This window comes from uncultured Enterovirga sp., assembly GCF_964242715.1.
In the GTDB taxonomy this organism is placed as follows: Bacteria; Pseudomonadota; Alphaproteobacteria; order Rhizobiales; family Beijerinckiaceae; genus Enterovirga.
Genome location: NZ_CAXTAZ010000003.1, coordinates 112820 through 167063 on the forward strand (window position 1 = coordinate 112820; position 54244 = coordinate 167063).

60 protein-coding genes (2 of these 60 cut by a window edge) are annotated in these 54244 nt (G+C 69.7%); 28 read left to right on the top strand and 32 right to left on the bottom strand.

Annotated elements, in window-relative coordinates; genetic code table 11:
- From pbpC to ACFE87_RS02845, 4 genes are all read left to right on the top strand, one after another.
- On the top strand, positions 1-528 hold the 3' end of the coding sequence (pbpC, locus tag ACFE87_RS02830) for a penicillin-binding protein 1C (RefSeq protein WP_375458092.1). It extends 1629 nt beyond the left edge of the window; the window shows 528 of its 2157 coding nt (coding positions 1630-2157); the start codon falls outside the window, past its left edge; its stop codon occupies positions 526-528.
- An 87-nt stretch (positions 529-615) separates the two neighbouring features.
- Entirely contained in the window at positions 616-1062 is a 447-nt protein-coding gene (locus ACFE87_RS02835) for a DUF4112 domain-containing protein (RefSeq protein WP_375458093.1), read from the top strand.
- A complete protein-coding gene (locus tag ACFE87_RS02840) occupies positions 1059-1487 on the top strand; it encodes a hypothetical protein (protein ID WP_375458094.1) in 429 nt (142 codons plus the stop codon). Before ACFE87_RS02835 ends, ACFE87_RS02840 begins: the two co-directional genes overlap by 4 nt.
- A 7-nt stretch (positions 1488-1494) precedes the next feature.
- Entirely contained in the window at positions 1495-1971 is a 477-nt protein-coding gene (locus ACFE87_RS02845) for a tRNA (cytidine(34)-2'-O)-methyltransferase (RefSeq protein WP_375458095.1), read from the top strand.
- A gap of 9 nt (positions 1972-1980) precedes the next feature.
- Here ACFE87_RS02845 and ACFE87_RS02850 read toward each other — a convergent pair whose 3' ends face one another.
- From ACFE87_RS02850 to chpT, 6 genes are all read right to left on the bottom strand, one after another.
- Positions 1981-2829 carry a CheR family methyltransferase gene (locus tag ACFE87_RS02850; protein WP_375458096.1) on the bottom strand — a complete coding sequence of 283 codons (849 nt, stop codon included), beginning with the start codon at positions 2827-2829 and terminating at the stop codon, positions 1981-1983.
- On the bottom strand, positions 2826-3905 hold the full coding sequence (cheB, locus tag ACFE87_RS02855) for a chemotaxis-specific protein-glutamate methyltransferase CheB (protein WP_375458097.1): 1080 nt from the start codon (positions 3903-3905) through the stop codon (positions 2826-2828). Before cheB ends, ACFE87_RS02850 begins: the two co-directional genes overlap by 4 nt.
- Before the next feature lie 82 nt (positions 3906-3987).
- Positions 3988-4353, bottom strand: coding sequence for a PleD family two-component system response regulator (locus tag ACFE87_RS02860; RefSeq protein ID WP_375458098.1), 366 nt, complete (start codon positions 4351-4353; stop codon positions 3988-3990).
- 18 nt (positions 4354-4371) lie between these two features.
- The gene (locus ACFE87_RS02865; protein ID WP_375458099.1) at positions 4372-4851 is read right to left on the bottom strand and encodes a chemotaxis protein CheW; all 480 of its coding nucleotides are present in this window, start codon (positions 4849-4851) and stop codon (positions 4372-4374) included.
- Positions 4848-7409 (bottom strand): chemotaxis protein CheW, encoded by a 2562-nt coding sequence (locus tag ACFE87_RS02870; protein ID WP_375458178.1) that lies wholly within the window; start codon positions 7407-7409, stop codon positions 4848-4850. The genes ACFE87_RS02865 and ACFE87_RS02870 overlap by 4 nt, the downstream gene beginning before the upstream one ends.
- A gap of 162 nt (positions 7410-7571) precedes the next feature.
- Complete coding sequence (gene chpT, locus ACFE87_RS02875) at positions 7572-8213, bottom strand: histidine phosphotransferase ChpT (RefSeq protein WP_375458100.1); 642 nt, start codon at positions 8211-8213, stop codon at positions 7572-7574.
- Positions 8214-8392: 179 nt separating this feature from the next.
- Between chpT and ACFE87_RS02880 the strand changes: the two genes are divergently transcribed.
- Positions 8393-9244 (top strand): 3'(2'),5'-bisphosphate nucleotidase CysQ, encoded by an 852-nt coding sequence (locus ACFE87_RS02880; RefSeq protein ID WP_375458101.1) that lies wholly within the window; start codon positions 8393-8395, stop codon positions 9242-9244.
- On the opposite strand, the gene ACFE87_RS02885 is transcribed toward ACFE87_RS02880, so the two are convergent.
- A complete protein-coding gene (locus ACFE87_RS02885; RefSeq protein ID WP_375458102.1) occupies positions 9219-9674 on the bottom strand; it encodes a YHS domain-containing (seleno)protein in 456 nt (151 codons plus the stop codon). The two genes, ACFE87_RS02880 and ACFE87_RS02885, sit on opposite strands and share 26 nt — an antisense overlap.
- A gap of 185 nt (positions 9675-9859) precedes the next feature.
- Between ACFE87_RS02885 and ACFE87_RS02890 the strand changes: the two genes are divergently transcribed.
- Positions 9860-10441, top strand: a complete 582-nt coding sequence (locus tag ACFE87_RS02890) for a DUF1134 domain-containing protein (protein ID WP_375458103.1) — start codon at positions 9860-9862, stop codon at positions 10439-10441.
- 230 nt (positions 10442-10671) lie between these two features.
- Positions 10672-11457, top strand: coding sequence for an SDR family oxidoreductase (locus ACFE87_RS02895; RefSeq protein WP_375458104.1), 786 nt, complete (start codon positions 10672-10674; stop codon positions 11455-11457).
- A gap of 39 nt (positions 11458-11496) precedes the next feature.
- On the opposite strand, the gene ACFE87_RS02900 is transcribed toward ACFE87_RS02895, so the two are convergent.
- On the bottom strand, positions 11497-12666 hold the full coding sequence (locus ACFE87_RS02900) for an epoxide hydrolase family protein (protein ID WP_375458105.1): 1170 nt from the start codon (positions 12664-12666) through the stop codon (positions 11497-11499).
- Between the two features lie 163 nt (positions 12667-12829).
- On the opposite strand from ACFE87_RS02900, the gene ACFE87_RS02905 reads away from it, so the two are divergent.
- Positions 12830-13609, top strand: coding sequence for a DUF4394 domain-containing protein (locus tag ACFE87_RS02905; protein ID WP_375458106.1), 780 nt, complete (start codon positions 12830-12832; stop codon positions 13607-13609).
- A 94-nt stretch (positions 13610-13703) separates the two neighbouring features.
- On the opposite strand, the gene ACFE87_RS02910 is transcribed toward ACFE87_RS02905, so the two are convergent.
- Positions 13704-14462: an SDR family oxidoreductase gene (locus tag ACFE87_RS02910; RefSeq protein WP_375458107.1), complete on the bottom strand. Its 759-nt coding sequence runs from the start codon at positions 14460-14462 to the stop codon at positions 13704-13706.
- A gap of 83 nt (positions 14463-14545) precedes the next feature.
- On the opposite strand from ACFE87_RS02910, the gene ACFE87_RS02915 reads away from it, so the two are divergent.
- Together ACFE87_RS02915 and ACFE87_RS02920 are read left to right on the top strand one after the other, a co-directional pair.
- On the top strand, positions 14546-15910 hold the full coding sequence (locus ACFE87_RS02915; RefSeq protein ID WP_375458108.1) for an NAD(P)/FAD-dependent oxidoreductase: 1365 nt from the start codon (positions 14546-14548) through the stop codon (positions 15908-15910).
- Positions 15911-16060: 150 nt separating this feature from the next.
- The gene (locus ACFE87_RS02920; protein WP_375458109.1) at positions 16061-17068 is read left to right on the top strand and encodes an STELLO glycosyltransferase family protein; all 1008 of its coding nucleotides are present in this window, start codon (positions 16061-16063) and stop codon (positions 17066-17068) included.
- A 45-nt stretch (positions 17069-17113) separates the two neighbouring features.
- On the opposite strand, the gene ACFE87_RS02925 is transcribed toward ACFE87_RS02920, so the two are convergent.
- The 5 genes from ACFE87_RS02925 to ACFE87_RS02945 form a co-directional block, all read right to left on the bottom strand.
- Positions 17114-17905 (bottom strand): SDR family NAD(P)-dependent oxidoreductase, encoded by a 792-nt coding sequence (locus tag ACFE87_RS02925; RefSeq protein ID WP_375458110.1) that lies wholly within the window; start codon positions 17903-17905, stop codon positions 17114-17116.
- 99 nt (positions 17906-18004) lie between these two features.
- Positions 18005-19258, bottom strand: coding sequence for a gephyrin-like molybdotransferase Glp (gene glp / locus ACFE87_RS02930; RefSeq protein WP_375458111.1), 1254 nt, complete (start codon positions 19256-19258; stop codon positions 18005-18007).
- Positions 19242-19778: a molybdopterin-guanine dinucleotide biosynthesis protein B gene (mobB, locus tag ACFE87_RS02935; protein WP_375458179.1), complete on the bottom strand. Its 537-nt coding sequence runs from the start codon at positions 19776-19778 to the stop codon at positions 19242-19244. Before mobB ends, glp begins: the two co-directional genes overlap by 17 nt.
- Before the next feature lie 15 nt (positions 19779-19793).
- Entirely contained in the window at positions 19794-21782 is a 1989-nt protein-coding gene (locus ACFE87_RS02940) for a molybdopterin biosynthesis protein (RefSeq protein WP_375458112.1), read from the bottom strand.
- A complete protein-coding gene (locus ACFE87_RS02945) occupies positions 21779-22885 on the bottom strand; it encodes a molybdopterin-binding protein (RefSeq protein ID WP_375458113.1) in 1107 nt (368 codons plus the stop codon). The genes ACFE87_RS02940 and ACFE87_RS02945 overlap by 4 nt, the downstream gene beginning before the upstream one ends.
- A 66-nt stretch (positions 22886-22951) precedes the next feature.
- Between ACFE87_RS02945 and ACFE87_RS02950 the strand changes: the two genes are divergently transcribed.
- Positions 22952-23188: a sulfurtransferase TusA family protein gene (locus ACFE87_RS02950; RefSeq protein WP_375458114.1), complete on the top strand. Its 237-nt coding sequence runs from the start codon at positions 22952-22954 to the stop codon at positions 23186-23188.
- 8 nt (positions 23189-23196) lie between these two features.
- Here ACFE87_RS02950 and mobA read toward each other — a convergent pair whose 3' ends face one another.
- From mobA to ACFE87_RS02965, 3 genes are read right to left on the bottom strand one after another with little or no spacing between them, the layout of a single operon-like run.
- Positions 23197-23814 (bottom strand): molybdenum cofactor guanylyltransferase MobA, encoded by a 618-nt coding sequence (gene mobA, locus ACFE87_RS02955; RefSeq protein WP_375458115.1) that lies wholly within the window; start codon positions 23812-23814, stop codon positions 23197-23199.
- Positions 23807-24691, bottom strand: a complete 885-nt coding sequence (locus ACFE87_RS02960) for a formate dehydrogenase accessory sulfurtransferase FdhD (protein ID WP_375458116.1) — start codon at positions 24689-24691, stop codon at positions 23807-23809. Before ACFE87_RS02960 ends, mobA begins: the two co-directional genes overlap by 8 nt.
- Complete coding sequence (locus ACFE87_RS02965; RefSeq protein ID WP_375458117.1) at positions 24688-25494, bottom strand: ion transporter; 807 nt, start codon at positions 25492-25494, stop codon at positions 24688-24690. The genes ACFE87_RS02960 and ACFE87_RS02965 overlap by 4 nt, the downstream gene beginning before the upstream one ends.
- A 249-nt stretch (positions 25495-25743) precedes the next feature.
- Here ACFE87_RS02965 and ACFE87_RS02970 point away from each other — a divergent pair, with 249 nt between their 5' ends.
- Positions 25744-26241 carry an RNA pyrophosphohydrolase gene (locus ACFE87_RS02970; RefSeq protein ID WP_375458118.1) on the top strand — a complete coding sequence of 166 codons (498 nt, stop codon included), beginning with the start codon at positions 25744-25746 and terminating at the stop codon, positions 26239-26241.
- 97 nt (positions 26242-26338) lie between these two features.
- On the top strand, positions 26339-26587 hold the full coding sequence (locus ACFE87_RS02975) for a hypothetical protein (RefSeq protein WP_375458119.1): 249 nt from the start codon (positions 26339-26341) through the stop codon (positions 26585-26587).
- A gap of 10 nt (positions 26588-26597) precedes the next feature.
- Here ACFE87_RS02975 and ACFE87_RS02980 read toward each other — a convergent pair whose 3' ends face one another.
- Positions 26598-27005, bottom strand: coding sequence for a hypothetical protein (locus ACFE87_RS02980; RefSeq protein ID WP_375458120.1), 408 nt, complete (start codon positions 27003-27005; stop codon positions 26598-26600).
- A gap of 134 nt (positions 27006-27139) precedes the next feature.
- Here ACFE87_RS02980 and ACFE87_RS02985 point away from each other — a divergent pair, with 134 nt between their 5' ends.
- Genes ACFE87_RS02985 through ACFE87_RS03000 form a run of 4 tightly spaced genes read left to right on the top strand, consistent with a single transcriptional unit; the run spans position 27140 to position 29551 of the window.
- Positions 27140-27682 carry a prolyl-tRNA synthetase associated domain-containing protein gene (locus ACFE87_RS02985; RefSeq protein WP_375458121.1) on the top strand — a complete coding sequence of 181 codons (543 nt, stop codon included), beginning with the start codon at positions 27140-27142 and terminating at the stop codon, positions 27680-27682.
- Positions 27683-27718: 36 nt separating this feature from the next.
- Positions 27719-28618, top strand: a complete 900-nt coding sequence (gene trxA, locus ACFE87_RS02990; RefSeq protein WP_375458122.1) for a thioredoxin — start codon at positions 27719-27721, stop codon at positions 28616-28618.
- A 34-nt stretch (positions 28619-28652) separates the two neighbouring features.
- The gene (locus ACFE87_RS02995) at positions 28653-29315 is read left to right on the top strand and encodes an LON peptidase substrate-binding domain-containing protein (RefSeq protein ID WP_375458123.1); all 663 of its coding nucleotides are present in this window, start codon (positions 28653-28655) and stop codon (positions 29313-29315) included.
- 11 nt (positions 29316-29326) lie between these two features.
- On the top strand, positions 29327-29551 hold the full coding sequence (locus tag ACFE87_RS03000) for a Trm112 family protein (protein WP_375458124.1): 225 nt from the start codon (positions 29327-29329) through the stop codon (positions 29549-29551).
- 66 nt (positions 29552-29617) lie between these two features.
- Here the strand turns inward: ACFE87_RS03000 and ACFE87_RS03005 are convergent, their stop codons facing one another.
- The 3 genes from ACFE87_RS03005 to ACFE87_RS03015 all read right to left on the bottom strand — a co-directional run bounded on the left by ACFE87_RS03005 (position 29618) and on the right by ACFE87_RS03015 (position 32285).
- Complete coding sequence (locus ACFE87_RS03005) at positions 29618-30211, bottom strand: hypothetical protein (protein ID WP_375458125.1); 594 nt, start codon at positions 30209-30211, stop codon at positions 29618-29620.
- A 113-nt stretch (positions 30212-30324) separates the two neighbouring features.
- Positions 30325-30729, bottom strand: coding sequence for a DUF1236 domain-containing protein (locus ACFE87_RS03010; RefSeq protein WP_375458126.1), 405 nt, complete (start codon positions 30727-30729; stop codon positions 30325-30327).
- Between the two features lie 341 nt (positions 30730-31070).
- The gene (locus ACFE87_RS03015) at positions 31071-32285 is read right to left on the bottom strand and encodes a CaiB/BaiF CoA transferase family protein (protein WP_375458127.1); all 1215 of its coding nucleotides are present in this window, start codon (positions 32283-32285) and stop codon (positions 31071-31073) included.
- 288 nt (positions 32286-32573) lie between these two features.
- On the opposite strand from ACFE87_RS03015, the gene ACFE87_RS03020 reads away from it, so the two are divergent.
- From ACFE87_RS03020 to ACFE87_RS03040, 5 genes are read left to right on the top strand one after another with little or no spacing between them, the layout of a single operon-like run.
- The gene (locus ACFE87_RS03020; protein ID WP_375458180.1) at positions 32574-33779 is read left to right on the top strand and encodes an aspartate aminotransferase family protein; all 1206 of its coding nucleotides are present in this window, start codon (positions 32574-32576) and stop codon (positions 33777-33779) included.
- Positions 33776-34723: an ornithine carbamoyltransferase gene (gene argF, locus ACFE87_RS03025; RefSeq protein ID WP_375458128.1), complete on the top strand. Its 948-nt coding sequence runs from the start codon at positions 33776-33778 to the stop codon at positions 34721-34723. Before ACFE87_RS03020 ends, argF begins: the two co-directional genes overlap by 4 nt.
- Complete coding sequence (locus ACFE87_RS03030) at positions 34720-35703, top strand: Hsp33 family molecular chaperone (protein WP_375458129.1); 984 nt, start codon at positions 34720-34722, stop codon at positions 35701-35703. The genes argF and ACFE87_RS03030 overlap by 4 nt, the downstream gene beginning before the upstream one ends.
- A 5-nt stretch (positions 35704-35708) precedes the next feature.
- Positions 35709-36821: an acyltransferase family protein gene (locus ACFE87_RS03035; RefSeq protein WP_375458130.1), complete on the top strand. Its 1113-nt coding sequence runs from the start codon at positions 35709-35711 to the stop codon at positions 36819-36821.
- A complete protein-coding gene (locus tag ACFE87_RS03040) occupies positions 36818-37876 on the top strand; it encodes a DUF2332 domain-containing protein (protein WP_375458131.1) in 1059 nt (352 codons plus the stop codon). The genes ACFE87_RS03035 and ACFE87_RS03040 overlap by 4 nt, the downstream gene beginning before the upstream one ends.
- Positions 37877-37884: 8 nt before the next feature.
- On the opposite strand, the gene argE is transcribed toward ACFE87_RS03040, so the two are convergent.
- The 3 genes from argE to ACFE87_RS03055 all read right to left on the bottom strand — a co-directional run bounded on the left by argE (position 37885) and on the right by ACFE87_RS03055 (position 41381).
- Entirely contained in the window at positions 37885-39045 is a 1161-nt protein-coding gene (gene argE / locus ACFE87_RS03045; protein WP_375458132.1) for an acetylornithine deacetylase, read from the bottom strand.
- Between the two features lie 13 nt (positions 39046-39058).
- Positions 39059-39451 carry a Co2+/Mg2+ efflux protein ApaG gene (gene apaG / locus ACFE87_RS03050; RefSeq protein WP_375458181.1) on the bottom strand — a complete coding sequence of 131 codons (393 nt, stop codon included), beginning with the start codon at positions 39449-39451 and terminating at the stop codon, positions 39059-39061.
- Positions 39452-39545: 94 nt separating this feature from the next.
- The gene (locus ACFE87_RS03055; protein WP_375458133.1) at positions 39546-41381 is read right to left on the bottom strand and encodes an ABC-F family ATP-binding cassette domain-containing protein; all 1836 of its coding nucleotides are present in this window, start codon (positions 41379-41381) and stop codon (positions 39546-39548) included.
- Between the two features lie 218 nt (positions 41382-41599).
- Between ACFE87_RS03055 and paaG the strand changes: the two genes are divergently transcribed.
- Positions 41600-42376: a 2-(1,2-epoxy-1,2-dihydrophenyl)acetyl-CoA isomerase PaaG gene (gene paaG, locus ACFE87_RS03060; protein WP_375458134.1), complete on the top strand. Its 777-nt coding sequence runs from the start codon at positions 41600-41602 to the stop codon at positions 42374-42376.
- The gene (gene paaI, locus ACFE87_RS03065; protein ID WP_375458135.1) at positions 42373-42828 is read left to right on the top strand and encodes a hydroxyphenylacetyl-CoA thioesterase PaaI; all 456 of its coding nucleotides are present in this window, start codon (positions 42373-42375) and stop codon (positions 42826-42828) included. Before paaG ends, paaI begins: the two co-directional genes overlap by 4 nt.
- Before the next feature lie 108 nt (positions 42829-42936).
- Here paaI and ACFE87_RS03070 read toward each other — a convergent pair whose 3' ends face one another.
- The 7 genes from ACFE87_RS03070 to paaA form a co-directional block, all read right to left on the bottom strand.
- Positions 42937-43851, bottom strand: coding sequence for a manganese catalase family protein (locus tag ACFE87_RS03070; protein WP_375458136.1), 915 nt, complete (start codon positions 43849-43851; stop codon positions 42937-42939).
- 146 nt (positions 43852-43997) lie between these two features.
- Positions 43998-45290: a phenylacetate--CoA ligase PaaK gene (gene paaK, locus ACFE87_RS03075; RefSeq protein ID WP_375458137.1), complete on the bottom strand. Its 1293-nt coding sequence runs from the start codon at positions 45288-45290 to the stop codon at positions 43998-44000.
- A gap of 104 nt (positions 45291-45394) precedes the next feature.
- Positions 45395-46477: a 1,2-phenylacetyl-CoA epoxidase subunit PaaE gene (gene paaE, locus ACFE87_RS03080; RefSeq protein ID WP_375458138.1), complete on the bottom strand. Its 1083-nt coding sequence runs from the start codon at positions 46475-46477 to the stop codon at positions 45395-45397.
- A 139-nt stretch (positions 46478-46616) separates the two neighbouring features.
- Positions 46617-47177, bottom strand: coding sequence for a 1,2-phenylacetyl-CoA epoxidase subunit PaaD (paaD, locus tag ACFE87_RS03085; RefSeq protein ID WP_375458139.1), 561 nt, complete (start codon positions 47175-47177; stop codon positions 46617-46619).
- Positions 47174-47926 carry a 1,2-phenylacetyl-CoA epoxidase subunit PaaC gene (gene paaC, locus ACFE87_RS03090; RefSeq protein WP_375458182.1) on the bottom strand — a complete coding sequence of 251 codons (753 nt, stop codon included), beginning with the start codon at positions 47924-47926 and terminating at the stop codon, positions 47174-47176. Before paaC ends, paaD begins: the two co-directional genes overlap by 4 nt.
- 101 nt (positions 47927-48027) lie before the next feature.
- On the bottom strand, positions 48028-48315 hold the full coding sequence (gene paaB, locus ACFE87_RS03095) for a 1,2-phenylacetyl-CoA epoxidase subunit PaaB (RefSeq protein WP_375458140.1): 288 nt from the start codon (positions 48313-48315) through the stop codon (positions 48028-48030).
- A gap of 323 nt (positions 48316-48638) precedes the next feature.
- On the bottom strand, positions 48639-49637 hold the full coding sequence (gene paaA / locus ACFE87_RS03100) for a 1,2-phenylacetyl-CoA epoxidase subunit PaaA (RefSeq protein WP_375458141.1): 999 nt from the start codon (positions 49635-49637) through the stop codon (positions 48639-48641).
- A gap of 183 nt (positions 49638-49820) precedes the next feature.
- Between paaA and ACFE87_RS03105 the strand changes: the two genes are divergently transcribed.
- The 4 genes from ACFE87_RS03105 to ACFE87_RS03120 are packed head-to-tail and all read left to right on the top strand — an operon-like array spanning position 49821 to position 53915.
- On the top strand, positions 49821-50858 hold the full coding sequence (locus tag ACFE87_RS03105) for a branched-chain amino acid ABC transporter permease (RefSeq protein ID WP_375458142.1): 1038 nt from the start codon (positions 49821-49823) through the stop codon (positions 50856-50858).
- Positions 50855-52690 carry an ATP-binding cassette domain-containing protein gene (locus ACFE87_RS03110; RefSeq protein ID WP_375458143.1) on the top strand — a complete coding sequence of 612 codons (1836 nt, stop codon included), beginning with the start codon at positions 50855-50857 and terminating at the stop codon, positions 52688-52690. The genes ACFE87_RS03105 and ACFE87_RS03110 overlap by 4 nt, the downstream gene beginning before the upstream one ends.
- On the top strand, positions 52687-53415 hold the full coding sequence (locus tag ACFE87_RS03115; protein WP_375458144.1) for an ABC transporter ATP-binding protein: 729 nt from the start codon (positions 52687-52689) through the stop codon (positions 53413-53415). Before ACFE87_RS03110 ends, ACFE87_RS03115 begins: the two co-directional genes overlap by 4 nt.
- Positions 53412-53915, top strand: coding sequence for a GNAT family N-acetyltransferase (locus tag ACFE87_RS03120; RefSeq protein ID WP_375458145.1), 504 nt, complete (start codon positions 53412-53414; stop codon positions 53913-53915). The genes ACFE87_RS03115 and ACFE87_RS03120 overlap by 4 nt, the downstream gene beginning before the upstream one ends.
- A gap of 97 nt (positions 53916-54012) precedes the next feature.
- On the opposite strand, the gene ACFE87_RS03125 is transcribed toward ACFE87_RS03120, so the two are convergent.
- Positions 54013-54244, bottom strand: the 3' end of a protein-coding gene (locus ACFE87_RS03125) for a hypothetical protein (protein WP_375458146.1). 1841 nt of this gene lie beyond the right edge of the window; the window shows 232 of its 2073 coding nt (coding positions 1842-2073); its start codon lies off the right edge, out of view; it ends in the stop codon at positions 54013-54015.

Genomic DNA, 54244 nt, shown 5'->3' on the forward strand with positions numbered 1-54244 from the left:
GGCTACCGCGATGCCTGGGCGATCGGCTTCGACCGCCGCGTCACCGTCGGGATCTGGCTCGGCCGGCCGGACGGCGGGGCCGTGCCGGGACTGGTCGGACGGCTCGCCGCGGCCCCGATCCTGTTCGACGCCTTCGCCCGGCTCGGGATCGAGCCGGAACCCGTCCCGATGCCGCCCGGCGCGCTCACGGCAACGACGGCGACCCTGCCGCCGCCGCTTCGTCACGTTCGCAGCGACATCCCGAAGACGCTCGCCGCGACCGTACAGGCGCCGCTCCGCATCGCCTTCCCGCTCGACGGCTCACGCGTCGATCTCGGCGCGGCGAGGTCCGGCGGTCCCGACATGCCGCTCGCGCTCAAGGTCTCGGGGGGCCGTCCGCCGATGACCTGGCTCGTGAACGGGGCCCCGATCGGCGAGCCAGACCTTCGCCGCTCGGCGAGCTGGCTTCCGGACGGCGCCGGCTTCGCACGTGTCTCCGTGCTGGACGCGGGCGGCGCAACCGATTCCGTGGTGGTCCGGATCGAGTAGACGGCGCGCGCATATCCTTGTGCGACCGAGGAGGCGGGGCCACATCCCGTGCCGTCGCGGTCCATCCGCGACAGGAGATTCTCGATCATGGCTGGGCCCTATTCCGCGTTCATCGAACGTCCGATCGCCGCCTCGGCGAGCCGGGCCGAGACGCTCGCGCGGCTCGACGCCTTGTCGCGCCTGCTCGATACGGCCTTCGTCGTGCCGGGAACCAGGATCCGCTTCGGCGTCGACGGCCTGATCGGCCTCGTCCCGGGCGTCGGCGACCTGATCTCGGCCGCCCTGTCGACCTACCTGATCTGGGAAGCGCGACGGCTCGGTCTTCCGGTCTGGAAGATCGGCCGCATGGTCGCGAACGTGGTCTTCGACACCGCGATCGGGGCGGTTCCGATCCTCGGGGATGCGGCCGACGTGCTGTTCAAGGCAAACCGCCGCAACATGCGGATCATCCGCGAGCATCTGGAGCAGCATGGCGGCATGGCCGAGCCCGGCGTGATCGACGCCGAGTATCGCGTGGTGGAGCCGTCGCGATGAGCCGCCTCGTCTGGACCTTCGGCTGGATCGGCGTCGCGGTCTGGTCGCTCGTCTGCGCGGCGGTCTACGGCGTCTTCGACCTGGTCGGCCGCCTCCTCTCCCGCAACGCCGACACGTTCGCGACCGATCCGACCACCGTCGAGTGGCTCTGGCGCGTGCTGAATTTCCTGCACAGCCTGTCGACCGGCGCGGTCGTGGTCGCCTGGGCCGTCGTCTCCCTCCTGATCCTCGCGGTGCCGTGGGTCCTCGACCGCATGCTAGGCGCTCCGGAACGGGGCCATGTCACGGCCCGCTACCGGACCGGAGGACCAATGGGGCGCGACGACGGCGTCATCGATCTGGCGCCGGACCAGTACAGCGTCGGACCTGCCCCCGGCCGGTCCCCGCCCCCAGGCCCGGCGCCGCGCATCTCGCCGCGCAGCTGAGCCCGGCGTGCGGCTCGCGCTGTACCAGCCCGAGATTCCGCAGAATGCCGGGACGCTGATGCGGATGGCGGCCTGTCTCGGGCTCGCCGTCGACCTGATCGAGCCTGCGGGCTTCGATGCTTCGGACCGCAACCTGCGGCGGGCCGGCCTCGACTATCTCGAGGCGCTCGAACTCGTGCGGCACACATCCTTCGCCACCTTCGATGAGGCAAGGCGGGCGCAGGGACGCCGGCTCGTTCTCGCTTCGACCCACGCCGGGCTGCCCTATTGGGAGCACGGCTTCCGGGCCGACGACGTCCTCATGGTCGGGCGTGAATCGGCCGGCGTTCCGGACAATGTGCATGACACGGCGGACGCCCGGGTCGTGATCCCGATGCGGGCCGGCCTGCGCTCGCTGAACGTGGCGGTGGCGGCCGCGATGATCGTCGGCGAGGCGCTCCGGCAGGTTGAAGGATGGCCAGGCGCCGACCCGGACAACGCGTGAGCCCGTTTCTTAGCCGGTCGCCTCGAGCAGAGCCGGAGCCTGGTGCGAGTTCAGGACCGAGAAGCCGCGCGCAGCCGGATCGGGGATGAATGCGCCCGAGAGCCCGTGCGGCGTTTCCGTGGCCCCGAGGCAGAGAACCCCGTCCGGCGCCAGCACGCCCGCGAGTTTCGCGAGCAGCCGCGCCTTCGTCGGCCCGTCGAGATAGATCAACAGGTTCCGGCACAGGACGAGGTCGAACCGGCCGAGCGGGCGCATGTCGTCCAGAATGTTGAAGGTCCGAAATTCCACCGCCCGGCGCAGGGCCGGCGACACCGTCCATCCCTCGCTACCTTGCGTGAAATGCTGGAGCAGGCTGCGGATCGGCAATCCGCGCTGGACCTCGAATTGCGAATAGGTCCCGGTGCGGGCCCGGGCCAGCACGGCCTCCGACAGATCGGTCCCGAGGATCGTGACCTGCCAGCCTGACAGACCGGGAGCCGGGAGGTCGGCCAGCAGCATGGCGACCGAATAGGCCTCTTGGCCGGTCGAGGCCGCCGCCGACCAGATCCGAAGCCGCCGTACCCGGCCCCGCGCCGCGACCAGCCGGGGCAGGACGACCGATTTCAGCGTCTCGAAGGTCGCACGGTCCCGGAAGAACATCGTTTCGTGCGTCGCCATCGCGTCGAGAACGGCCTGGCTGAGCGCGCCGTCCTCGCGTTGCATCAGCCTGCCGATGAGCGCCCCGGCCGAATCCAGGCCGGCGGCCCGCCACACCGGGCGGAGCCGGCTCTCGGCGAGGTAGCGCCGCTCCACCTGGAGATCGAGGCCCGACCGTTCGCGCAGGAAGCGGCGCAGAAAGGCGAATTCGTCGGCGGTCACGCTACGGCTCGCGAGAGCGGCAGGGCCGGAGCGGCGGCAGGGCCGAGGCGCGCCTCGAGCGCCGCCGCGATGCCCTCGAGCGGCAACACGCTTCGGGCGAGCCGGGCGCGGGCGATGCTGCCCGGCATGCCCCAGACGACCGAACTCGCCTCGTCCTGCACGACCACGGTCCCGCCGACGGCGGCGAATGCCCGAGCGCCCTCGAGCCCGTCGCTGCCCATTCCGGTCAGGATCGCGGCCAAGGCCCCGGCACCGTAAATCTCGGCTGCGTCCCGCATCAGGATGTCGACGGCGGGGCGGCAATGGGAGACAGCCGGTCCATCGTCGAGACGGATGGCGGGAGCGCCGGAGGCGGTGCGGGCGAGACCCATATGTCGGCCTCCCGGCGCAACATAGACGCGCCCTGGCTCGACCGGCTCGCCGTCCCGTGCCTCAGCGGCGGCAAGTCCTGTCTCAGCCGCGATGTGACCGGCGAAGACCGCCGTGAAGATCGGGGGCATGTGTTGCACGACGAGGATCGGAACACGGGGCCCGGACAGTCCGCGGAGCACCTCGATCACCGCCCGCGGCCCGCCGGTCGAGGCGGCGATCAGGATGACCTGCGCCCGCGAGGGCGAGCGGTCGCGGAGCGCCACGAATTCGGCGGTCCCGGACGGGACCGGGCTGCCAAGGCCGTCCGGCCGGCGGCAGCGGCCGGCAAGGCCTTCGAGCTTCGCCATGAGCTCGGTCCGGAACGTAGCCGAGACCGTGAGCTTCTTCGAGCCGGACGGTTTCGCCAGATAATCCACGGCGCCCACGGACAGGCACCGGAGCGAGATCTCGGCATTCCGCTGCGTCAGGGTCGAGACGATCACGACCGACATGCCGGGACGCGCCCGCAAGAGCAGCGGCAGGGTCGCCATGCCGTCCAGCACCGGCATGTCCAGGTCGAGGAGGACGACGTCCGGCTGAGCCTCTTCGAGCGTATCGAGCGCGATGCGGCCATTCGCGGCCACGCCCACGACGGAGAAGCCCGGCTCTTCCGAAATCCAGCGCGCGACGAGGCCCCGCACCACGGCGGAGTCGTCGACGATCATCACCCGAACCGGGCGATTCGCGCCGGAGCCTTGTCCCGGCGCGGGTTGCGTCATCGGCATCTCGGGGCCCGTCTGCCGGGACTCAGACCACGCCCACGTCCTGCAGCTTCGCCGTCATGATCTCGCGGTCGAAGGGCTTCATCACGTATTCGTCGGCACCCGCATGGATGGCGCGCGCGATCGAGGCGACGTCGTTCTCGGTCGTGCAGAACACGACCTTCGGGAAGTCGCCGCCCGGCATGCGGCGCAGCTCGCGGAGGAATTCGTAGCCGTCCATGACCGGCATGTTCCAGTCGAGGAGAACGGCGTCCGGCATCTCCTGGCGGCAGACCGTGAGGGCCTGCTCGCCATCCTCCGCTTCGGAGGTCCGCAGCGAGAGCCCTTCCATGATCCGCTTCGCGACTTTCCGGATGACGGCCGAGTCGTCGACGATGAGGCAATGTTTCATGGCTGGTCTCCGGACGGGTCAGGCAGCGATCGCGGCGCGACCGGGGTCGAGAACCGCCTCGACGTCCATGACGACGAGCAGGCGGTCGGGAAGCGGGTGGATTCCGCGGCTGAGCGAGGCCCAGCGGGCGGGAAGATGGACGGGATTGTCGTCGAGATCGGAGCTCGCGAGCTGGATCACCTCGCCGACGGAATCGACGAGGAGCCCGAAACACTCGCCCGCGAACTCGATCCCGACCGCCATCCGGCGTTCCGGATCCCCGCCCTGAGAAAGGCCGAGGCGGCGTCGGAGATCGATCACGGTCAGAACCCGGCCGCGGAGGTTGACGAGGCCTGCGATCTCGGGCGCGGCCAGCGGCACCCGGGTCAGGCCCGACACGACGAAGACGTCGCGGACATGCTCGATCGGCAGCGCGAAGAGTTGCTCGCTCACCGCAAGCGTGACATAGGTCGAGAGGGGCGAGGCATCGTGCAGCGGTTCGGCGGCGCTCGAGCTCATGCCGCGAGGTCCAGATCGGCTTCCGCCTCGGAGAGCGCCGCCATGAGCCCGCTCCGGTCGAACTTGGCGACCACGTCGTAGACGTCGAGCGCACGGGCGCGGTCCAGGATCTCGGGGCCGGCCGCGGCTGCGAGGAGCACCACGGTCGCGTGCCGCGTGGCTGGCTGCCGGCGCAGCTCCTCGACGAGGTCGAGCCCGCCGCGATCCGGAAGGTCGAGATCCGTCACGAGCGCGTCGACCGGGTGGCGGGCCAGGATCCGAAGCGCCTCGGCGACGCTCGCGGCGGTGCAGACCCGGAAGCCTGCGGCTTTCAGGACGGGCGCCAGCATGTCGCGAAAGAAGGCGTTGTCGTCGACGAGGAGGAGCGAGCGTCGCGCGGCAGCCGCCGCTTCCGGCTCCGGTCGCTCGAGCATCGACGGGACGTAATGGGCGATGTCGACGATCTCGGTCGGCCTCCCCTGGACGATCGCGCAGCCAGCGAGGTCGGGCCGGCCCGAGACGGGGTCGACGTCGAGTTCGGATTCGATCACGTCCACGATCTCGTGGACGGCGAGTGCGATGTGACGGCCGCCTTCCGTCACGACGATCAGCGGCTGAATGCCCTCCCGGCGAAGCCGGCCAGGACCGTCAAGCGAAATGATCGGCATGAGACGCCCGCGATAGGGCAGGGTCGGGCGACCGCCGACCTCTTCGATCGCGGCCGCGTCCACCTCTTCGAGCCGGGTCACGACGGAGAGCGGCAGGGCCTTCAGGACGCGATCCGCGCCCCGGAAGACGAGCAGCGTCACGGTCTCGGCGACCTCCGTCATTGCCTCCGTCCCGCCCTGGACGTCCGCGAGTCCGCGCAGAAGCTCGGAGCCTGCGGCGCGCGCGATCCCGTTCGGATCGACGATCAGGACGATGGCGCCGTCGCCCAGGATCGTATTCCCCGAAAACACGGCAAGGTGCCGGAGCCGCGAGGCCATGGGCTTGACCACGATCTCCTCGGTCTCGAGCACGGACGCGACGAGGAGACCGAAGCGCTGCCGCCCGACCTGCAGCACCACGACGAAGCCGGCGTCTGTCTCCGCGCCGTCCTGCCCGAGCCCGAGAAGGCCGGCGAGGTCGATGACGGGGAGGAGTTCGCTCCGCAGCCGGATCACGGCCGCCCCGTGGATGCGCTCGAGCCGGGTATCCGACTCCGGTCGCGCGTGGACGAGTTCCACCACGGCGCCCTGCGGCAGGGCGAAACGCTGCCCGCCGGCCTCGATGATCAGCGCCGGGACGATCGCGAGCGTCAGCGGGATCTTGATCGTGAACAGGGCGCCCCGGCCGGGCCCCGAGGAGATCTCGACCGTACCGCCGATGGCCGCGATGTTCGTCAGCACCACGTCCATGCCGACGCCGCGCCCCGAGACGGCGCTGACGGCGTCCTGGGTCGAGAAGCCGGGGTGGAAGATCAGCTTCGCGATCTGGTCGTCGCCCATCCGGTCGAGATCGGCGGCGGGGACGAGGCCGAGGCCCGCGGCCCTGCGCCGGATGGCGGCATGGTCGAGCCCGCGGCCGTCATCCGCCATCTCGATCGTGATCGTGCCGCCCTCGTGGAAGGCGTTGAGCCGGATCGTGCCGTGAGCGGGCTTGCCTTGCCGCACGCGGAAATCGGGCGGTTCGATGCCGTGATCGACCGAGTTCCTGACCATGTGGGTCAGGGGATCGCGGATGAGCTCCAGGATCTGCCGGTCGAGCTCGGTCTCGGCGCCGGACATCACGAGCTCGACCTTCTTGCCGAGTTCCGGGGCGAGATCTCGCACGATGCGGGGCAGCTTCGCCCAGGCGGAGCCGATCGGCTGCATCCGGGTCTTCATGATCCCGTCCTGCAATTCCGCCGTCACATGCGACAGGCGCTGCAGGGGGATGCTGAAGCCGCCCTCCCCGTCCGTGCGGCGGGCGAGGTCGAGAAGCTGGTTCCGGGTGAGAACGAGTTCGGAGACCATCGTCATCAGATGTTCGAGCGTGTCGAGCGCGACCCGGATGGTCTGCCCGCGCCCGACGCCGGGCTCCGCGGGGTCGGTCCGTGCAGCCGGAGGAGCCGCGGCGGGGACCTGGACGTCCGGGCCCGGGGCGGCCTGGAACGCCCGCTCCAGCTCTTCCAGCGACACCTGGACCGGGCCGCCGCGGGAAGCGTCGGGGCGCTCCGGGCTTTCCCCAGCCGTGGCCGCGCTTTCCAGTCTGGCGATGATGTCGGAATCGGAGCCGTCCGGCTCCGCCGCCGCCCGGTCGAGGTCGGCCAGGATCATCTTGATCCTGTCGACCGTGGCAAGGATCAGGGTGACGGCGTCGGCCGTGACCGGCATGCCGTCGCGCAGCCGGCCCATCAGCGTCTCGGCCGCGTGGGCGAGGGCCTCGAGCCGCGGCAGGCCGAGGAAGCCGCAGGTGCCCTTGATCGTATGAACGAGGCGGAAGACGTTTCGCAGGATCGCGGCGTCCGACGGATTCTGTTCGAACCGGACCAGCTCGAGATCGACCGTGTCGAGGTGCTCGCCGGTCTCCGCCAGGAATTCGCGCAGCAGATCGTCCATGACGATCACGGGCCCACCTGAACTCAGCCATCGAGTTCGCGCGGACCATGGCGGGTCAACAGTTTACGTCGGGTTCACTCGGGGCGGCGAAATGGACCGCCGGCCTGCGCGACGCCAGGTGGCCGCGCGGAGCATGAGCGCGGAATGAAGTCGGGGGGGTTCTCAGGCCGAGGCGGCCGTGACCGTGACCGTGTCGTCCGCGATGGCGAGGCGGACGCTCATCGCGGCCGCGCGGGCGACGAGGCCGGTGTAATAGGGCTGGATCGCATGCGCATCGACGCTGCCGCCCTCGGGCTCGCCCGCCAGGAGCGCTTCGGCATGAGGCGGGATGCGGGCATTAATCCCCTTCGCCACCAGCGTGAAGAGCGAGGCCTCCTCGTCGCCCTCGACCGTCACCGAGATCGCACCGCCCCTCGGGATCGCTCCCGTCGCCAGCACCAGAAGATTGAGGAGAAGCTTCACGCGGTTCTTCGGCAGGAGGGCACGCGGAGCAGTCCAGGACAGCGTGATCTTCTCGTCCCCGTACATGCCCTTCGCGACCGCCTCGGCATCGCCGAGATCAATCGCCGCTCCGGCCGAACCCGCCGCCCCGAAGGCGAGCCGGGCGAATTGCAGCCGCGCCGAAGCCTGCCGGGCGCTCTTTCGGATCAGGTCGAGCGCGAATTCCTGCATGGCAGGATCGTTGTCCTCCTCCAGCACCTCGAGGCCGTTGACGATCGCGCCGACCGGGCTGATGACGTCGTGGCACACGCGCGAACAGACGAGCGCGGCGAGGTCGAGGGAATCCAGCGAGACGATGGCCATGGACCGACTCCAGCAAATGGCGGCGGGCCGTCGAATCGGCCAAACGTGACAGTTCCGATAACGAGGGGCCGCTGCCTTGGAAAGGCGCAGAGCCGACCCGCAGACGACGCGGCGCTCGCCATGTGGCTTCCCGGCCCGGTCGGGATGAGGCGTCGACCTCTCCGTCCCGGTCTCCTGCCATGAGCGAGCAGGGTTCGTCGACCCGGGATCACGACGGCGTCGCGCTCGTGCTGGCCGGCATCGCCGCCGAGGCCGGTCGTTTCCTCGCCGGCATCGACGACCGCACCGCAGGCCGGGTGACGAAACCCGACGGCTCCTCGTCCACGGCGGCCGACCTCGATTCCGAAGCGCTGATCCTCGCGCGCCTGGCAGCCGCCTTTCCGGGCATCCCGGTCGTGGCGGAGGAAGGCTCCGCAACCCTTGCGGCCGCGGGCCTGTTCTTCCTCGTCGACCCTCTCGACGGCACGCGCGACTACCTGACCGGAGCCGGGGAATATTCGGTCAACATCGCGCTCGTCTCCGGCGAGCGCCCCGTTGCGGCCGCCCTCGCCGTGCCCCCCCTCGGGCGGGTCTGGGCCGCCGGAACGCGGGCCGTCGTGGCGGAGGCCCGCCCGGATGGAGAGATCGGCCCGTGGCGTCCCGCGACCGTTCGGGCCTGCCCTCCGGACGGATGGGTCGCCCTCGGCTCGCGGCGTCACGGCGATGCCGAGACGGAGCGGTGCCTCGCGGCCCTCCCGATCGCCCGGCAGGTCACGGCGTCCTCGGCTGCGAAATTCTGCCTGATCGCCTCCGGCGAGGCCGATATCTACGTCCGCTGCGGGCCGACCATGGAATGGGATACCGCCGCCGGCGACCACATCCTGACCCGGGCCGGCGGTTCCGTGACGGGGCCCGATGGCCGGGCCCTCACCTACGGCCATGCCGACCGAGGCTATCTCAACGGACCCTTCGTGGCCCTTGCCGACCCCGCCCGGGCGGGCGACGTGAAACTGCCGGAGGTCGCGATCAATCCGCGACGAGCTCGCCCCTGATCCGGCTCCAGCCCCGTTCCGAGGCTGCGGGGCCGCCGTCATCGGCGAGAAAGCGCCTGCGGCCCTCTTCCGTCCGGAACAGGTAGAGCCGCCCCTCGCGCAGCGCGAAGAGGAGAGGATCGGCCGACACCACGCGGCCGCCGGCCGCCGCGATCGCGTCGTAGCCGCCGATCCGGGGCAGGAAGGCCGAGGGATCGCGCAGGAAGGCCGCCCGGTTCGCGCCGGAGCTGAAGCGCCAGGCGACGCCGGCGAACACCTCCTCGTGGGCCGCCACGCCCGGCAGCGCCCGCCCGTCCGCCTGGTAGGCGACCGGATCGTAACCGGAGAGGGCGAGGCCCGAGCGGCGGTCCGTGTCGATGAGTTCGGTCGTCCCCACCACGAACGGGAAGATGTGCGCCGCGCCTGCGGCCACGGGAGCCAGCAGAGCCAAGGCACAGCCAATGGCAGCTTGACGGAATAAGGACATCTTTAAGGATAAGGACCTAGATTTTGATCAGGGACGGCCTGTCTGCACGGCCTTCCCCGAACAGGACGTAAACGGCGGCCGCCGGACGTTCGTGCGCCTCCTGGCGCGCATTGGTCCCACGGGACGGCGGCCCAGCGAAGGAGACGCGCATGATCACCCGGCGCAGGCTCTCGGCCATGCTTCTCGGCACCTCGGCCGCGCTCGTCGCGGCGCCTGCCATCGCCCGTCCGCCCCGACCGGGCGAGCGGGAAACCTTCTCGTCCCGGGAACTCGTCGATTCCGGCCATGGCTTCTTCGGCAACGTGTCGCGCGGCCTCGCGCTCACGCTCGAAGAGGCGACCCGGCGTTGGGGCGAGCCGAACGGCTACATCCTCGGCCAGGAGGCCTCGGGCGCCTTCTTCGGCGGCCTCCGCTACGGCGAGGGTTCGATCTACACCCGCGGCAGCCGCGGCCAGCGCATCTATTGGCAGGGACCCTCGCTCGGTTTCGACATCGGCGGCGAGGGCGCCCGGCAGATGATGCTGATCTACAATCTCGACGCCATCCCGGCGATCTACCAGCGCTTTCTCGAACTCGACGGCTCCGCCTATTTCATCGCGGGCTTCGGCATGAGCGCGGCGACGGCGGACAACATGGTCGTGGTGCCGATCCGGTCCGGCGTCGGGCTCCGGCTCGGCGTGTCCCTGGGCTATCTGAAATTCAGCCCCGCCCCGACCTGGAACCCGTTCTGAGCGAGACGGACGACAAGGCCGCTCTCCGGGCCGAGATCGCGCGCCTGCAGCGGGAACTCGAAGCCCCGGAGGGACGGGACATCCCGCCGGCCGTGCTCCGGCGCCGGATCGATGCGCTCGCCGACCGCATCATCGCGTCCATCGAAGAGGCCGCCGGTTCTCCGCCGCGGCCGATTGCCGAGCCGGACGACGCGCGCTAAGCCGCCCCTCCCATTCGGAGACGCGGCACCATGGATTTTGGCCTCGACGGAAAGCGCGCCCTCGTCCTGTCGTCGAGCCGCGGGCTCGGCCGGGGCATCGCCGAGGCCCTTGCGGCCGAGGGCGCCGACGTCTTCATGACCGCCCGGAGCGAGGACAAGCTCAAGGCCGCGGCCGAGGCGATCAACGCCCGGGGGCGGGGCCGGGCCCAGTTCGCGGCCGCGGATCTCAAGGGTGCGGTGGACGAGATCCATGCCAAGGCCGTCGCCTCGCTCGGCGGCCCGATCGACATCCTGATCGCGAATACCGGCGGACCGCCGGCCGGGACCGCGCTCACCGTCGAGCCGGATAGCTGGGCGCCGCAATTCGAGGCGATGGTCGTGCCGGTGTTCCGGCTCGCCGCGCTCGTCCTCCCGGCGATGCGCGAGGCGAAGTTCGGCCGGATCGTGGTGGTCGCCTCGTCCGGCATCGTGCAGCCGATCCCGAATCTCGTCATGTCGAACGCGCTCCGCTCCTCGATCCTCGGTTGGGCGAAGACGCTCTCGGTCGAGGTCGCGAAGGACGGCGTCACCGTCAACATGATCCTGCCCGGCCGGATCGAGACCGACCGCACGGTCGAACTCGACGGCGCCAACGCGAAGCGCACCGGCAAGAGCGTCGAGGAGATCGCGGCGACCGCGCGGGCCGCGATCCCGGCCGGCCGCTACGGCGACGTGAAGGAATTCGCCGACGTCGCCTGTTTCCTCGCCTCCGCTCGCGCGAGCTACGTCACCGGCTCGACCATCCGGGTGGATGGCGGGGCGATCCGCTCGGTGTGAAGGCGCTCAGACTCGTTCGTCCCAGCGTAGGAGCTGGCGCTAAGACCGCAAGGGCCGGAAGAAGGCCCTGATCTCGTCGGCCAGCGCCTCCGGCTGCTCCATCGCGGCGAAATGGCCGCCGCGTTCCATCACGCTCCAGCGCCGGATGTCGGTGTAGGTCCGGGCCGCGAGACTCCGGGGCGGCCGCAGGATTTCGGTGGGGAACTGGCAATAGCCCGTCGGCACGTCGACGGTCGCGCCGTCCGGGACCGGCCAGGGCCCGTGCATGCGGGCATAGTAGGGCCAGAAGGACGAGCCGATCGCGCCCGTGAACCAGTAAAGCGAGATGTTCGACAGGATCTCGTCGCGGCTGAACACGCTCTCTACGTCGCCGCCGCAATCGGACCAGGCCCGGAATTTCTCGACGATCCAGGCCGCGAGCCCGGCCGGCGAATCCGTCATCGCGAAGCTGAGCGTCTGCGGACGGGTGCCCTGGATCCACTGGTAGCCGGTCTCCTCCTTCGTCCAACGGGTGAGTTCGCCAAAGTAGCGAGCCTCCTCCGGGGTCGGGTCGGCGACGGCCTGCGGGTCGCGCCGGAGCGGCATCAGGTTCATGTGGATGCCGAGGAGACGCTCCGGATAGCGGTAGCCGAGCCGCGACGTGATGAAGGAGCCCCAGTCGCCGCCCTGCGCGGCGAAGCGCCGGTAGCCCAGAACGTCGCCCATCAGGATGGCGAACAGGTCGGCCATCTCCTCCGCCCCGAAGCGCGGCTGGCCCGGCCGGAACGAGAGTCCGAAGCCCGGCAGCGAGGGCGCGATCACGGTAAAGGCATCGGCCGGGTCTCCCCCATAACGGGCCGGGTCCGTGAGGCGCGGGATAATCTCCAGGAACTCGAAGACCGAGCCCGGCCAGCCATGCGAGAGGAGCAGCGGGCAGGGATCCGGCCCGCGCCCCTCGACATGGAGGTAATGCAGGTCGATCCCGCCGAGCGGGACCCGGAATTGCGGCCAGGCATTCAGCCGCGCCTCGGCCTTCCGCCAGTCGAAGCCGTCCCGCCAATAGCCGACGAGGTCGCGGAGATAGGCGACGTCGGTGCCGTAGGCCCAGGGCTCTCCCGGCGCCTGGTCGGGAAAGCGCGTGCGGGCCAGCCGTTCGCGCAGGTCGGCCAGATCCTCGTCCGGAACATGGAGCGTGAAGGGCTGCGGCTCGGGGGTGGTCCCGTGGCTCATGATGCTCGTCCCCAAGACCCGAGGGTCGTTAGCCTGCTTCCATCCTTCGGGAAAGCTGGCGATGGAGCCGGCCCGCGATGAAATCGCGACCCGGCTGCATCCGATCCCGTGGACCGCGGCTAACACCCCCGACAGCCCGTTGCGGCGTCAGAGGGAGACATCCATGCGAACCGGTATCCTCGCACTCACGCTTCTTGCCGGGACGGCGCTCGCCGGCACCGCGCAGGCAGAGACCGTCGCCGCGCTCGTCGGCAACGACACGCTCGTTCACGTCAACACCGAGACCAAGAAGGCCGAGAAGACCGTGAAGGTCACCGGGATCTCCGGCACGATCCTCGGCATCGACGTCCGGCCCGCGGACGGCATGCTCTACGCCGTCCTGTCCGACGGCGCGATCATGACCATCGACCCGATGTCGGGCGCGGCCACCGCGAAGTCGAAGCTCGACACGATGCTGGGCGCGGGCGTCACCGCGACGGTCGACTTCAACCCCGTCGCCGACCGCCTCCGCATCATCGGCTCTGACGGCATGAACCTCAGGGCCAATGTCGACGACGGCAAGGTCACCAAGGACGGCCAGCTCAAATTCGCCGATGCCGACACGATGAAGGGCAAGACCCCGAAGGTCGTTGCGGGCGCCTACACGAACTCGATGAAGGGCTCCAAGGAAACCGTGCTGTTCGACATCGACGCCTCGGGCGCGCTCCTGAAACAGGCTCCCCCGAACGACGGCGTGCTGAACACGGTGGGCATGCTCGGCATGTCGGGCGAGGCCGTCTCCTTCGACATCATGTCGGACGGCAAGGGCGGCAACGCGGCCTGGGCCATGGCGGGCGACACCCTCTACAGCGTCGACCTCGCGACCGGTAAGGGCACGATGGCGGCCAAGATCACGGGCGTCAGCGGCACGGTACGGGACATCGCGATCCTGCCGAAGATGTAGTCAGCCCGGGCCGCTGCTCCGCTCTCCCCGGCGAAAGCCGAGGTCCAGCCCCTGCCCTGGATACCGGTTTCCGTCGGTATGAGCGGACAGCTGCCTACAGCTTTATGCCCTCCAGATAGCCGCGGTTCCAGGTCGGGCTCATCAGGATCTCGTTCAGGCAGACCGAGGCCGGCATGCGGGCGACGAACAGGATCGTCTCCGCCATGTCCTCCGCCTGCAGCATGCGGGCGCGGTCCTCGGCGGTCACCGGCACCGGCCGCTTGTCGAGGATCGGCGTCGCGACCTCGCCCGGGCAGATGCAGCAGGACCGGATGCCGTGGCCGCATTCCTCCTGGTTCAGGCTCTCGGACAGCGCGACGAGGCCGTGTTTCGCGGCCGCATAGGCCGGGCCGGTCAGCTTCGACACATAGCGGCCCGCCCAGGACGAGATCTGGATGATCAGGCCGCCGCCCTGCTGCCGCATCATCGGCAGCACCGCGCGCGAGGCGTAGAAGGGACCGTTCAGGTCTGCCGCGATGACGGTATCGATGCCGTCCGTGCTGAGTTCCTGCCAGCTGCGCTTGGGCACGTTGAGCCCGGCCGAATTCACCAGGATATCGCAGCGGCCATATTCGGACCGGATCGTCTCGCAGACAGCCTCGACCTCGGCCGCGCGGGCCATATCGGCTGGCGCCACGCTCGCCGCCCCGCCCGCCTCCCGGCACAGCTTCGCCGTCTCCTCCAGCGCTTCGGCCCGCCGCCCCGTGAGCACGAGCTTCACCCCCTCACGGGCGAAGGCGACCGCGGCCACCTGGCCGATGCCGGACCCGGCTCCCGTGATCCAGGCGACCTCGCCCTCGATGCTGCGCAGCATGTTCTCGTCCTCTAGCGGGTCGGCCCGCTGAGACAGCGTAGAGCCGGGCGGGGTTGTCGACCAGGGAGGAGATCGCCAGACAGATGCTTGCCATCCTCCGCGCCGGGCGAAGGCTCTCGATTCGGACTCGCCGGTCCACGCTGCAAGGTCTCGCGATGCCGTCCTCCGACCAGAGCTTCACGACGTCGCTATGGTGTGCGAGCGCCAAGGAGCCGCCCCGGCCGGTCCGGCGGCTCGAGGGCGACCGGAGCGTGGACGTGGCCGTCATCGGCGGCGGCAATGCCGGCTGCTCGGCCGCCCTGCATCTCGCGGAAGGCGGCGCGACCGTGGCCCTTCTGGAAGCGCGCGAGATCGGCTTCGGGGCCTCCGGCCGGAATGGCGGCCAAGTGATCCCCGGCCTGAAGCTCGAACCCGATGCGCTCGAGGCAACCTTCGGGCCGGAGCGAGGGTCCCGGCTGGCGGACTTGGCGAGCGGCGCGGCCGATCGCGTCTTCGATCTCGTCGAGCGCCACGGCATCGCCTGCGACCCGGTCCGGGCGGGCTGGATCCAGGGCGCGCATGCGCTGCCGGCGCTCCCCGCCGTGCAGGCCCGGGCCGCGCAATGGCAACGTCGGGGCGTGCCGCTCAGAATGCTCGACGCAGGCGAGATCGCGGGGCTGACCGGCACCAACCAGTATGTGGGCGGCTGGATTGATCCCCGGGCCGGCACCATCCAGCCGCTCGCCTATGTGCGCGGCCTCGCCCGCGCGGCCGAACGGGCCGGGGCGTCGGTGTACCAGGAGACCGCCGTCCGACGCCTGGCGCGACAGGGCGCGGAGTGGCGGATCGAGACTGAGCGGGGCCGGCTCGTTGCCAGGTCGGTCGTGCTTGCGACCGACGCCTATTCGGACGGGCTCTGGCCCGGCCTGTCGTGCACCTTCCTGACCGTGCAGAGCATCTTGGTCGCGACGGAGCCGCTGCCGGCCAACGTCCTGGAGACGATCCTGCCGACCCGGGCCTGCGCCTCCGAGACCCGCAAGCTCGCCTTCTATTTCCGGATCTCGCCCGACAACCGCTTTGTCCTCGGCGGCCGCGGCGCGGTCGGCCCGGCCGAGCGCGACAGCTACCGGCGCGGTCTGGAAGCCCGGATGCACCGCTTCTACCCGCAGCTCCGGGATAGCCGCGTCGCCTATTCCTGGTCCGGCCAGGTCGGGCTGACGCTCGATTCCATGATCCACCTGCACGAGCCGGAACCCGGCCTGCACATCCCGCTCGGCTACAACGGACGCGGCGTCGCCATGTCGACCGTGATGGGAGGGCTACTGGCCGACAAGCTCCTCGGCCGCGGCGACGACCTCTTTCCGGTCTCCGGCCTGTCGCCGATCCCCGGCCACGCCTTGCGGAAGCCCGGCATGACGCTCGGCATCGCCTATTACTGGCTCAAGGACCGGCTCGGCTACGCCTCCTGACTCGGAGCGCGGCCCGCCGACCCGGAATCCACTTGGCGCCGGCGGCGAGAGGCGGCCCGACACGAGCGCCGAGGCGATAAGCGCGGACGTTGCCAATTCCGCCGGGCATCCTGTAGCTACCGCTTCCCCGACCTCCCGGCAGAGAAGACGATGCCCGAACGCTACGCCGTCGTCATCACGACGATCAATCCGCCGACCCGGGCCGTCCAGGAGATCGCCCGCGACGCGGGGCGGCTCGGCGCGGAATTCGTGCTGATCGGGGATTCCAAGAGCCCGGCGGATTTCGACCAGCCCGGCGCGACCTATCTCGATCTCGCCGCCCAGCGGGCGATCGGCTTCCGCTTCGCCGAGCTCGTGCCGGAGCGCCATTACGCCCGCAAGAATATCGGCTACCTGGTCGCGATCCGGAACGGCGCCACGATCATCGTCGAGACCGACGACGACAACATTCCGCGAGACAGCTTCTGGGAGGAGCGCCGGCCGAGTGTCCCGGCCCGCGTCGTCGACACCCGCGACTGGGTCAATGTCTACGGCTATTTCGCCGACGCCCAGATCTGGCCGCGCGGCCTGCCGCTCGACCGGATCCTGCAGAAGCCCCCGGCCCTGTCCGGCTTCCCCGTCGAGAATATCTACTGCCCGATCCAGCAGGGGCTCGCGGACGAGAACCCGGATGTGGACGCGATCTACCGCCTCGTCCTGCCGCTCCCCTTCGACTTCAAACAGGCCGAGCCGGTCGCCCTGAAAGGCGCCTGGTGCCCCTTCAACAGCCAGAACACGACCTGGTGGCCGGAGGCCTTCCCGCTCCTCTACCTGCCCTTCCACTGCTCCTTCCGGATGACCGACATCTGGCGCAGCTTCGTCGCGCAGCGGATCGCCTACCTGAACGGCTGGGGCCTGCTTTTCCATTCATCGACGGTGTTCCAGGAGCGGAACGAGCATAATCTGCTGCGCGACTTCGAGGAGGAGGTCCCGGGCTACCTCAACAACGAGCGGATCCGGGTCGCGCTCGACGCGCTGGACCTGCCGACGGGCGTCTCCACCATCCCGGAGGCGATGCGGCTCTGCTACGGCGAACTCGTCCGGATGGACCTCGTCGGGGCGGAGGAGCTGCCTTTGCTCGAGGCCTGGCTCGACGATCTGGGGCGTATGCAGCCGTAGCCGAACCGCTCCCCACAAGCGGAGGGCAACCCGCGCTGCCGCCGCTCAGCTCTTCGCGGTGCCGGGTTCGGCCATGCCGCGATGGGCCTTGGCCAGGAGTTCGTCCGGGATGACGTTCGCGACGGCGGCCTGGATCCTGTTCTTCCAGCCGGCGGTCACGTCGGACTGACCCTTCATCATGGCCTCGAAGCCCTGTTCGGCGACCATCCGGGCGTCGTCCTTCTTGGCCGTGCCGACCTTCGTGTCCATCATGTCGGCGCGCTCGAAGAATTCCGTCTCGGTCGGGCCGGGCTCAAGCACCGTGACGGTGATCCCGGTGTCCTTCAGCTCCTCGCGCAGGGCGAAGGACAGGCTGTTCAGATACGCCTTCGAGCCGTTGTAGACGGCCTGGAAGCTTCCCGGCATGAAGCCCGCGATCGAGCCCGTGATCAGGATCCGGCCCTGGCCCCGGCGCTTCATGTCCCGCCCGATCGTGTGGAGGAGATAGGTCGTACCGGTGATGTTCGTGTCGATCACGGACCGGATCTCGTCCCAATCCTGATCGAGGAAGGCGCGGCCGAGGCCCCGCCCGGCATTGGCGAGGAGCGCATCCACCGGGCGTCCCGCCGCCTGGACAGCCCGGTAGAGGGCGTCGTTGCCGTCGGTGGTAGAGAGGTCGGCCTGCACGGCGTCGACCCTCTGCGCGCCCGCCGCGCGGAATTCCGCCGCGACGGCCTGGATCTTGGCCTGGTCCGCCGCGACGACGAGGTCGAAGCCGTTCTGGGCACAGAGGAGAGCGAGTTCGTAGCCGATGCCGGCCGAGGCTCCGGTCACGACGGCGAGGGGGCGATCAGTCATGGTCGGCTCCGGTTGGAAGTGAGCGAAACCGGGCAGCAAGCCGGCCGTTCCCGGCCCGGCCTTCGGGTCCGAACTGGCACGGTGCCGGCTCTGCCCCGCCTACCAGAGCAAGCTGTGCGGGTGGAACGTGACCTCGTCGCCCTCCTCCACCCGGGTCGTCTCGTCGGCGAGTTCGGCGAGCCCGTCGCTCCCGGTCAGCGAGGAGAGGAGCCCGGCACCCTCGCGCGGGAATTTCACGGCCACGACCGACCCGTCCGGCTCGCGCCGCAAGGTCACGCGGACGAATTCCCGCCGTCCGGCCTTCTTGCCGTAGCGGAAGGCCGCCCGGACCGGCAGGCCGAGCGGGGGCGCGTAGCTTTCGCCCGCGAGCCGGGCGAGGAGCGGGCGCACGACGAAGAGCAACGTCACGTAGGCCGCAACCGGGTTGCCGGGCAGACCGACCAGCGGCACACCCCCGACGAGGCCCATCGCGACCGGGCGGCCGGGCTTGATCGCGAGCCGCCAGAAGACGGTGCGGCCGATGCTGTCGAGCGCGGCCCCGACATGGTCCTCCTCGCCGGTCGAGACGCCGCCCGAGGTGACGACGAGGTCGTGTTCGCCCGCGACCGCCGCGATGCGGCCAGCGAGCAAAGCCCGGTCGTCACGCAGGATGCCGAGGTCGCGCACCTCCGCCCCGAGCCGGCGCAGCAGGGCGGCCAGCATGACGCGGTTGGAATCGTGGATCGCGCCCGGCGCGAGCGGCATCTCGGGCTCGGTCAGTTCGTCGCCGGTCGAGAAGACCGCGACCCGCAGCCGGCGGCGAACGGCGAGGCTCCCCCGGCCGATCGCGGCCGCGACCCCGAGATCGGCCGGGCCGAGACGGCGGCCGGCCGCGATCGCGATCTCGCCGCGCGCGACGTCCTCGCCGGCGAAACGCCGGTTCGCGCCCGGCTTCAGGCCCGGCGGGAGCCCGACGCCGTCGCCGTCGGGGCGCACGTCCTCCTGCATGAAGACGGTGTCGAAGCCGGGCGGCATCGGCGCGCCGGTGAAGATGCGGATTGCCGCCGCCCGGGCCGGGACGCGGTCGGCCGCATGGCCGGCGGCGACGCGGCCGCCAACGGGCAAGATCGTCTCGGCCCCGGCCGCGAGGTCGGCGTGGCGCACGGCGTAACCGTCGACGGCGGAGTTGTCGAAGGGCGGCAGGTCGATCCCGGCCCGGACATCCTCGGCCGCGATCCGGCCGTCGGCGTCGCGGAGCGGCACCGTCTCGATCCCGGCGACCACCGGCACGCGCTCGGCGATGAGCGCGACGGCGGCCTCGATCGGCATGAGCGCGCCGCCGAAGGCGAAGCAATCGTCAGTGAGCTGGGCCATGCCTGAGCCTCTCCAGCACCTCCGCAAGCGGGGCCGCGCCGGCCAGCACCACCTGCGTGACGGCCGCGACGTCGTCGAGCGGCACCACGGGAATCCGCGCCTGTGGGAAGGGCGTGTCGCTCGCAATCGCGACGATTTCGGGATCGTCCGGATGCAGCGGCGCCCGCCCGTTCGCGGCCCGAAAGACCTCGAGCTTCGGATGGCGCTCGCGCTTGTATCCCTCGACGAGGACGAGGTCGCAGGGCGAGAGCCGGCCGAGAAGTGCGGCGAGGCTCGCCTCCGCCTCGCCCCGGTTCTCGTGGATCTGCGCCCAGCGGGTCTCGGAGGAGACGATCACCTCGGACGCACCCGCCACCCGGTGGAGATGCGAATCCTTGCCGGGCTGGTCGAGGTCGAAGGCATGGTGGGCGTGTTTCACGGTCGCGACCCGGAGGCCGCGCGCGACGAGGGCCGGGATCAGCCGCGCGAGCAAGGTCGTCTTGCCGGCGCCGCTCCAGCCGGCGAGCCCGATGACGCGCATGTCGCCGGCCATCGCTCAGCCGCTCCCGGGCCGGCCGAAGCCGAGTTCCGCGAGGTCGGACGCCATGCCGCGATCTGCCAGCACGTCGAGGAAGGCGGCCAACGCCGGTTCGGCGCGGCGGTCCGCCCACAGCGCGAAGTCGTAATGCTCCTCGGTCAGCGGCAGGAAGCCGAGGCCGTAGATCCGCGCGATAGTCTCGATCGCGACGCCCCAATCGGCGCGGCCCTGCGCGATCGCGGCCGCGACGGCGTTGTGCGAGCGGGGCTGGTTCCAGAAGCCGGCCGGCCGCGCGCCGGCGAGCAGGCCGTCGACGAGCTGGCGGGTGCCGGAACCGGCATTCCGGTTCACCATCACGAGATCCGGGGCGCGGGCGGCGGCCGCGACCGCCTCGGCCGGGCTCCGGCCGGCGAAGAGGGCCGAATCCTCCGGGCGATAGACGATGCCCTGGAGGCGCCGCCAACCCGGGACTAGGTCCATGCCGGGGGCCAGAAAGGGCGTGTTGTAGAGGCCGCTCGCGGGATCGAAGAGATGGGTCGCGGCGAGTTCGCATTCGCGGCGCTTCAGGGCCGCGACCCCGCCGGCCGAGCCGATCGCGACCGTGCGGGCCCGGATCCCGCGCTCGGCGAGCCGGCCGACGAGCCGGTCGAGGCCGAGGCAATGGCTGCCGACGATCGTGAGGTCGGGCGGCCGTGTGCCGGCGCCGAGCCGGGTCACGGTGACATGCTCGCCCGCTTCGAGGCCGGACCGGGCGGCCGGGACGGCGAAGAAGCCGTCGGCCTGGGAGAAGGCCGTGACCGAACCCGAGCCCTTGGCGAGCGGCAAGGCCACGAGCCCGTCCGGGGAGCGGGAGAGCGAGGCCATCACGAATTCGGTCCGGCCGAGTTCCGAGGCGAGCCGCGACGGCAGGATCGCGTCGAGGCTCTCCTCCTCGCGCGGCGGAAGGCCGGCCAGCGCCCGGATCAGCGGTACGACCATGTCGTGGAAGGTGAACATGGCCGAGGTCGGGAAGCCCGGCAGGATCACGACGGCCTTGCCGCCGACGGCTGCGAGGCAGAGCGGCTTGCCGGGCTTCAGGGCGACGCCATGGATCAGGATGGTGGCACCCGGCAGGTTCGTGAGGATCCGGTGCGAGACGTCGCCCGTCCCCTTCGAGGTGCCGCCGGACAGGACCACGAGATCGGCCGAGGCGAGCGCGGTTTGCAGCGCGGCCGCGAGCTTCGTCTCGTCGTCCGGTACGATGCCGAGCCGGACCGGCTCGCCGCCATTCTCCCGCGTGGAGGCGGCCACGATCGCGGCGTTGGAATCGTAGAGCGCGGCCGGCCGCAGCGCCTCGCCCGGCGCCACGAGTTCGTCGCCGGTCGACAGGATCGCGACCCGGGGCCGGCGCACGGCGTCGAGCGAGGCGATCCCGCAGGCGGCCAGGATGCCGATCTCGCGCGCGGTCACGAACGTCCAGCGCCGCAGCACCGTCTCGCCCCGGGCCATGTCGGACCCGGCATAGCCGACGAACTGGCCGGGCGCGGCCGGCTTGCGGAGGTCGATCGCGGGCGCGCCCTCGGCTCCGACGAGTTCGGTTGCCTCGACCATGCAGACGGCATCGGCGCCGCGCGGGATCATGCCGCCGGTCGCGACCGTCGTCGCCGTGCCGGGCCGGACGAGGAGGCCGGGCGCGACCCCGCAGGCCAGGATTTCCCGGTTCAGCACCAGCCGGACCGGCTGGTCTTCGCCTGCTCCGACTGTATCGGCGGCCCGGAGCGCGAAACCGTCGACGAGGGAGCGGTCGAAGGGCGGCACGTCGATCGGCGAGGCGATGTCGGCGGCCAGCACGCGGCCGAGCGCATCGTCCAGCCTGACCCGCTCGGCCTGAAGCGGGGCATGCGGCACCGCCTCCCGGAAGCGGGCATGCGCCTCCTCGCGGCTGACCACGGTCAGGAACTGCTCCTGCCGGGCTGCCTCGGCGATCCGCGCCAGGAGGCCGTCGCGTTCGAGGGTGGCCGCCGTCACAGCGGCACCCACGCGAGCGGGGTGCCGGCCGGGTAGCCCTCCCGCTCGGGCGGTACCAGCACCGCGCCGTCGGCCTCGATCAGGCGACGGAGCGGAAGCTCGACCCCGCCGAGCGGTTCTAGCCCGGAGGCGGTTCGCCGCACGAAGACGATCTCGGCCATGCCGATGGTGGAGACGACCTTGCGAGTGATCGGCTCGGGCTGCCGTGGCGGATGCGGCGCGCGGCCGGCGAGCGCGTCGACCAGCGGGCGGCCGAGCGTGAGGAGGGCTGCGAGCGCGGACTCCGGTCGGCCCGGCAGCAGCAAGACGGGGACGCGCGACTGGCCGAAGGCGGCGGTCTCGCCCGGCCGGAGCGCGATGCCAGCCGCCGCGACGTGGCCGGCGAGGGCGAGCGCCTCCACGGCATGGTCGGCGCGACCGAACCCGGTGCCGCCGAGGACGAAGACGGCGTCGGCCTCACCCTCTCCGAGGATGTCGGCGAGCGCCTGCGGGCCGGCATCGGCGGGCGTCGCCGGCGAGACGCGGCAGCCCCAGCCGGCCAGGACCGCGGCGAGCGCCGGTCCGAGCGCATCGCGACCGGCCGGGAGACGGCCGGCGGTGACCAGCCGAATCCGCGGCTGTCGCACCGCGATGTCGGTCACGCCGGCGGTCGCGAGGGCGAGGAGGTGGAGCGGGCGCAACAGCTCGCCGGCCCGGAGGATAACGTCGTCCGGGCCGAGATCGCCGCCCGCGACCCGGATCCCCTCCCCTTCCGGCGCGTCCGCGACGGCGCTGCCATCCTCGACGGAATCGGGCGGAAGCAGGGTGTCGAAACCGGCCGGAACGGGATCGCCCGCATCCATCCAGGCGAGGTCGGTGCCGAGCGGGACGGGGGAATGGGGACCCGCTCCGGAGACGCGGGCAAAAGAAACGGCCCATCCGTCCCGGAGTGCCGTCGCCCCGGGCGGCGGCCCCTCGCCGGCCACGACCGTCTCGGCCGCGACACAGCCGAGCGCGAGAGCCGACGCGACGCGTTGCGGCGCGACCGGCGTGACGTCGGCCGTCAGCGCGGCGACCGCCTCCACGAGCGGCATCAGGGCGGTCGAGGCTGGGCTCCGCGTCATGCCGGCGGGCATCCGTCCGACCGGGCGCGTCGACAGCGGGTCGCGACCTCGTCTAAGTCCAGCCCGATGACCGATCGCGTTCTGGATCTCCGCGGGCTGAAATGCCCGCTGCCGGCGCTCCGCACCCGCAAGGCTCTGCGGGCCGCTCTGCCTGGCGACCTGCTCGCGGTCGACTGCACCGATCCGCTCTCCCGCCTCGACATCCCGAACCTCATCCGCGAAACCGGGGACGTGCTGGAGGCGGTAGAGGATGGCGGCGACGTCGTCACGTTCCGGATAAGAAAGGCGCAGCTCGGAGGCTGAGCGCCGGGTCATGCTTCGAGCCGGGCCAGCATGGCTTCGGCTTGGTCCAGGTCGTCCGGCGCGTTGGCGTTGAAGAAGGGGTCGACCGGCTCGGTCGGCCATTCCACCGCCGCGATCGGGTAGCGGGCCGTGAAGCGGTCGATCTTGCGCTCGCCCTCGGCGAGGGCCCGGCGGAGGTCGTCCCGGATCGCGACCGGCCAGAGGCCGATCACCGGATGCGTCCAGCCGCCCGAGGCCGCGCAGGCGAGGTCCGCGCCGGCTTCCGCCCGGTCGGCCAGGAGCCGCGCGACGAGGTCGGCCGGCAGGAAGGGCGTGTCGGCCGCGACCGACACCACGTCGTGGACGCCCGGATGGTGCTCCGCCGCGTGGTCGAGCGCGGCCAGGATGCCGGCGAGCGGACCGGCGAAATCCGGCACCGTGTCGGCGACGACCGGCAGGCCCCAGGCGGCGAAACGGGACGGGTCGCCATTGGCATTGACGACGAGCGCGCCGCATTGCGGCCGGAATCGCGCGACGACGTGGTCGAGGATCGTGCGGCCGCCGACGCGCCGCAGCGTCTTGTCGCCGCCGCCCATGCGGCGCGCGAGCCCGCCGGCCAGGATCGCGCCGAGCACCGGCTCATTCATCCTCGGACCCCTTGCGGCGATGCCGGGCGGGCTCGTCGCCGGCGGAGCCGGGATCGGCGTCGAAGACGATCCGGTCCTCGCCGGCTAGAACCAGGAAACGCCGGCCGCGTGCCCGGCCGACGAGCGTCAGCCCGGCCTTGCGGGCGAGTTCGACGCCCCAGGCCGTGAAGCCCGAGCGCGAGACGAGGATCGGGATGCCCATCCGGACGGTCTTGATCACCATCTCGGAGGTCAGCCGCCCGGTCGTGTAGAAGATCTTGGTCGCCGGATCGGTCCGGTGCCGGAACATGTAGCCGGCGATCTTGTCGACCGCGTTGTGGCGGCCGACATCCTCCATGTAGACGAGCGGCTGGTCGCCCTCGCAGAGCACGCAGCCATGGATGGCGCCTGCCTCGAGATAGAGCGAGGGCGTGGTGTTGATCCGGTGCGTCAGCCCGTAGAGCCAGGACGTGCGCAGCTCGGCCGGTGGCAAAGCCGCCGTCTCGATCACGTCCATCAGGTCGCCGAAGGCCGTGCCCTGGGCGCAGCCCGAGGTCAGCGTCCGTTTGCGGAGCTTCTCCTCGAAATCGGTCGTGCGCTCGGTCCGGACCACGACGACGTCGAGTTCCTCGTCAAAATCGATCCCGGTCACGACGTCGTCCGGCCGGAGCATGGCCTGGTTCAGCAGGTAGCCGAGCGCGAGCAGGTCCGGATGGTCGCCGATCGTCATCATGGTGACGATCTCGCGGGCGTTGAGGTAGAGCGTGAGCGGCCGCTCGACAACGACCCGGGTCTCGACCGGCTGGCCCGACTGGTCGACCCCGGTCACCCGCTCGGTCAGGCGCTCGTTGCCCGGCTCGGGCCGGACCCAATAGCCGGCCGCCTCGGAGACGCTCACGACGCCCCGCTCGCCGTCAGCTGGCCGGCTGGCGGCTGTCCCCGGAGATGCGCGAGTTCCACCCGCAAAGCCGCCAATTCCTCGAGGATGCGCCGGTCGGTATCGTGGTCGCGCGTGAGTTTCGGCACGTCGTCGGCCGTCTCCTCGTCCAGCGCGCTGACCACGACGCCGATGAAAAGGTTCAGCGCCATGAAACTCGACAGCAGCATGAAGGCGACGAAGAACAGCCAGGCGAAGGGATGCGTCTCCATCAAAGGCTTCACGACGCCGCTCGACCAATCGTCGAAGGTCATGACCTGGAACAGCGTGTAGGCGGCCGTGCCGAGCGAGCCGAAGAGCTCGGGCTTCGTCGCGCCGTAGAGCTTCGCGCCCATGACGGAGAAGACGTAGAAGACGAGGAGAAGCAGGATCATGATCGACGCCATCCCGGGCAGCGCGATCATGAGCCCGTTCACCACCCGCTTCAGGGACGGGACCACGGTCACGAGCCGCAGGACCCTGAGCACCCGCAAGGCGCGCAGGACGGAGAGCGAACCGGTGGCGGGAACGAGCGCCACGCCGATGACCAGGAAGTCGAACACGTTCCAGGGATCGCGGAAGAAGGCGAGCCGCTGGACAGCGATCCGGGCTGTGAGTTCGGCGACGAAGATGCAGAGGACGACCGTGTCGATCGTGTCGAGTATCGGCCCGTATTTGGCCTCGGCCCAGGGCTCGGCCTCGAGCCCCAGCGTGATCGCGTTGAACAGGATAAGGCCGAGGATGACCCGTTCGGTGCGAGGATCCTGGAGGATACGGGCGAGCATGGCGGGGGCGCAATCGACGGACGAGGCCGGCTTGCCTCGTCCGTCCTGTACACCAGGGCCACTCCGGGCGTCGACGCCGCCAGCGCGGGGGCGACGCTGACCTCGTCGGTCCTCGGCTCAAGCGGAGCCGACAGCCGCAATGGCCGGATTCGGCCAAGGAAGACCGCTGCATTTGCGAATGCGACGTCTGCGGTTATCCACCTCCCATGCGTGGCTAGGGTCTGCCTTCTGAAACAGCGCGGGGTGTGCGTGGGGCCGTATCGAGCGAATGTCGGGATCGCGCTCTTCGACCGGAACGGCGGCGTGCTGATCGCGCGTCGGATCGCCGATGACGGGCCCGAGATCATCCTGCCCGGGCACGAGTGGCAGATGCCGCAAGGCGGGATGGATCCGGGCGAAGATCCCGAAGCAGCCGCTCGGCGGGAATTGTGGGAAGAGACGGGCGTGCGGAGCGCGGCCGTGATCGGCGCGATGCCGGACTGGCTCACCTACGATTTTCCGCCCTATCCGGGGTCGCCGCACCGGCTGACCCGCTTCCGCGGCCAGCGGCAATTGTGGTTCGCCATGCGGTTCACGGGCGAGGAGAGCGAGATCGACGTCTCCCGCAGCTTCGACGGCCAGCCGGTCGAGTTCTCAGACTGGCGCTGGGAGACGCTGGACGCCGTCGAGGCTCTGGTCGTGCCCTTCAAGCGTGCGATCTACCGTGAGGTCGCCCGGGAATTCAGCCGCTTCGCCCGACCAGGCTGATGCCAAGCGTCGCGGCAACCGCGCGTCCCCGGAACGCCTTTGGCCCGCTCTTGTTGACGTGACAGGCCCAAGGGCACCCGTCTCGAGGAGAAAAGCCATGGACGTCGTACCGCATATCAAGGCTTCGCCTGCGCCGCGCCCGTCGAACCCGGACCACGAGCCGATCCCGGGCGGCAACATCCCAACCGAAATCCCGCCCGGTCAGCCGGACGAGCTTCCGGACGTCGGTCCGACGGGCCCGCGCTCGCCGTATCCCGTGAACGATCCCGGCATCGGCGATCCGACAGGGCCCGGCTCCGAGCCGGACTACCTGCCTGGCCGGCCGACGAGCCCGATGCAGCTCTGACGCGGACGCCTTAATGATCGCCCTGCGACGACCGGATGTCGCGGGGCGAACTCAGGATATCGAGGAGGCCCTGCGCCACGTGCCGGGCCTCATCGTCGTTGAGGCGCAGCACGAAGGGCGGTAGCGGGCCGGCCTGGAGCGCGACCACGGCCTGGCCGTTCTCGTCGGTGCCGATGTCGATGCTGGGGGAGGTCACGTCCAAGAACTCGTCCTCGCCGTAGCTCTCGCCGTCGCCGTCGTCATCCTCGTCCGGCCCGCCATCCTCGTCATCCGCATCGATCTTGAGCAGCATCTGGCCAAGCGCCAGGATCAGCGATTGCGCCGTGCCTGGGTCCATGACGACAGCCGTCGTGTGATCGTTCTTCTCGAAGGCGAGCTGGATATTATTGCCCTCGAGTGTGACGGAAATACCGGCCATGTCGATCCTGCGCGTGAACCGCTCTCATTCCATATAGGGTGCCTGGAGCCTGCCCGTGAGTACATATCGTCATAGGGTTGGCAGGGTCTTCTCATGACATGGGCCTGCCCCGGAAGGCGAGGATGCCTCGACAGATGAATCCGTCCGAACTCCTCGATCACCTCGCAGGCTTGGGCCTGTCGACCGAAACCCACACGCACGAGGCCGTCTTCACGGTCGAGGAATCCGCGCCCGTCAAGGCCGCGATCGCGGGCGCGCATTCCAAGAACCTGTTCCTCAAGGATCGGCGCGGGCGGTTGTTCCTCGTCGTCGCGGAACACGACACCCGGGTCGACCTGAAGACGCTGCACGAGCGGGTCGGCGCCTCCGGCCGCCTCTCCTTCGGCTCGGCCGACCTCCTCCGCGAGGTGCTCGGCGTCGAGCCCGGCTCCGTTACCCCGTTCGCTCTCGTCCACGACAGAGACCGGCGCGTCAGCGTGGTGCTGGACGAGCTCCTGATGCGCCACCCGCTGCTGAACTTCCATCCCCTCGCGAACACGATGACGACCTCGATCGCCAATCCGGACTTTCTCGCCTTTCTCAAGGCGACCGGCTACGAGCCTGCCGTGATCCGGCTCGGGCCGCAATCCGAGCGGGCCAAGCCTGATTGCATGGCTTCGGGCGCCGCCCCATCTTAGCGCCAGGTTGGACCCGCAACCGTCCAGAGGAATTCGATGCTCGCCGCGACCGCTGCGCCGCCACCTGACGGCTTGATCAAAGACACGACCACCGCCGCTTTTCGGCAGGACGTCATCGCCGAATCGATGAAGCAGCCGGTCCTCGTGGATTTCTGGGCTCCCTGGTGCGGGCCCTGCAAGCAGCTGACCCCGGTGATCGAGAAAGCCGTGCGGGCGGCGGGCGGCAAGGTGAAGCTCGTCAAAATGAACATCGATCAGCACCCCCAGATCGCGGGCCAGCTCGGGGTTCAGTCGATCCCGGCCGTCTACGCCTTCGACCAGGGCCAACCGGTGGACGGGTTCATGGGTGCGCTCCCGGAAAGCCAGGTCCAGGCCTTCATCGACCGCGTGGCCGGTCCTGGGGTCGCGGCGAATGCCGGAGCGGAGCTCCTGGCCGAGGCTGCCGCACTGGCGGAGGCCGGCGATGCGCCCGGCGCGGCCGAACTCTACGGCGCGGTCCTTGCCGAGGAGCCTGACAACGTTGCCGCCATCGCGGCGCTCGCCAAGCTGCATCTCGACCTGGGCGACGTCGAGGGCGCGCGGCGCGTCGCCGACATGGCGCCTCCGGCGGCGAAGGATCCGGCTCTCGCCGGTATCCGGGCCGCGATCGAGCTTGCGGAACAGGCCGCCTCGCTCGGCGATCTGGGCGACCTCGAGCGGAAGGTGGCGGCCGATCCGGACGACCACCAGGCGCGATTCGATCTCGCGCTCGGATTGAACGGCCGAAACGACCGCGAGGCTGCCGCGGACCAGCTCCTCACGATCGTTCGGAAGGACCGCACCTGGCAGGAGGACGGCGCCCGCAAGCAGCTCGTCCAGTTCTTCGAGGCTTGGGGGCCGATGGATCCCGCGACCATCGCGGGTCGCAAGCGGCTGTCCTCGATCCTGTTCGCGTGACCGTCCGGGAAGCCGGAGCGACCGAGGGAGCGGCATGAACGTCGTCTATGATGGACCGCAGGACCTGCCGGAGACGATCCCGGTCTTTTCGCTCTCGGGAGCGTTGCTGCTGCCGCGAGGGCAGATGCCGCTGAACGTGTTCGAGCCCCGCTACGTGCAACTGGTGGACGCCGCCCTGCGTGGCGCCCGGCTCATCGGGATGGTGCAGCCGGTCAGCGAGGTCGAGGGCAACGCGCCGCCGCGCCTGCAGCGGGTCGGCTGCGTCGGACGCCTGGTCCAGTTCGCCGAGACCGGAGACGGCCGGTATGTCATCTCGCTCGCCGGGGTGTCCCGGTTCGCGATCGAGTCCGAGGTGCCGGTCACGACGCCCTTCCGGCAATGCCGGGTGTCGTTCGCCGCCTATGCGTCCGACTTCAAGCCGCGTCTCGGCGAGAACGAGGTCGACCGCGCCGCGGTGCTCTCGGTCTTGCTCAAGTTCACCGAGGCCACGAACCTGAAGATCGACTGGGCCGGGATCGAGAAGGCGCCCAATGAGGCGCTCGTGAACGCGCTCTCGATGATGGCGCCGTTCGGGGCTCGCGAGAAACAGGCGCTGCTCGAGGCGCCCGACCTCCGGACTCGCGCCCAGACGTTGATCGCGATCACCGAGATGGAGCTGGCCAAGACGGATGCCGGCTCCCAGACCACCCTGCAATAAGGCGGGCTCCCATGACCGACACATCCCCCATGGAGCCGCTCGCGTCCGAGAGCGCCGGCGCGCCCCGGATCGATCCTAAACTGCTCGAAATCCTGGTCTGCCCGCTGACCAAGGGCCGGCTCGATTACGACGCGGCGGCCCAGGAACTCGTCAGCCGCAGCGCCCGGCTCGCCTATCCCATCCGGGACGGCATCCCGATCATGCTGCCGGAAGAGGCGCGCCCGCTCACCGACTAGCATCCCCCCCAGGACGAGACGCGCTTTCGGCGCGCCTCGCGTCTTGCTGTCCGGCCGTTCGCTCCTTCAGCGACGGCAGACCCGGATCTTGCGGACCCGGACACCGAAGGCCGTCCGCGTCCTCACGATGCGCACGGTGCAGGCGGGGCCCCGCATCACGATGCGGCGCCCGAAACGCGGCCGGTCCCGAACCACGACCCGCGTCACCGAGCGGCGCGGCCCGGCATAGGCCCCGCTCCGGACGTCGACGCGTGTCCGGACGGCACTGGGCCGGTCCATCGATCCGCGCCGATCCATGCGGGCGCCCCCACGGTCGGACTCGGCGCGAACCGTCGGCTCGCTCCCGCCGCCGCCACCGCGCCTCATGCCGGCATCACCGGTCGGTGAAGTGGCGGCACCCGCTCCACCCGCGGCCCCGCGACGTTCGCCGGACATCGCGCCCGCGCCGGATTTATCGCCGCCGCCGGCGCGTGTGGCACCGCCGCCGCCGCCGGCGCCTTCAGCCCCGACCTTGCCGGTGGCGACGCCCGGGGACGCCGCGGCGGGAGCTGCGCCCGACTTGGTGTCGGCCCCGGCCGGGGCCTGCGCGTGCAGCAGCGCCGTGCTGCCGAGCAGCAGGGCCAGCGCGGCCGCCGGCATCTTCATCCATGGCTTGTTCATGACATCATCTCCTTGGGTTGTTCGTGTTGTTTGTCCTGCTCTTCGACGAGGGCAGGATCGGCCGATGACGGCAGGAGGTCAGCCGTGCCGAGGCACGGCTGACCGGTCGCCTGTTACTCGACGATCTGGACGATGCGGCGGGTGGTCGGATCGACCAGCACGACGCGGTCGTTGACCACGGTGTAGCGGTAGGTCTTCACACCGTATTCGGAGGGAACCTCATAATAGGTCACGCCCGACGCAGGCAGCTCGCCGCCGACCCGCACGGTCTCCCGATAGGTGTAGGACGGCCGCTTCTCACGGGTGACGTATTCCCGAAAGCGAGGGCGTTCGGCATCCGAGAAGCCGCCGACGACGGCGCCCACGCCGGCACCGACCACGGCGCCGACAGGTCCGCCGACCACGGCACCACCAACGGCGCCCGTCGCAGCACCGGTCGCTGCGCCGCTCTGGGCCTGCGAGATGGCCGGAGCCAACGTCAGTGCCGATGCGATCAAGACAAATTTGAGTCGTGTCATCGTCTTACTCCCGTAGAGACTCCCAAGCTGGCGATTCAGCAACGGTGAGATCTCTCATGAACGAGCCTGATTCTAAAAATGTATTTCTCAGGCAACGCGGGATGCTAATTGGAATTACCAGGTTGAACGCAATCTGAACGCCTCTCATTACAATTCCGTAATGAATCTAGTCTTGTTTTCCGCTGTCTAAGCTTGGCCATTGCGCAGTACACAAGCAAAGATTCGAGCAGCCGCGAGCGGGTTCGCGTCTCTGCATGGAGGCGATCGCACTAGGCAGGCCACCTCAGCGCGGCCTCGGCGATCAGGCAACGCTGCAAGGGTTGTTCGGCCGCGGTTGGCGGCTAAGGCACGGCGCCCGAATCCCGACCGCCCCAATCCGGGTCGTCCAGAACCTCTGTCGTGTGCTGGCCGAGGCGGGGCGCGGCGGTCGTGGCGACCACCGGTTCCCCGTCGATCACGATCGGGCCGCGAAGGGTCGGCACCGCGCCCCCCTCCGCATTCGGTTCGGGCAGGTCCGAGACCATGCGGCGGTGGAGCACCTGCGGGTCGTCGAACACTTCGTCCAGCGTGTTGATCGGGCCGGCCGGCATCGTCTCGCGCTCGAAAGCGGCCAGGATGTCCTCCTTGGCCCATTTCGCGGTCTCGGCCGCGATCAGCGGGACCAGCGTCTCGCGGGCCGCGACGCGGGCCGGGTTGGTGGCGTAGCGCGGATCCTCCGCCCAGCCCGTGCCCAGCACGAAGCACAGGCGCCGGAACTGTCCGTCATTGCCGCATGCGACGATGATGTGGCCGTCGGCGACCGGAAAGACCTGGTAGGGCACGATCGAGGTATGGGCGTTGCCGGTCCGGGGCGGCGGCCGGCCGGTCAGGAGATGCACCATCGCCTGGTTGCCCATCACGGCGATCTGCGTGTCGAGCAGCGCCATGTCGATGTGGCAGCCCCGGCCGGTCCGCTCGCGCCCCTGGAGCGCGGCCAGGACGGCGCTCGTCGCATACATGCCGGTGAAGACGTCGGCGAAGGCGACCGCCGTCTTCAGCGGCTCGCCCTCGGGTTCGCCGGTGAGGGACATGATCCCGGACATGCCCTGGATCATGAAATCGTAGCCGCCCCGATGGGCGTAGGGCCCGGTCTGGCCGAACCCGGTCACCGAGCAATAGATCAGGCGCGGGTTTTCGGCGGAGAGACTCGCATAGTCGAGCCCGTATTTCCGCAGGCCACCGACCTTGAAATTCTCGATCAGAATGTCGGCCCGGGAAGCGAGCCGGCGTAGAATCGTCTGCCCGTCCGGCGTGTCGAGCTCGACCTCGACCGAGCGCTTGCCCCGGTTCGCGGCATGGTAATAGCCGGCCGACAATTCGCCGCCGTCCGCGGCCTCAACAAAGGGCGGTCCCCAGCTGCGGGTATCGTCACCCGCCCCGGGCCGCTCGACCTTGACGACGTCAGCGCCGAGATCGGCGAGGCATTGTCCGCACCAGGGCCCGGCCAGGATGCGGGCGAGTTCGAGCACCCGGATTCCGGCTAGAGGTTTCGCGGAGCTGGCGGACGCCTCCGTCACGATGGAACTCCCGGCATCTCGCCTCGTGCGGGCGCTGTCACCATGGCGCCGAGACCTGCATTGCGCGACCGCATCGATCCGTCCGTCCTGTCCGCCGAGCGATCACCGGACGCCCTGCCCGGCTCTGCCATGTCCGCCGACCTGGTGATCCGGCAGCAGGCTTCGCCCTTGCTCGATGCGGTCTTCATTGACAACGCGGTCTCGCGCAATAGATTCCAGGGCGGTGCCGCCTCCGAGGCGGCGCTTTCGTTTTCGGGCCGGTTGCGGCCTGCCACGGAGGATCATGCCGTGACCTCGTCGATTCTGCCGGTCTATGCGCGCGCGCCCCTCACCTTCGAGAGCGGAGAGGGCGCCTGGCTCGTCACGGACGACGGACGACGTTTCCTCGATTTCGGGGCCGGTATCGCCGTGAACGCGCTCGGCCATAGCCACCCGCATCTGGTCAAGGCCCTGCAGGAGCAGGCGGCCAAGATCTGGCATATCTCGAACCTCTACCAGAACCCGGCCGGCGAGCGCCTTGCGAAGCGCTTGGCGGACGCCACCTTCGCGGATGTCGTGTTTTTCACCAATTCCGGCGCCGAGGCGCTGGAAGCCTCGATTAAGATGGCCCGGAAATATCATGCCGCGAAGGGCGATCCGGACCGGTTCCGGATCATCACCTTCGAAGGCGCCTTCCACGGCCGCACGCTCGCGACCATCGCGGCCGGCGGACAGAAGAAGTATATCGACGGCTTCGGTCCCAAGGTCGAGGGTTTCGACCAGGTGCCGTTCGGTGACGATGCGGCGCTGAAGGCCGCGATCGGTCCGGCCACGGCCGCGATCCTGATCGAGCCGCTGCAGGGCGAAGGCGGCATCCGGCCGGTCCCGCCGGAGCGGCTGCGCGCGCTGCGCCGGCTCTGCGACGAGCGCGGCATGCTGCTCGTCCTCGACGAGGTCCAGACCGGCGTCGGACGCACCGGCAAGCTCTTCGCCCATGAATGGGCCGGGATCGAGCCGGACATCATGGCCGTCGCCAAGGGCATCGGCGGCGGCTTCCCGATGGGTGCCTGTCTCGCGACCGCCGAGGCGGCTTCCGGGATGACGGCCGGCACGCATGGGACGACCTTCGGCGGCAATCCGCTCGCCATGGCGGTCGGCAACGCCGTGCTCGACATCGTGCTGGCGGATGGGTTCCTGGACCATGTCCAGCAGATGGCGCTCCTCCTCAAGCAGCGGCTCGCCTCGCTGAAGGACCGCCACCCGGCCGTGATCGCGGAGATGCGGGGCGAGGGCCTGATGATCGGCCTCAGGCTCCATGTTCCGAACACGGAGTTCGTGAAGGCGGCGCAGGCCGAGGAGCTGCTCGTGATCGCGGCCGGCGACAACGTCGTCCGCCTCCTGCCGCCGCTCACCCTCACGGATGCGGACGTGCTGGAAGCGGCCGAGCGCCTCGACCGGGCCTGCACGGCGCTCGAGGACGCGATGCGGCCGCCGGCACAAGGGGCCGCGGCATGAGCGGGCCGCGGCATTTCCTCGACCTTGCCGATTTCTCCGGGTCCGATCTCCGCCACGTCCTCGACCTCAGCGCCGGCCTGAAGGCTCGGCGCCGCCGCGGGGAGGTGCCGACGGAACGCCCGCTCGCCGGCAAGACGCTCGCTATGATCTTCGACAAGCCGTCGACCCGGACGCGCGTCTCCTTCGACGTCGCGATGCGGGAACTCGGCGGCGAGACCATCATCCTGACCGGGCACGAGATGCAGCTCGGCCGCGGCGAGACCATCGCGGACACCGCGCGCGTCCTGTCGCGCTACGTCGACGCGATCATGATCCGCATCCTCGACCACGAGACGCTGACCGAGCTCGCGGCCCATGCCACCGTGCCGGTCATCAACGGGCTCACCAAGACCTCGCATCCGTGCCAGATCATGGCCGACGTCCTTACCTTCGAGGAGCATCGCGGGCCGATCCGGGGCCGGACCGTCGCCTGGACGGGCGACGTGAACAACGTCCTGACCTCCTGGGTTCAGGCCGCCTCGCTCCTCGATTTCCGCCTGAACGTGGCTGCGCCGGCTGAGCTCGTGGCCGAATCGGAGATCCTGTCCCGGGCCGTGCAGGGCGGCGCGATCCACGTGCAGGCCGACCCGTTCGAGGCCGTGGCCGAGGCGGACGCCGTCGTGACCGACTGCTGGGTCTCGATGGGCGACGAGGACAAGACGAACCGGCACAACCTGCTCGCCCCCTACCAGGTCAACGGACGCCTGATGGCGGCGTCGCGGCGCGACCCGATCTTCATGCATTGCCTGCCGGCTCACCGCGGCGAGGAGGTCACCGACGAGGTGATCGACGGCCCGCGTTCGGTCGTGTTCGACGAGGCCGAGAACCGCCTCCACGCCCAGAAGGGCATCCTGGCGTGGTGCTTCGGCGCGGCCGAGGAAGGCTCCGGAGCACGCGCGGCATGAATCCGGACCGGCTCGAGGGAGCCGACGACGTGGTCCTTCCCTTCTCCGTGGAGCCGCTCGACATACGCGGCCGCGCGGTTCGGCTCGGCGACGCGCTCGATACGATGCTGGCTCGCCACCATTATCCGGACGCCGTCGCGCGCGTCGTCGGCGAGGCGGCAGTGCTGACGGCACTCCTCGGCTCCTCGCTGAAATTCGAGGGCCGCTTCCAGCTCCAGACCAAGACCGACGGCCCCGTCGACATGGTGGTCGTCGATTTCGACGCCCCGGACCGGCTGCGCGCCTATGCCCGGTTCGACGCCGCACGGGTCGAGGCGGAAGGGGCGCGGCCCGCGACCGGCGATCTCCTCGGCAGCGGCATCCTGGCCATGACGATCGACCAGGGAACCGATGCAAGCCGCTACCAGGGCGTCGTCGCACTGGAGGGGGGCGGGTTCGACGCCGCCGCGCATCAGTATTTTCGGCAATCCGAGCAGATCCCGACCCGGGTCAGGCTCGCGGTCGCGGAGGAATTTGCGGAAGGGCGGCGGCGGTTTCGGGCCGGCGGCCTCCTGATCCAGTTCCTACCCTCTTCGCCCGAACGCGCCCGCGCCGCCGACCTGCCGCCGGGCGACGTGCCGGAGGACCATGCCGCCTCGCCCGAACCCGGCGAGGACGATGCCTGGCTCGAGGCAAAGGCGCTCGTCGACACCGTCGAGGATCACGAACTCGTCGATCCGCAGGTGTCGAGCGAACGCCTCCTCTACCGGCTCTTCCACGAGCGCGGCGTGCGGGTCTTCGAGCCGCAATCGTTGCGGGAGGTCTGCCGCTGCTCGCGGGAGCGCATCATCACCATGATGCGGACCTTCTCGCCGGAAGACCGGCGCGACATGATCGGCGAGGACGGCCGCATCGGTGTCACCTGCGAATTCTGCTCGCGACTCTACGACCTCGAACCCTCCGAGGTGGAGGCCGAGGTCGCCGCCTCGGACGCGGGCTAACGCGCTTGGGCCGACCTGAGGACGATGCTGGGCGCGGACTTGCTCCGGATGCACGGATCGGCCCGGCGCTCGGTCGGCAACACGCCCTCGACGGCCTGCGCGGTCTCGCTGCTCTCGCGGTCGCGATCGCGCATTGCAACCTCGCCGTTACCGGAACGGACGTCTGGGCCGCGCGTCTTCGCGACTTTCACGATCTTCCAGTCGCGAGCCTCGCCGGTCGCTTGTTCTACGTCGTTTCTCCTGGCGATGCGGCCGTGACGCTCTTCTTCGTGCTCAGCGGCTACGTCCTGTGGAGCGCCTTCGCCCGACACGGCACGACGACCCTGGCCGATCTGCCGGACTATACCCTGCGCAGAGCTTACAGGCTCATGCCGGTCGCGATCGTCAGCGCGATCCCGATCGGCTTCGTGGTGAACGCGTCCGCCTTCGACCTCGCCCGCACGATGCTGCTCCTGACGAATGATCTCAACGGCGTTCTCTGGACCCTTCAGGTCGAGGTGGTCGGCAGCTTCCCGATTTTCCTGGTCCGGATCATGGTGGGCGAGTCGCGTGCCGGGCTCGTCGGCTCCGTCCTTGTGGCGCTCGCCCTCTCCTACCCGCTGCGCGCCTTCTCCTCCGCGCTCTTCCTTCCAGCCTTTCTCCTCGGAGCGCTCGTGAGCGCGAGTCCGGCGCGGTGGTGGACGTCGCGCGCGCTCCTGGGCGCGAGCGTCTCCGGGCTCGCCCTGGCGAGCCTCCTCTTCTCCCATTCCGTCCGGGCGCGCTATGTTGAGATGGCGGCCGCGGCAGCGGTTATCGCCTGCACCCTGGTCCGACCGCTGGCTGCTCTAAAGGCTCCGCAGGTCCAGTTCCTGGGGGCCGTCAGCTACCCGTTCTACCTGACGCATGGCACGACCCTTCTTGCGGCCCAGCATCTCGGACTCGTGACAGGCATCGGGAACGCGGCCGGCCGGATCGTCGCCTATGTCCTCTTGACGGTTCCGGTCGCGCTCGCAGCGGCGTGGCTCCTGCATGTGCTGATCGAGGCGCCCGCGATGCGGTTTCGCCCCCGCCTCGGGACGGCGCGGATCCAGGGAAAGCCCGGGGCCGCACGATCGGCGGCAGGCCAGGCCCGACCATGAGGACACGGGAAGCCGCTGTCCGAACCGCGTTCCGGGCTCAGAAGGGCTGGTGCGAGAAGTTGGGGTCGCCGTTCACGGCGCGCTTATGCGACGTCTTTGCGGAGCGGCTCGACCGGTCGACGGCGCTCGGTCGACGCATGCTCGATTGGCCGGGCGAGCCGGACGCGCTGCACGACTCGGTGCCGCTCCGCATTGCCGGCGGACTCCACGCCCTCGTTCGCCGCGGCCGCCTGCCCGACCTCGCGGCGTTCTATCCACCTGGAGCCCTGCCAGAGCCGAATATGCTCTGGCAGACCGTGTCTGCGGCGCTGGCCGAAGCCGGAGACGAAGTCGAGGGCTGGCTCGACCTCCCGCCGCAGACGAACGAGGTCGCCCGCTCCGCCGTTCTGATGTCGGGCTACGTCGTCGTCGCGTCCCGGACCGGGCTACCTCTCTCCCTGTTCGAACTCGGCGCGAGCGCCGGGCTGAACCTGCTCGCGGACCGCTACGCCTGCCGGCTCGGCTCCCGTTTGGTCGGCCCGTGCGACTCGGCCGTCCGGCTGGAGCCGGCCTGGACGGGACCGGACCTGCCGGCCGCGACGCCCGTCATCGCGCGCCGGCGCGGGGTCGACCTCAACCCGCTCGACGTCACCACGGCATCGGACCGGGAGCGGATGGCGGCCTATGTCTGGCCCGACCAGAGCGAGCGGCTCGCCCGGCTCGAGGCGGCGCTGGCGATCGCGGTCGCCGAACCCCCGACGCTCGACCGGGGCGATGCGGGGGATTGGCTCGAATGGCAGTTGGCGAGCCAGCCGACGCCCGGCCTCGCCCGTGTGGTCGCGCATTCGGTCGCCTTCCAGTATTTCCCGGCCGCGACCCAGCGGGGCATCTCAGCCCTGATCGAGGAGGCTGGAGAGGCCGCGACCTCGGCCAGCCCACTCGCCTGGCTGCGCTACGAGACCGATTCCGATCACGGTGGCCGCACCACGCTCCGGCTCAGGCTCTGGCCGGATGGTGACGACGCGCTCCTCGCCTTCGCCGATCCGCATGCCCGCTCGGTCCACTGGCAGGGCTGAGCGAGGCGCTATTCCGCCGCGCAGCGGGCGATGAGGCGGTCCAGGAAGACGCCGCCTTCGGCAAAGGCGTCGAGGGTGATATACTCGTCCGGCTGATGCGCCTGATCGATCGAGCCCGGCCCGCAGACGACGGTCGGGATCCCGGCCGCCTGGAAATGGCCGGCCTCCGTGCCGAAGGGCGCGGTCCCGGTGGTGGTCCGGCCGGTGAGGTCGAAAGCCAGGCGCTCCGCCCGGGAGCCGGGATCGGGTTTCAGGCCCGGCACCAGGATTTCCCACTCGGTCTCGATGCGGCCGAAATCGCCGTGCCGGTTCAGCCGCTCGCGCAGCACCCGCTCGACCGCAATCGCGAAACGGTCCGGGATCTCGTTCGGATCAAGATCGGGCAGCCCGCGAAACTCCCAGGAGATCAGGCAGTCCTTCGCCAGGATGTTGCGGGCCGTGCCGCCCGTGACGATGCCGACATGGATCGTCGTGTAGGGCGGACGGAACCGTCCGGACGGGTCGCCCCGCCCCTCCATCTCGTCGGCCAGGCGATTCAATTCGGCGACGAGATCGCCGCCGGCCATCACGGCCGAGCCGCCGATCTGCGGCATCGAGGAATGCGCCTCGGTCCCGTGAATCCGCGTCATGAAGGTACCGACGCTCTTGTGGGCGTCCACGACCGCGAGGCTGGTCGGTTCACCGACGATCGCCGCGACCGGCATCGGCAGGTCGTGGCCGAAGCGCCGGATCACGTCCGTCGAACCCAGGCAGTTGATCTCCTCGTCGTAGGACAGGAGGACGTGGATCGGCGTCTTCAGCGACGCGGCTTTACCCTTCGCGAGCGCCGCGAGAGCGAGCGCGTCGAACCCCTTCATGTCGACGGTGCCCCGCCCGATGGCGCGGCCCTCCGCGACCCGGAGCCGGAACGGGTCCGCCGTCCAGCTCTGGCCCGTGACCGGCACGCAATCGGTGTGGCCGGAGAGGACCACGCCGCCGCGATCCGACGGTCCGACGGTCGCAAAAAGGGCGGCCTTGGTGCCGTCGCGATTCGATACCTGCAGGAACGGCACGCCGATCTCGTCGAGATAGGCGGCGACCGAGGAGACGAGGTCGAGATTCGAGCGGGTGCTCTCGGTGTCGAAGCCGACGAGACGCTCGAGCAGCGCGAGCCCGGACGGGTCGGTCATCCGGCGCGGATCCTCAATGCACGACCCGCTTCACGAAGGGACTGTCGAGCGAGAAGGCCGGAATCTCGGCCCGAAAGGCCTCGCCGTTCTCGAGCGTCATGGTGTAGTCGCCCGCCATCGTGCCGTCCGGCGTCGTGAGCGGGCAGCCGCTCGTATAGGTGAAGCTTTCGCCCGGGCCGAGCACCGGCTGCTTGCCGACCACGCCCGCACCCTTCACCTCCTGCACCGCGCCGCGCCCGTCGACGATGCGCCAGTGGCGCGAGCGGAGCTGCACGCGGTCGGTCGTCATGTTGGTGATCTCGACCGTGTAGGCGAAGAAGAACTTGCCCTTGTCGGGCTGCGATTCCTCCTCGACGAAGCGCGGCTCCACGGTCACCCGGATGCCCCGCGTCACGGCCTTGTACATGATCGGGGCTCCCTGCATTCGATTCTCGCCTGCTGGAAGGCAGCGCGGATCATCATCACGAGCCGGGAGTGACCGCAAGGTCGAGGCCGTACGGTCACGCCCCGATCTCCTCGCGCAGGATCTCCAGTTCCAGCCACTCGGTTTCCGCCGCCTCCAATTCGCTGGCCCGTCCGGCGAGCGATGCCGAGGCGGCCTGAAAGGCGGCTGGATCGCGCGTGAAAAGGATCGGATCGGCAAGCCGGGCCTGAAGCTTCGCGATGTCGGCCGAGAGAGTCTGGATCCGCGAGGGCAGCGTCTTCAGCGCATGCAACTGGTGGAAGCTCAACCGCCGCCGGGCGGCCGTGCCTGAACCGTCGGCCTGGGCGGACGACTCCGCGACCGGTCGGGCATTCGATGCCGCCTCCGACTTCGGCGCGACAAGGGCGCTCCGCGCGAGATCGGAGCCACGCTGCGCCAGCATGTCGGTATAGCCGCCCGCATATTCCGCCCAGCTGCCCCGGCCCTCGGGCGCGATGACCGAGGTCGCGACCCGGTCCAGGAAATCGCGGTCGTGGCTGATGATGAGGATCGTGCCGGAATAATCGGCCAGCATCTCCTCCAACACGTCGAGCGTCTCGAGATCGAGGTCGTTCGTCGGCTCGTCCAGGACGAGGAGGTTCGACGGCTTGGCGAGCGCGCGCGCCAGCATCACGCGGCCGCGCTCGCCGCCCGAGAGGACGCGAAGCGGCGTGCGGGCCTGTTCGGGCGAGAACAGGAAGTCCTTGAGGTAGCCCATCACGTGTTTCGACTGCCCGCCGACCGTGACGGTGTCGCCGCGCCCGCCCGTCAGCGCCTCCATCAACGTCGCGTTCGGGTCGAGGCTGTCGCGGCGCTGATCGAGCGCCACGGCCTCGAGCCCGCTGCCGAGCCGGATCGCCCCGGAATCCGGCGGCAGCTCGCCCGTGAGGATCTTGATCAGCGTGGTCTTGCCGGCCCCGTTCGGCCCGATGATCCCGACCCGGTCGCCGCGATGAACCCGGATGGAGAACCCGTCGATGATCGGCCGTTCGCCGAAGCTCTTCGTGACCGCCTTCGCCTCGATCACGAGGGTGCCGGAGGCCTCCGCCTCGGCCGCCGCGAGCGTGGCCGAGCCCGTCGCGCGCCGCGCCGTCCGGCGCTCGGTCCGGAGCGTCCGGAGTTCCTCCATCCGGCGCACGTTGCGCTTGCGGCGGCCGGTCACGCCGTAGCGGACCCAATGCTCCTCGGCGACGATCTTTCGGTCGAGCTTGTGCCGCTCGGCCTCCTCCTCGGCGTAGATCGTGTCCCGCCAGGCCTCGAACTCGCCGAAGCCGCGCTCGATCCGGCGCGTGCGGCCGCGGTCGAGCCAGACGGTGGCGCGGGACAGGTTCTGCAGGAAACGGCGGTCGTGGCTGATCAGGACCTGGGCCGAGCGCCGGCTCTTCAGCTCGGCTTCGAGCCATTCGATGGTGGCGAGGTCGAGATGGTTCGTGGGCTCGTCGAGCAGCAGGATGTCCGGCTCGGGCGCGAGCGTGCGGGCGATCGCGGCACGACGCGCCTCGCCGCCGGAGAGGTCGCCCGGCCGCTCCTCGCCGGAGAGGCCGAGTTCCGACAGGAGGTAATGGGCCCGGTAGGGATCGTCGGAGGGGCCGAGCCCGGCCTCGACATAGGACAGGACCGTATCGTGGCCGCCCATATCCGGTTCCTGCGGCAGGTAGCGGATGGTGGCGCCGGGCTGGGCGAAGCGCTCGCCCCGATCGCTCTCGGCGAGGCCGGCGGCGATCCGGAGCAGGGTCGACTTGCCGGATCCGTTGCGGCCCACGAGGCAGACGCGCTCGCCCGCCCCGACCGACAGGTCGGCGCTTTCGAGGAGCGGCGTTCCGCCGAAGGTGAGGGCGACGCCCTGAAGCGTGAGGAGGGGTGGAATGGCCATCAGCAGGCCGCGATCATGCGGCGACGGGTCGAGCTGAGCTGCATCACCTGGAAGGTGCGGGTCGCCGGGAGGAAGGTCATGCGGCAGCCCTAGCGCGGAATGGCGGAGCGGTCAGCCCCGGGCAAGGCTCGCCACCAGCCCGGCCTTTCCGCCAGGCGGGCGCGGCGCTACACACCCGGCCGAGGCCGCACGGGCGAGCCCTCGCGGAGGAGACGCGCTTGGACCCGATCCTCGTCCAACGACGTGACGGCTGGAGCCTCGTGACGCTGAACCGACCGGAGCGGCTGAATGCCTTCAACGCCGAGATGCACGGGGCGCTCGCGCGAGCGCTCGACGCGATCGAAGCCGACGATGGCTGCCGGGCCGTGCTCCTCACCGGCGCCGGCCGGGGTTTTTCGGCCGGTCAGGACTTGGAGGCGGTCGGGCGCGACACGAAGCTCGGCGACACGCTCGAGCTTTTCTACAATCCGCTGATCCGCCGCATCCGGGCGCTCCGGAAACCGGTCGTCTGCGCCGTGAACGGCGTCGCGGCCGGCGCGGGCGCGAATATCGCGCTCAGCTGCGACATCGTGCTCGCCGCCCGCTCGGCAAAATTCATCCAGGCCTTCGCCAAGATTGCGCTCGTGCCGGATTCCGGCGGCACCTACTTTCTGCCGCGCCTCGTCGGCGAAGCCCGAGCCCGGGCGCTGGCGCTAACGGGAGAAGCCGTGACGGCCGAACAGGCTGCCGACTGGGGCATGATCTGGAAGATGGTCGAGGACGAGGCGCTGCGGCCCGAGGCGGAGCAGCTCGTGCTTCACCTTGCGACCCAGCCGACGGCGGCGCTTGCGCTCATCAAGCAGGCTATCGACGCCTCCGCCACGAACAATCTCGACCAGCAGCTCGACCTCGAACGCGACCTTCAGAAACAGGCCGGCGCCATGCCGGATTTCAGGGAGGGCGTGCAGGCCTTCCTGGAGAAGCGACCAGCCCGGTTCACGGGGCGCGGGGCATGAGCGACGCTCCCGACGACGACGGCCCCGACCTCGACCTCGACCTCGACGCGATCGCGCGAGCATCGGCCGACGCGATGTGGGCCGAGGACCGGGCCAGCATCGGACTCGGCATCAAGCTGATCGATGTCGGATCGGGCTACGCTCTCCTCAGCATGGAGGTGACCGAGGCCATGACCAACGGCCACGGTACCGCCCATGGCGGCTTCATCTTCGCGCTGGCGGATTCGGCCTTCGCCTTCGCCTGCAACTCGCACGGGGACAAGGCGGTCGCGCAGCATTGCACGATCACCTATCTCCGGCCCGGCCGTCTGGGCGACCAGCTCGTAGCCTCCGCGCACGAAGTCGCTCGCGAGGGCCGCTCAGGCATCTATGATATCAACGTTTCTGTCGGCGACGAGACGGTCGCCGAATTTCGCGGCCATTCGCGGACCGTAGGGGGACGTTGGGTCTGACCACGCGTCCCCCAAGGGATCATCCGTTCATGCCGGCGAAAGCCGGCATTCAGGCAAGACTTGCTGGGCCCCGGCTTTCGCCGGGGTGAGCGGTGGGGGAGCGATCGATCAGCGGCTCTTCTTGTAGAGCTTGCTCGCGATCTCGAACATCTCCTCGGGCGCGTAATCGGGCGCGAAGGCGGGGTAGTTGCCGAGAAGCTCGGCCATCTGCCCGCCGTTCGGCGCACCGTCGACCACCTCCAGATTGCCCGGCGGATCACCCGGCAGAGCCTTCTCGTCGCTCGACCATACCCCCGCGGCCTCGGCGTAGTCCGGCGAGCCGAAGCGGTACAGACGACGGTGGCTGCCTTCCTGGAGATACTTCTGGCATTCCGGAATGTTGCCCGTCGGGATGTTGGGGGTCGGCAGCATCTTCTCGATTTCGACGCCAGTCAGCTTCTTGAGCGCGAGTGCATAGGCGTGCGCGTGGACGGCGCCGCGCACCAGGAGATAGCCGCAAACCTCGCGGCCGGTCGGCTCCGTCATGGTCTCGTAGACGCGCAGCTTATGGATGCGGGCGCCGCATTCGAGGTGGAAGTTGTGCAGGAGATCCATGATCAGGTTGCCGGTGGTCGTCACCATGTCGACGTTCCACGACATGCTGTTGGAGTTCACCGGCAGGGCGCCGCCTCCGGCGGAGAAGAAGCTCGCGGCCGATCGGACATCCTGCATGGCTTCGAAGGGTGCGTCCGAGATGTCGGCGCCCGACGTCGGGTCGCCCGGACCGTTGTTCAGCATCGCGATGCCGTTCGAGACGAGCTCGACGTGGCCGAGCTCCTCCTGGAAGATGGTCGAGACGAGCCCATAGAAGGGCCGCAACTTCGTCTTGTTGCGGAAATTGAAGCTCTGGAACATGTAGTTCCCAAGCGTGGACATCTCGCCGTACTTGCCGCCCAGCAATTCCTGCAGGGCCGCGGCCGCATTCGGGTTGGGGGCTTTGGGCTCCGGCAATTCAGCCTGGAGCTTGTCGATGCGCATGAACATAGGCAGTCCTTCAGGGTCGACGTGACCCCTGGCATGACAAGACCGGCGCCGCGGGGAGTTCCACCGACGATGCAATGTCCGATTCGAGACATACCGATGGGGAGTATGCGCGGCCGCCGTTCTGGCCCTGATCGTGGCCTGCCGTCTCAGGCGCCCGGACGGCGATCAACCACCCGTTTTGCCTTGCCGGCCGAGCGCTCCAGCGAGCCCGGAGCCCGGACCTTGACCCGGGCCGTGATGCCGATGGTGCCCTTGATCAGCGTGGCAAGCCTCTCGCCTTCGGCGTCCAACCCCTGCCCGTCCCAACTGTCCGGCCGGGCCTCCGCCAGGATCGTCATCGCGTCGAGACGCCCTTCGCGGGTCAGCTCGATCAGGAAGTGGCCGCCGCACCAGCGACAGCCCAGCAAAGCCTCCTCGATCTGGCTCGGGAACACGTTGACGCCGCGCAGGATGATCATGTCGTCGGAGCGGCCGGTGACCTTGTCCATCCGGCGCATCGAGGGCCGCGCGGTGCCGGGCCTGAGGCGGGTCAGGTCGCGCGTGCGGTAGCGGATGACCGGGAAGGCCTCCTTGGTCAGCGACGTGAAGACGAGCTCGCCGAGTTCGCCGTCCGGCAGCACCGCTCCCGTCGTCGGATCGATGATCTCCGGATAGAAATGGTCCTCCCAGACGTGGAGGCCGTCCTTCGTCTCGCGGCATTCCATCGACACGCCGGGCCCGATCACCTCGGTCAGCCCATAGATGTCGACGGCATCCATGCCGAAGGCGCTTTCGATCTCGGCCCGCATGGCGTTGGTCCAGGGCTCGGCCCCGAAGATGCCGATTTCGAGCGAACTCTCGCGCGGGTCGATCCCGAGGCGCCTGAACTCGTCGAGGATCGCCAGCATGTAGGACGGCGTGACCGTGATCAGCTCGGGGCGGAAATCGGTGATGAGCTGCACCTGCCGCTCCGTCATCCCGCCCGAGATCGGCACGACCGTGAGGCCGAGCCGCTCGGCCCCGGCATGGACGCCGAGCCCGCCCGTGAAGAGCCCGTAGCCGTAGGCGTTGTGGAGCATCTGGCCGGGCTTCGCGCCCGCCGCTCGGAGCGAGCGGGCCATCACCTCGGCCCACATGTCGAGATCGGCCTGGGTATAGGCCGCGACGATCGGCTTGCCGGTCGTGCCGGAAGAAGCGTGGATGCGCACGCAGCGTTCGCGCGGCACGGCCAGCATGCCGAACGGGTAGGTCTGGCGCAGGTCGGCCTTGGCGAGGCACGGAAACCTGGCGAGGTCGGAGAGGTGGTGGAAGTCGCCGGGCGCGACACCCGCCGCGTCGAAGGCGGCGCGGTAATGCGGGACGTTGTCGTAGGCGCGGTGCAGCGTCTTCGCGAGGCGCTCGGTCTGAAGCGACGCGAGTTCGTCGCGGCTCATCCGCTCCGCGGGATCGAGTTGATTCATCGCGCGTCGTTCGCTCCCTCGCCCTCCGCTCGCCCCGGCGCAGGCCGGGGCCCAGGCGGCCTGGATCCCGGCTTTCGCCGGGACGAGCGGATCTTTCGTCTCAGCTACATCGCGTCGAAGTCCACGACCACCCGATCCGTTATCGGGTGCGCCTGGCAGGTCAGCACGAACCCGGCCTCGAGCTCCCAAGGCTCGAGCGAGTAGTTCAGGTCCATCCGGACCTCGCCCTCGACCACCTTGGCGCGACAGGTGGAGCACATCCCGCCGCGGCAGGCATAAGGCAGGTCCATCCCGGCCCGGAGCGCGGCGTCGAGGATCGCCTCGCCCTCCCGGATCGGCACCTCGCGGCGCTTGCCGTCGGCGATCAGCGCCGCGACGCGGGACGGTCTCTCCTCGCTGCGGGGTAGTTCGATCCGTCTCGGCCGAGGCTTGCCGCCGAATTCCGAGACGAAGCGCTCGTGGTGGATGCGATCGGTCGGGACGCCGAGTTCGCGCGCGACAGCCTCGACATCCTCGCTCATGCCGAGCGGCCCGCAGATGAAGAGGTGATCGATCGCCGCTGCCGGGACGATGTGGGTCAGCAGCAGCCGGGCCTTGTCGCGGTCGAGCCGCCCGTTCAGCACCGGCACGTCCTGCTCCTCCTGGGAGAGGACGTGGAACACGGACAGGCGGTCGAGATAGCGGTCCTTCAGCTCCTCCACCGCCTCGCGGAACAGCATCTCGGTCGTCGACCGGTTGCCATAGAAGAGGAAGACGCGGCTCTGCGGCTCGCCCGCGAGGAGACCGCGTATGATCGACAGGATCGGCGTGATCCCGGACCCGGCCGCGAAGCCGACATGGATGCGCGACGAACCCGGCTCGGGCCCGACGCCGAAGCGGCCGGTCGGCGTCATCACGTCGATAGCGTGCCCGACGGACAATGCCTCGTTGGCGAAGGTGGAAAAGGCGCCGTTCTCGACCCGCTTCACGCCGATCCGGAGTTCCCGCTCCTCCGGTCCGGACGAGATGGAGTACGAGCGCCGGACCTCCTCGCCGTCGATCTCGCTCCTGAGGGTGAGGTACTGGCCAGGCTGGAAGGCGTAGGCCGGGGCGAGGTCCGGCGGGATCGCAAAAGCGACCGACACGGCGTCCGGCGTCTCGCGCCGGACGTCCGAGACGGTGAGGCGGTGGAAGCGGGGCGGGATCATGACCGACCACCGTCATTCCGAGGCTCGCCGCAGGCGAGAACCCGGAACCCACGGATATCCGTGACCCTGGGAAGGCTGGGCAGCGCGGTGCGAACCGTGGGTTCCGGGTTCCGCTTCGCGGCCCCGGAATGACGGGAAGCTAATGGCATCGAAAGTAATCGAACGGCTCGCGGCAGGCGCGACAGCGCCAGAGCGCCTTGCAGGAGGTCGAGCCGAACTCGGCGAGCCGCTCCGTGTCCGCCGAGCCGCATTGAGGGCAGATGACGCTCTCCACACCGAAGAGCGCGCGCCGACCACCCTCGCGCGACGGCGGCGCGATGCCGTAGGCGAGAAGCTTGTCCCGTCCGGCCTCCGTCATCCAGGCCGTCGTCCAGGCCGGATGCAGCACGGTCCGGACCTCCGCACCCTGAATGCCGGCCCGGTCGAGCGCGAGCCCGATCTCGACCGCGATCATGTTCATGGCCGGACAGCCGGAATAGGTCGGCGTGATGGTGACGACGACGCGTCCGTTCTCGATCGCGACGTTCCGCAGGATGCCGAGATCCTCGATCGAGAGAACGGGGATCTCGGGATCCACCACCTCGGACGTCGCCGCGCGGGCACGGGTGAGGAGCGCCGCGACGTTCTCCCCTCTCCCTTGCGGGGAGGGGCCGGGGGTGGGGGTGGTGCAGAAGGAACCACTGGCGGGGCCGTCGCTCACCACGTCGCTCCCGGATAGCTCCGCTGCAGGAACTGCATCTCGGACAGGAGATGGCCGAGATGCTCCGAATGCCGGCCGTGGCGCCCCCCGGACTGCATCCAGGTTCCGGACGGCAGCGTCAGCGTCGCCTCGGCGAGCACGGCCGACACCGTCTGCATCCAGCCGGCCCGCAGGCTCTCGGGATCGACCGCGATGCCGGCCTCGACCAGCGCGCGCTCGGCAGCGTCGGTCTCGAACATCTCGCCCGTATACGGCCAGAGCGTCTCCAGCGCCTCAGCCGCCCGGGCGTGGCTCTCCGCGGTGCCGTCGCCGAGCCGGATCACCCATTCGGCCGTGTGGCGCAGGTGGTAGGCGCTCTCCTTCTCGGATTTCGCCGCGATCGCCGAGAGGGTCGCGTCTGCCGAGGCCATGGTGGCGCGCCAGAACGGGTCGGCGAAGGCCGCGTGGAGGAATTGGCGCAAAATGGTGTGGGCGAAATCGCCGTTCGGCAGTTCCGCCAGGAGCAGGTTCCGGTAGGCTGGCGCGTCCCGCAGATAGGCGAGCTGGTCCTCGTCGCGCCCCGCGCCCTCGACCTCCGCCGCATATTGGTAGAGCGAGCGCGCCTGCCCGATCAGGTCGAGCCCGATATTGGCCAAAGCCATGTCCTCCTCGAGCATCGGCCCATGCCCGCACCATTCGGACAGGCGATGGCCGAGGACGAGCGCATCGTCGGCGCGGCGGAGCGTGTAGAGGGCGAGCGGGTTTGTCATGACGTCCGTGGCGGTCACGTCATCCTCCGCTCACCCCGGCGAAAGCCGGGGCCCAGCTTTCCCTGGATCCCCGGCTTGCGCCGGCATGGGCGGACAACACATCACATATGCCCCACATCGTCCGGCACCTCGTAGAAAGTCGGGTGCCGGTAGATCTTCGACTCCGCGGGTTCGAACAGCATGCCCTTGTCGGCCGGGTCCGAAGCCGTGATGGCCGAGGACGGCACGACCCAGACCGACAGCCCCTCGCCGCGGCGGGTGTAGACGTCGCGCGCCGCTTGCAGGGCCATGGTCGCATCGGCAGCGTGGAGCGAGCCGACATGCTTGTGGGCGAGGCCGTTGCGGGAGCGGATGAAGATTTCCCAGAGGGGTGTGTTGGGGGTGGGCATATCAGGCCTTACAAATAATAATAATTGTTATTATGTGTGACTTGAGGGTTCATCCGGACCCTTAAGAGCGGAGTTACTCTCATGCAGCCCCATGCGACCATCGACTCAGTCTACGAGTCTCTAACGTACGAAAAGTTCGCTATCGTCAACGAAAACAGACTCATGAGGCTATTGAACGTCGACTACGATCGAGTGACTGCAAATCGGATGAACGAACTACAAGAAGGATTTCGTGACTACACTGAGAATCGCCGCGACAGGATCCACTACTACCGCATTCATGGAAATATCCATGTGTATTCGCTGATCGCGAACGAACCCGGCTAGGCGGCTAGATCGAGAAGCGCTATCCGCGTGCGGCGCTTCTCGACATAAGCAGCGGCCGCCTCGCGGACCCATTCGCCCTCGCGATGCGCCTTGCGGCGGGCGGCCAGGCGCTCGCGGTTGCAGGGGCCGTCGCCCGCGATGACGCGCTTCAGCTCGCTCCAGTCGATCGCGCCGTAGCGGTAGGAGCCGGTTTCCTCGTCGAGCTGCAACTCGGGGTCCGGCATGGTCAGACCGAGATAGGCGGCCTGGGGCACGGTCGCGTCGACGAATTTCTGGCGCAGCTCGTCGTTCGAGAAGCGCTTGATCTTCCAGCGCGTCGACTGGTCAGAATGCTGGCTCGCCGTGTCCGGCGGCCCGAACATCATCAGGCAGGGCCACCACCAGCGGTTCAACGCGTCCTGCGCCATCGCCTTCTGGTCCGGATTGCCTTTCGCCAGCGTCATCATGATCTCGAAGCCCTGGCGCTGGTGGAAGCTCTCCTCTTTGCAGACGCGGATCATCGCTCGGGCATAGGGGCCGTAGGAGCAGCGGCAGAGCGGGATCTGGTTCATGATCGCGGCGCCGTCGACGAGCCAGCCGATCGCCCCGATATCGGCCCAGGTCAGGGTCGGGTAGTTGAAGATCGAGGAATACTTGGCCTTGCCGGACAGGAGTGCGTCGACGAGCTCCTCGCGGCTGGCGCCGAGCGTCTCGGCGGCTGCGTAAAGATAGAGGCCGTGGCCGCATTCGTCCTGGACCTTGGCCAGCAATGCGGCCTTGCGGCGAAGCGTCGGGGCGCGGGTGAGCCAATTGCCTTCCGGCAGCATGCCGACGATCTCGGAATGGGCGTGCTGCGAGATCTGCCGGGTCAGCGTGCGGCGGTAGGCCTCCGGCATGCGGTCGTTCGGCTCGATCCGGTCGTCGGCATCGATCCGGTCCTGAAAAAGGCGGGCAAGCTCGGCATCTTCGAGCGCGGGCGGCTCTCGGTCGGGCGCATTCAGGGCCTGAGTGTACATGCGTCCTCCCGACGTCTCCCCTTCTCATATGCGGCGGCCCATCCCGACATCAAGGTGGACGGGCGGCCTACGGCCGAGCTTGCTTGACGGGCGGCGAGGATCGCGGTCAAGACGGGGCGGCGGGCGGCCGCGAAGACGAGCCGCCGCGGGGAGGCCGGACAGATCGCGGCCGAGAGGCATGCTTTGGACCTGTCGATCTTCCTGATCCTCTTCCAGGACGGCATCGTCAACGCCGCCATCTACGCGCTCCTCGCGCTCGCCATGGTGCTGGTCTTCACCGTCACCCGGGTCATCTTCGTGCCGATCGGCGAATTCGTTTCCTTCGGGGCGCTGAGCCTTGCCGCGATCGAGCTCGGCCGGATGCCCGGGACGGTCTGGCTGCTCCTCCTCTTCGGCGTGGCGTCCGGGATCGTAACGCTGTGGAGCGAGCGCCGCGCCCTCACCCCCCGAATCTGGATCGCGACGCTGGCCGAGACCGTCGTTCTTCCCGTCGCGATCGCCGGGCTTGTCGCGGTGCTGGCGCCCGGAAAACCCGCGCAGATCGTGCAGATCCTTCTCGCGCTCGCCGTGACGGCCCCGCTCGGGCTCTACATCTACGGGGCAGTCTACCGGCCGCTCGCCGAGGCCTCCGTCCTGGTCCTCCTGATCGTCTCCGTGGCGCTCCACATCGCGCTGGTCGGCCTCGGCCTCATCTTCTTCGGGGCAGAGGGCTCCCGCACGACGCCCCTGTCGCGGGCGAGCTTCACGCTTGGCGACCTGTCGCTGTCCGGCCAGGCGGCCTCGGTGCTGGTCGTCACCGCGATCCTGATCGCCGCACTCTACCTGTTCTTCGGCCGCACGCTGATCGGCAAGGCCCTGCAGGCGACGGCGGTCAACCGCGTGGGCGCAAGACTCGTCGGCATCTCGCCGCTCTTCTCGGGCCGGTTCGCCTTCGGGCTCGCGGCGCTGATCGGTACGCTCGGCGGCATCCTGATCTCGCCGCTCACCACCATCTACTACGACACAGGCTTCATTATCGGGCTGAAGGGGTTCGTGGCCGCCATCATCGGTGGGCTCGTCAGCTACCCAGTCGCCGCCGGGGCCGCGCTTCTCGTCGGCGTGATCGAGAGCTTCGCCTCCTTCCATGCGAGCGAACTGAAGGAGGTGATCGTCTTCATGATCATCGTCCCGATCCTGCTCGTGCGCTCGCAGGGTGCGCTCGTCCTCGAGGACGAGGAGTGAGCCCGGCCCGCATCGCGGCCGCCCTCGCGCTCGCCGCCGCCATCGCCCTGCCCCTGGTCCCCGGTATCCCGGCCTATTGGATCACGCTCGGCAGCCTGATCGGCCTCTCGGCCATCGTGGCGCTCGGCATCGTGGTGCTGACCGGGGTCGCGAATGTCGTCTCCTTCGGCCAGGCCATGTTCGTCGGGTTCGGGGCCTACACGACCGCGATCCTCACGACCCGCTACGGCTGGCCGCCGCTCGCGACGCTGCCGATCGCGATCGGGCTCACCGGCCTCTTCGCCTGGGGCATCGGCGCGATCACGCTCCGCCTGCGCGGCCATTACCTCCCGGTTGCGACCATCGCCTGGAATATCAGCTTCTTCTACCTGACCGGCGGGCTCGATTTCTTCCGCCGCTTCGACGGCATCTCGGGCATCCCGCCGATCGAGGTCGGCGGGATCAGCTTCGCGGGCGGCGCGAATTTCTATCTCCTGACCCTCGCGATCCTCCTCGCGCTCGTCGTCGTCACCGCGAACCTGCTCGATTCCCGGGTCGGACGCGCCATCCGCTCGCTGCGGGGCGGCGTGCTGGCGGCGGAAAGCTTCGGCATCGATACGGGCCGGGCCCGGATCCTCGCCTTCGTCTATGCGGCCGTGCTGGCGTCGATCTCGGGCTGGCTCTACGCGCATTTCCAGCGCGCCATCAACCCGTCGCCCTTCTCGATGGTGGCCTCGATCGACTACCTGCTCATGGCGGTGGCCGGCGGCATCGGCCAGATCGGCGGCGCGCTGCTGGGCGCCGCGCTCGTCACCATCGTGCGCGACAAGCTGCAGGACGTGCTGCCTTTCCTGGTCGGCACCCAGGGCAATTTCGAGTCGATCGTCTTTGGCTTCACGCTGATCCTGATTTTCCAGTTCGCGCCCGAAGGGTTGTGGCCGCATGTCCGGCGGTGGTTCGGGGTCACCCTCCGTCATTCCGGGGCCGCGAAGCGGAAACCGGAACCCATGGAAGGGCTACGGACCGGACGCGATCCACAGGTGGCGCAACCCGTGGGTTCCGGGTTCTCGCTACGCGAGCCCCGGAATGACGGGGTGGATGAACTCCTCTCCGTCTCGCACCTGCGAAAAACCTTCGGCGGCCTCGTCGCCGTGAACGATCTCAGCTTTCGGGTTGGTCCGGGCGAAATCGTCGGGCTGATCGGGCCGAACGGGGCCGGCAAGTCGACGAGCTTCAACCTGATCACCGGAATCCTGCCGGCGAGCGGCGGCTCGATCGGCTTTCGCGGCCACGAGCTCCGCGGCTGGCGCTCGCGCCGGATCGCCGGGCTCGGCATCGCCCGGACCTTCCAGCACGTAAAACTCGTCCACGGCATGAGCGTGCTCGACAACGTGGCGCTCGGCGCTCATCTGCACGGCCGGGCCGGCGCCGCATCGGGCGCGCTCCGGCTCGACCGGGCGGACGAGGCGCGGCTTTTCGCCCGGGCCTGGGACGCGCTGGAGCGGGTCGGCCTCGCCGGCGAAGCCGGGGCGATCGCGACCGAACTCGCGCTCGGCCAGCAGCGCCTCGTCGAGATTGCCCGGGCGCTGGCGCTCGGGCCTACCCTCCTCCTCCTCGACGAGCCGGCGGCAGGGCTTCGCCATGTCGAGAAGACGGCGCTGGCCGCGCTGCTGCGCCAGGTGCGCGAGACCGGCGTCGGCGTGCTCCTCGTCGAGCACGACATGGATTTCGTCATGGGCCTGACCGACCGGCTGGTCGTGATGAATTTCGGCTCCGAACTGGCGCAAGGCCAACCGGCCGAGATCCAGCGCGACCCGGCCGTGCTCGAAGCCTATCTGGGCAGCGCCGCGTGAGCGCGCCGATCCTCACCCTCGACCGACTCTCGGTCGCCTATGGCCGCGTCGAGGCCGTTCGCGAGGTGTCGCTCGCCGTGCCGGAAGGTGCGATCGTGACGATCCTCGGCCCGAACGGGGCCGGCAAGACGACGCTTCTCTCCGCGATCATGGGCATCCTGCCCTCGCGCGGCGGCGCGACCTTCCGGGGCACGCCCCTCTCGCGACGCTCGGTCGAGGATCGGGTCGCGGACGGGATGAGCCTCGTCGCCGAGAAGCGCGAGCTTTTCGTCACCATGAGCGTCGAGGACAATCTGCGACTGGGCGGCTTTCGCCGCCGCGGCACGCCCGGCTTCGGCGAAACTCTGGAGGCGATGTGGGCGCTCTTCCCGCGCCTTCTCGAACGCCGCACGCAGCTCGCCGGAACGCTGTCGGGCGGCGAGCGCCAGATGCTGGCGACGGCCCGCGCCCTGATGAGCGCACCGCGGCTGCTGATGCTGGACGAGCCCTCGCTCGGCCTCGCGCCCCTGATCGTGAAGGAGATCTTCCGGGCCATCGCGGATCTCCGCCGCACCGGCGTCTCGATCCTGCTCGTCGAGCAGAATGCCCGGGCCGCGCTGGAACTCGCGGATTACGCCTACGTGCTCGAGAATGGCGAGGTCGTGCTCGAAGGACCCGCGGCGGAGCTGCGCCGCGACGAGCGGGTCATCGCGACCTATCTGGGGATCAAGGCGGTGGCGACGTGAGCGACCTGGCCCTCCAGATCAGGCCCGAATTGCCGCATGATGCCGGCGCCATCGAGCGGCTGCACGAGCGCGCCTTCGGCCCGGGCCGCTTCGCCCGCACCGCCTTCCGGCTGCGCGAGCGCGCGCTCGGGACACCCGAACTCTGCTTCACAGCGCTCGTCGGCACGCTGATCGTCGGCTCGGTGCGAATCTCGCCGATCCTGATCGGAGCCGATCCCGCGCTGATGCTCGGGCCGCTCGCCGTGGAGCCGGCCTTCGAGAAGCGCGGCATCGGCGCGGCGCTGATCGAGCGCGCGCTCGATACGGCCCGGGCAGTCGGCCACCGGCTCGTGCTGCTCGTCGGCGACGAGCCCTATTACGCCCGCTTCGGCTTCCGCCGCGCCCCCGCCGGCCGCCTTGTTATGCCGGCCCCGGTCGATCCGGCCCGACTGCTCCTGGCCGAACTCGTGCCGGGCGCGGTCGAGGAGGCCGCCGGCCGCGTCGCCCCAATGAAGGGCTGACCTGCCCGCTCATAGCGGCGGAAGCCGGTACCCAGGGCCATCTGCGGCCGGGTTTGGACCCGGGCTTTCGCCGGGCTGAGCGAGGGTAGCGACACTCTCACGCCGCCCGGCGCCGTCCTTCCAGCAGCCAGGCCGCCAGCACGGCGCCGACCAGGAGCGCGAGGCCGAGGAGGCCGAGGCCGAGCGGCATGACGGAGACGCCCCGGATGATGGCGGAATCGTTCGGCCGTATCCCGATCCAATCGGCACCGGCCGAACGCGACCCCGACCTGACTGTCTGGATGCGCGGAACGGTCGGCGGACCCGCATCTCCAGCCACGCGCCGGCTC

Excerpts from the sequence above, each read along its gene's own strand:
- argF (WP_375458128.1), top strand. The coding sequence starts at position 33,776 with ATGAGCGGGCCGCGGCATTTCCTCGACCTTGCCGATTTCTCCGGGTCC.
- apaG (WP_375458181.1), bottom strand. The coding sequence starts at position 39,451 with ATGTACAAGGCCGTGACGCGGGGCATCCGGGTGACCGTGGAGCCGCGC.
- ACFE87_RS03070 (WP_375458136.1), bottom strand. The coding sequence starts at position 43,851 with ATGTTCATGCGCATCGACAAGCTCCAGGCTGAATTGCCGGAGCCCAAA.
- paaK (WP_375458137.1), bottom strand. The coding sequence starts at position 45,290 with ATGAATCAACTCGATCCCGCGGAGCGGATGAGCCGCGACGAACTCGCG.
- ACFE87_RS02870 (WP_375458178.1), bottom strand. The coding sequence starts at position 7,409 with ATGGACGATCTGCTGCGCGAATTCCTGGCGGAGACCGGCGAGCACCTC.
- ACFE87_RS02920 (WP_375458109.1), top strand. The coding sequence starts at position 16,061 with ATGCCCGAACGCTACGCCGTCGTCATCACGACGATCAATCCGCCGACC.
- trxA (WP_375458122.1), top strand. The coding sequence starts at position 27,719 with ATGCTCGCCGCGACCGCTGCGCCGCCACCTGACGGCTTGATCAAAGAC.
- ACFE87_RS03000 (WP_375458124.1), top strand. The coding sequence starts at position 29,327 with ATGACCGACACATCCCCCATGGAGCCGCTCGCGTCCGAGAGCGCCGGC.
- paaE (WP_375458138.1), bottom strand. The coding sequence starts at position 46,477 with ATGATCCCGCCCCGCTTCCACCGCCTCACCGTCTCGGACGTCCGGCGC.
- ACFE87_RS02980 (WP_375458120.1), bottom strand. The coding sequence starts at position 27,005 with ATGGCCGGTATTTCCGTCACACTCGAGGGCAATAATATCCAGCTCGCC.
- ACFE87_RS02860 (WP_375458098.1), bottom strand. The coding sequence starts at position 4,353 with ATGAAACATTGCCTCATCGTCGACGACTCGGCCGTCATCCGGAAAGTC.
- ACFE87_RS02950 (WP_375458114.1), top strand. The coding sequence starts at position 22,952 with ATGACCGATCGCGTTCTGGATCTCCGCGGGCTGAAATGCCCGCTGCCG.
- ACFE87_RS03040 (WP_375458131.1), top strand. The coding sequence starts at position 36,818 with ATGAGGACACGGGAAGCCGCTGTCCGAACCGCGTTCCGGGCTCAGAAG.
- ACFE87_RS02890 (WP_375458103.1), top strand. The coding sequence starts at position 9,860 with ATGATCACCCGGCGCAGGCTCTCGGCCATGCTTCTCGGCACCTCGGCC.
- ACFE87_RS02915 (WP_375458108.1), top strand. The coding sequence starts at position 14,546 with ATGCTTGCCATCCTCCGCGCCGGGCGAAGGCTCTCGATTCGGACTCGC.
- ACFE87_RS02840 (WP_375458094.1), top strand. The coding sequence starts at position 1,059 with ATGAGCCGCCTCGTCTGGACCTTCGGCTGGATCGGCGTCGCGGTCTGG.
- mobB (WP_375458179.1), bottom strand. The coding sequence starts at position 19,778 with ATGCGCGTCATCGGGCTCGCCGGCTGGAGCGGCGCCGGCAAGACGACC.
- paaI (WP_375458135.1), top strand. The coding sequence starts at position 42,373 with ATGAGCGACGCTCCCGACGACGACGGCCCCGACCTCGACCTCGACCTC.
- ACFE87_RS02895 (WP_375458104.1), top strand. The coding sequence starts at position 10,672 with ATGGATTTTGGCCTCGACGGAAAGCGCGCCCTCGTCCTGTCGTCGAGC.
- ACFE87_RS02910 (WP_375458107.1), bottom strand. The coding sequence starts at position 14,462 with ATGCTGCGCAGCATCGAGGGCGAGGTCGCCTGGATCACGGGAGCCGGG.
- paaC (WP_375458182.1), bottom strand. The coding sequence starts at position 47,926 with ATGACAAACCCGCTCGCCCTCTACACGCTCCGCCGCGCCGACGATGCG.
- ACFE87_RS02865 (WP_375458099.1), bottom strand. The coding sequence starts at position 4,851 with ATGAGCTCGAGCGCCGCCGAACCGCTGCACGATGCCTCGCCCCTCTCG.
- ACFE87_RS02985 (WP_375458121.1), top strand. The coding sequence starts at position 27,140 with ATGAATCCGTCCGAACTCCTCGATCACCTCGCAGGCTTGGGCCTGTCG.
- cheB (WP_375458097.1), bottom strand. The coding sequence starts at position 3,905 with ATGATCGTCGACGACTCCGCCGTGGTGCGGGGCCTCGTCGCGCGCTGG.
- ACFE87_RS03010 (WP_375458126.1), bottom strand. The coding sequence starts at position 30,729 with ATGACACGACTCAAATTTGTCTTGATCGCATCGGCACTGACGTTGGCT.
- chpT (WP_375458100.1), bottom strand. The coding sequence starts at position 8,213 with ATGGCCATCGTCTCGCTGGATTCCCTCGACCTCGCCGCGCTCGTCTGT.
- ACFE87_RS03005 (WP_375458125.1), bottom strand. The coding sequence starts at position 30,211 with ATGAACAAGCCATGGATGAAGATGCCGGCGGCCGCGCTGGCCCTGCTG.
- ACFE87_RS02975 (WP_375458119.1), top strand. The coding sequence starts at position 26,339 with ATGGACGTCGTACCGCATATCAAGGCTTCGCCTGCGCCGCGCCCGTCG.
- ACFE87_RS02900 (WP_375458105.1), bottom strand. The coding sequence starts at position 12,666 with ATGAGCCACGGGACCACCCCCGAGCCGCAGCCCTTCACGCTCCATGTT.
- ACFE87_RS02835 (WP_375458093.1), top strand. The coding sequence starts at position 616 with ATGGCTGGGCCCTATTCCGCGTTCATCGAACGTCCGATCGCCGCCTCG.
- mobA (WP_375458115.1), bottom strand. The coding sequence starts at position 23,814 with ATGAATGAGCCGGTGCTCGGCGCGATCCTGGCCGGCGGGCTCGCGCGC.
- ACFE87_RS02945 (WP_375458113.1), bottom strand. The coding sequence starts at position 22,885 with ATGACGCGGAGCCCAGCCTCGACCGCCCTGATGCCGCTCGTGGAGGCG.
- paaA (WP_375458141.1), bottom strand. The coding sequence starts at position 49,637 with ATGTACACTCAGGCCCTGAATGCGCCCGACCGAGAGCCGCCCGCGCTC.
- paaB (WP_375458140.1), bottom strand. The coding sequence starts at position 48,315 with ATGCCCACCCCCAACACACCCCTCTGGGAAATCTTCATCCGCTCCCGC.
- ACFE87_RS03030 (WP_375458129.1), top strand. The coding sequence starts at position 34,720 with ATGAATCCGGACCGGCTCGAGGGAGCCGACGACGTGGTCCTTCCCTTC.
- ACFE87_RS03055 (WP_375458133.1), bottom strand. The coding sequence starts at position 41,381 with ATGGCCATTCCACCCCTCCTCACGCTTCAGGGCGTCGCCCTCACCTTC.
- ACFE87_RS02905 (WP_375458106.1), top strand. The coding sequence starts at position 12,830 with ATGCGAACCGGTATCCTCGCACTCACGCTTCTTGCCGGGACGGCGCTC.
- ACFE87_RS02880 (WP_375458101.1), top strand. The coding sequence starts at position 8,393 with ATGAGCGAGCAGGGTTCGTCGACCCGGGATCACGACGGCGTCGCGCTC.
- ACFE87_RS02965 (WP_375458117.1), bottom strand. The coding sequence starts at position 25,494 with ATGCTCGCCCGTATCCTCCAGGATCCTCGCACCGAACGGGTCATCCTC.
- argE (WP_375458132.1), bottom strand. The coding sequence starts at position 39,045 with ATGACCGACCCGTCCGGGCTCGCGCTGCTCGAGCGTCTCGTCGGCTTC.
- ACFE87_RS02995 (WP_375458123.1), top strand. The coding sequence starts at position 28,653 with ATGAACGTCGTCTATGATGGACCGCAGGACCTGCCGGAGACGATCCCG.
- glp (WP_375458111.1), bottom strand. The coding sequence starts at position 19,258 with ATGGCCCAGCTCACTGACGATTGCTTCGCCTTCGGCGGCGCGCTCATG.
- ACFE87_RS02925 (WP_375458110.1), bottom strand. The coding sequence starts at position 17,905 with ATGACTGATCGCCCCCTCGCCGTCGTGACCGGAGCCTCGGCCGGCATC.